66 protein-coding genes, 4 tRNA genes and 1 other RNA gene (1 of these 71 only partly in view) are annotated in these 55,389 nt (G+C 48.8%); 6 read left to right on the top strand and 65 right to left on the bottom strand.

Annotated features, from left to right (window positions below):
- Positions 1-351: 351 nt before the first annotated feature.
- The 3 genes from PHO67_06865 to PHO67_06875 form a co-directional block, all read right to left on the bottom strand.
- Positions 352-428 (bottom strand) — tRNA-His (locus tag PHO67_06865).
- A gap of 22 nt (positions 429-450) precedes the next feature.
- Positions 451-527: transfer RNA gene (locus tag PHO67_06870), tRNA-Arg, on the bottom strand.
- Between the two features lie 168 nt (positions 528-695).
- A tRNA-Pro gene (locus tag PHO67_06875) sits at positions 696-773 on the bottom strand.
- A gap of 134 nt (positions 774-907) precedes the next feature.
- On the opposite strand from PHO67_06875, the gene PHO67_06880 reads away from it, so the two are divergent.
- On the top strand, positions 908-3,820 hold the full coding sequence (locus PHO67_06880) for an AsmA family protein (protein MDD5546854.1): 2,913 nt from the start codon (positions 908-910) through the stop codon (positions 3,818-3,820).
- Here the strand turns inward: PHO67_06880 and PHO67_06885 are convergent.
- From PHO67_06885 to smpB, 11 genes are all read right to left on the bottom strand, one after another.
- On the bottom strand, positions 3,789-4,394 hold the full coding sequence (locus tag PHO67_06885; protein ID MDD5546855.1) for an XTP/dITP diphosphatase: 606 nt from the start codon (positions 4,392-4,394) through the stop codon (positions 3,789-3,791). The two genes, PHO67_06880 and PHO67_06885, sit on opposite strands and share 32 nt — an antisense overlap.
- Positions 4,395-5,117, bottom strand: a complete 723-nt coding sequence (rph, locus tag PHO67_06890) for a ribonuclease PH (protein MDD5546856.1) — start codon at positions 5,115-5,117, stop codon at positions 4,395-4,397.
- Position 5,118: 1 nt separating this feature from the next.
- Positions 5,119-5,634 carry a FumA C-terminus/TtdB family hydratase beta subunit gene (locus PHO67_06895; protein MDD5546857.1) on the bottom strand — a complete coding sequence of 172 codons (516 nt, stop codon included), beginning with the start codon at positions 5,632-5,634 and terminating at the stop codon, positions 5,119-5,121.
- Between the two features lies 1 nt (position 5,635).
- Positions 5,636-6,478 (bottom strand): fumarate hydratase, encoded by an 843-nt coding sequence (locus PHO67_06900; GenBank protein ID MDD5546858.1) that lies wholly within the window; start codon positions 6,476-6,478, stop codon positions 5,636-5,638.
- Positions 6,475-7,185, bottom strand: a complete 711-nt coding sequence (locus PHO67_06905) for a 7-carboxy-7-deazaguanine synthase QueE (GenBank protein MDD5546859.1) — start codon at positions 7,183-7,185, stop codon at positions 6,475-6,477. Before PHO67_06905 ends, PHO67_06900 begins: the two co-directional genes overlap by 4 nt.
- The gene (gene queC, locus PHO67_06910) at positions 7,182-7,859 is read right to left on the bottom strand and encodes a 7-cyano-7-deazaguanine synthase QueC (protein ID MDD5546860.1); all 678 of its coding nucleotides are present in this window, start codon (positions 7,857-7,859) and stop codon (positions 7,182-7,184) included. Before queC ends, PHO67_06905 begins: the two co-directional genes overlap by 4 nt.
- The gene (locus PHO67_06915; protein MDD5546861.1) at positions 7,856-8,224 is read right to left on the bottom strand and encodes a 6-carboxytetrahydropterin synthase; all 369 of its coding nucleotides are present in this window, start codon (positions 8,222-8,224) and stop codon (positions 7,856-7,858) included. The genes queC and PHO67_06915 overlap by 4 nt, the downstream gene beginning before the upstream one ends.
- Positions 8,217-9,017 carry a glutamate racemase gene (gene murI / locus PHO67_06920; protein ID MDD5546862.1) on the bottom strand — a complete coding sequence of 267 codons (801 nt, stop codon included), beginning with the start codon at positions 9,015-9,017 and terminating at the stop codon, positions 8,217-8,219. Before murI ends, PHO67_06915 begins: the two co-directional genes overlap by 8 nt.
- The gene (locus tag PHO67_06925; GenBank protein ID MDD5546863.1) at positions 9,014-10,123 is read right to left on the bottom strand and encodes an N-acetylmuramoyl-L-alanine amidase; all 1,110 of its coding nucleotides are present in this window, start codon (positions 10,121-10,123) and stop codon (positions 9,014-9,016) included. The genes murI and PHO67_06925 overlap by 4 nt, the downstream gene beginning before the upstream one ends.
- A gap of 12 nt (positions 10,124-10,135) precedes the next feature.
- Positions 10,136-10,487: a transfer-messenger RNA gene (ssrA, locus tag PHO67_06930) on the bottom strand.
- Positions 10,488-10,603: 116 nt separating this feature from the next.
- Complete coding sequence (gene smpB, locus PHO67_06935) at positions 10,604-11,056, bottom strand: SsrA-binding protein SmpB (GenBank protein ID MDD5546864.1); 453 nt, start codon at positions 11,054-11,056, stop codon at positions 10,604-10,606.
- A 139-nt stretch (positions 11,057-11,195) separates the two neighbouring features.
- On the opposite strand from smpB, the gene glgP reads away from it, so the two are divergent.
- The 3 genes from glgP (at position 11,196) to PHO67_06950 (ending at position 13,803) form a co-directional block, all read left to right on the top strand.
- Entirely contained in the window at positions 11,196-13,208 is a 2,013-nt protein-coding gene (glgP, locus tag PHO67_06940; protein ID MDD5546865.1) for an alpha-glucan family phosphorylase, read from the top strand.
- A gap of 4 nt (positions 13,209-13,212) precedes the next feature.
- Positions 13,213-13,299, top strand: a tRNA-Leu gene (locus PHO67_06945).
- Positions 13,300-13,332: 33 nt separating this feature from the next.
- On the top strand, positions 13,333-13,803 hold the full coding sequence (locus PHO67_06950) for a YbaK/EbsC family protein (protein ID MDD5546866.1): 471 nt from the start codon (positions 13,333-13,335) through the stop codon (positions 13,801-13,803).
- Between the two features lie 65 nt (positions 13,804-13,868).
- Here the strand turns inward: PHO67_06950 and PHO67_06955 are convergent, their stop codons facing one another.
- The 22 genes from PHO67_06955 to PHO67_07060 all read right to left on the bottom strand — a co-directional run bounded on the left by PHO67_06955 (position 13,869) and on the right by PHO67_07060 (position 26,646).
- Complete coding sequence (locus tag PHO67_06955; protein ID MDD5546867.1) at positions 13,869-14,255, bottom strand: ATP-binding protein; 387 nt, start codon at positions 14,253-14,255, stop codon at positions 13,869-13,871.
- Entirely contained in the window at positions 14,243-15,892 is a 1,650-nt protein-coding gene (locus PHO67_06960; GenBank protein ID MDD5546868.1) for a recombinase family protein, read from the bottom strand. Before PHO67_06960 ends, PHO67_06955 begins: the two co-directional genes overlap by 13 nt.
- A gap of 328 nt (positions 15,893-16,220) precedes the next feature.
- Positions 16,221-16,919, bottom strand: a complete 699-nt coding sequence (locus tag PHO67_06965; GenBank protein MDD5546869.1) for a hypothetical protein — start codon at positions 16,917-16,919, stop codon at positions 16,221-16,223.
- A gap of 110 nt (positions 16,920-17,029) precedes the next feature.
- Complete coding sequence (locus PHO67_06970) at positions 17,030-17,161, bottom strand: hypothetical protein (protein ID MDD5546870.1); 132 nt, start codon at positions 17,159-17,161, stop codon at positions 17,030-17,032.
- Complete coding sequence (locus tag PHO67_06975; protein MDD5546871.1) at positions 17,161-17,466, bottom strand: hypothetical protein; 306 nt, start codon at positions 17,464-17,466, stop codon at positions 17,161-17,163. The genes PHO67_06970 and PHO67_06975 overlap by 1 nt, the downstream gene beginning before the upstream one ends.
- Positions 17,459-17,785 carry a septation protein SpoVG family protein gene (locus PHO67_06980; GenBank protein MDD5546872.1) on the bottom strand — a complete coding sequence of 109 codons (327 nt, stop codon included), beginning with the start codon at positions 17,783-17,785 and terminating at the stop codon, positions 17,459-17,461. Before PHO67_06980 ends, PHO67_06975 begins: the two co-directional genes overlap by 8 nt.
- 250 nt (positions 17,786-18,035) lie before the next feature.
- On the bottom strand, positions 18,036-19,094 hold the full coding sequence (locus PHO67_06985) for an FxLYD domain-containing protein (protein MDD5546873.1): 1,059 nt from the start codon (positions 19,092-19,094) through the stop codon (positions 18,036-18,038).
- A 314-nt stretch (positions 19,095-19,408) separates the two neighbouring features.
- Complete coding sequence (locus tag PHO67_06990) at positions 19,409-20,332, bottom strand: hypothetical protein (protein MDD5546874.1); 924 nt, start codon at positions 20,330-20,332, stop codon at positions 19,409-19,411.
- Positions 20,333-20,437: 105 nt separating this feature from the next.
- Positions 20,438-21,175: a TIGR02391 family protein gene (locus PHO67_06995; GenBank protein MDD5546875.1), complete on the bottom strand. Its 738-nt coding sequence runs from the start codon at positions 21,173-21,175 to the stop codon at positions 20,438-20,440.
- Between the two features lie 8 nt (positions 21,176-21,183).
- Positions 21,184-21,519: a nucleotidyltransferase domain-containing protein gene (locus tag PHO67_07000; GenBank protein MDD5546876.1), complete on the bottom strand. Its 336-nt coding sequence runs from the start codon at positions 21,517-21,519 to the stop codon at positions 21,184-21,186.
- A gap of 65 nt (positions 21,520-21,584) precedes the next feature.
- Entirely contained in the window at positions 21,585-22,079 is a 495-nt protein-coding gene (locus tag PHO67_07005; GenBank protein ID MDD5546877.1) for a hypothetical protein, read from the bottom strand.
- Complete coding sequence (locus PHO67_07010) at positions 22,076-22,390, bottom strand: hypothetical protein (GenBank protein MDD5546878.1); 315 nt, start codon at positions 22,388-22,390, stop codon at positions 22,076-22,078. Before PHO67_07010 ends, PHO67_07005 begins: the two co-directional genes overlap by 4 nt.
- Positions 22,387-22,572, bottom strand: a complete 186-nt coding sequence (locus PHO67_07015) for a hypothetical protein (protein MDD5546879.1) — start codon at positions 22,570-22,572, stop codon at positions 22,387-22,389. Before PHO67_07015 ends, PHO67_07010 begins: the two co-directional genes overlap by 4 nt.
- Before the next feature lie 31 nt (positions 22,573-22,603).
- The gene (locus PHO67_07020; GenBank protein MDD5546880.1) at positions 22,604-23,422 is read right to left on the bottom strand and encodes a hypothetical protein; all 819 of its coding nucleotides are present in this window, start codon (positions 23,420-23,422) and stop codon (positions 22,604-22,606) included.
- 255 nt (positions 23,423-23,677) lie between these two features.
- Positions 23,678-24,046: a hypothetical protein gene (locus PHO67_07025; GenBank protein ID MDD5546881.1), complete on the bottom strand. Its 369-nt coding sequence runs from the start codon at positions 24,044-24,046 to the stop codon at positions 23,678-23,680.
- A gap of 398 nt (positions 24,047-24,444) precedes the next feature.
- Positions 24,445-24,879, bottom strand: a complete 435-nt coding sequence (locus tag PHO67_07030; protein MDD5546882.1) for a hypothetical protein — start codon at positions 24,877-24,879, stop codon at positions 24,445-24,447.
- Entirely contained in the window at positions 24,876-25,262 is a 387-nt protein-coding gene (locus PHO67_07035; protein MDD5546883.1) for a hypothetical protein, read from the bottom strand. Before PHO67_07035 ends, PHO67_07030 begins: the two co-directional genes overlap by 4 nt.
- A 37-nt stretch (positions 25,263-25,299) precedes the next feature.
- A complete protein-coding gene (locus tag PHO67_07040; protein MDD5546884.1) occupies positions 25,300-25,512 on the bottom strand; it encodes a hypothetical protein in 213 nt (70 codons plus the stop codon).
- Positions 25,509-25,802, bottom strand: a complete 294-nt coding sequence (locus PHO67_07045; protein MDD5546885.1) for a hypothetical protein — start codon at positions 25,800-25,802, stop codon at positions 25,509-25,511. Before PHO67_07045 ends, PHO67_07040 begins: the two co-directional genes overlap by 4 nt.
- A gap of 22 nt (positions 25,803-25,824) precedes the next feature.
- Positions 25,825-26,211 carry a hypothetical protein gene (locus tag PHO67_07050; protein ID MDD5546886.1) on the bottom strand — a complete coding sequence of 129 codons (387 nt, stop codon included), beginning with the start codon at positions 26,209-26,211 and terminating at the stop codon, positions 25,825-25,827.
- Complete coding sequence (locus tag PHO67_07055; GenBank protein MDD5546887.1) at positions 26,208-26,411, bottom strand: hypothetical protein; 204 nt, start codon at positions 26,409-26,411, stop codon at positions 26,208-26,210. The genes PHO67_07050 and PHO67_07055 overlap by 4 nt, the downstream gene beginning before the upstream one ends.
- A 40-nt stretch (positions 26,412-26,451) precedes the next feature.
- Positions 26,452-26,646 (bottom strand): hypothetical protein, encoded by a 195-nt coding sequence (locus PHO67_07060; GenBank protein ID MDD5546888.1) that lies wholly within the window; start codon positions 26,644-26,646, stop codon positions 26,452-26,454.
- 473 nt (positions 26,647-27,119) lie between these two features.
- Between PHO67_07060 and PHO67_07065 the strand changes: the two genes are divergently transcribed.
- The gene (locus tag PHO67_07065) at positions 27,120-28,337 is read left to right on the top strand and encodes a hypothetical protein (protein MDD5546889.1); all 1,218 of its coding nucleotides are present in this window, start codon (positions 27,120-27,122) and stop codon (positions 28,335-28,337) included.
- A gap of 340 nt (positions 28,338-28,677) precedes the next feature.
- On the opposite strand, the gene PHO67_07070 is transcribed toward PHO67_07065, so the two are convergent.
- The 23 genes from PHO67_07070 to PHO67_07180 form a co-directional block, all read right to left on the bottom strand.
- Complete coding sequence (locus PHO67_07070) at positions 28,678-28,833, bottom strand: helix-turn-helix transcriptional regulator (GenBank protein ID MDD5546890.1); 156 nt, start codon at positions 28,831-28,833, stop codon at positions 28,678-28,680.
- A 76-nt stretch (positions 28,834-28,909) separates the two neighbouring features.
- Positions 28,910-29,974, bottom strand: a complete 1,065-nt coding sequence (locus tag PHO67_07075; protein MDD5546891.1) for a YifB family Mg chelatase-like AAA ATPase — start codon at positions 29,972-29,974, stop codon at positions 28,910-28,912.
- Position 29,975: 1 nt separating this feature from the next.
- Entirely contained in the window at positions 29,976-30,338 is a 363-nt protein-coding gene (locus PHO67_07080; protein MDD5546892.1) for a YraN family protein, read from the bottom strand.
- Positions 30,328-30,585, bottom strand: coding sequence for a SpoVG family protein (locus tag PHO67_07085; GenBank protein MDD5546893.1), 258 nt, complete (start codon positions 30,583-30,585; stop codon positions 30,328-30,330). The genes PHO67_07080 and PHO67_07085 overlap by 11 nt, the downstream gene beginning before the upstream one ends.
- A 96-nt stretch (positions 30,586-30,681) precedes the next feature.
- The gene (locus tag PHO67_07090; protein MDD5546894.1) at positions 30,682-31,710 is read right to left on the bottom strand and encodes a hypothetical protein; all 1,029 of its coding nucleotides are present in this window, start codon (positions 31,708-31,710) and stop codon (positions 30,682-30,684) included.
- A 28-nt stretch (positions 31,711-31,738) separates the two neighbouring features.
- Complete coding sequence (locus PHO67_07095; protein ID MDD5546895.1) at positions 31,739-32,575, bottom strand: FecR family protein; 837 nt, start codon at positions 32,573-32,575, stop codon at positions 31,739-31,741.
- An 18-nt stretch (positions 32,576-32,593) separates the two neighbouring features.
- Positions 32,594-33,253, bottom strand: coding sequence for an MlaD family protein (locus tag PHO67_07100; protein MDD5546896.1), 660 nt, complete (start codon positions 33,251-33,253; stop codon positions 32,594-32,596).
- Positions 33,254-33,265: 12 nt separating this feature from the next.
- Entirely contained in the window at positions 33,266-34,057 is a 792-nt protein-coding gene (locus PHO67_07105; GenBank protein ID MDD5546897.1) for an ABC transporter ATP-binding protein, read from the bottom strand.
- Positions 34,058-34,070: 13 nt separating this feature from the next.
- A complete protein-coding gene (locus tag PHO67_07110) occupies positions 34,071-34,865 on the bottom strand; it encodes an ABC transporter permease (GenBank protein ID MDD5546898.1) in 795 nt (264 codons plus the stop codon).
- A 16-nt stretch (positions 34,866-34,881) separates the two neighbouring features.
- Positions 34,882-35,214: an STAS domain-containing protein gene (locus PHO67_07115; GenBank protein MDD5546899.1), complete on the bottom strand. Its 333-nt coding sequence runs from the start codon at positions 35,212-35,214 to the stop codon at positions 34,882-34,884.
- Entirely contained in the window at positions 35,198-35,626 is a 429-nt protein-coding gene (locus PHO67_07120) for an ATP-binding protein (protein ID MDD5546900.1), read from the bottom strand. Before PHO67_07120 ends, PHO67_07115 begins: the two co-directional genes overlap by 17 nt.
- Positions 35,623-36,582, bottom strand: coding sequence for an acetyl-CoA carboxylase carboxyltransferase subunit alpha (locus tag PHO67_07125; GenBank protein MDD5546901.1), 960 nt, complete (start codon positions 36,580-36,582; stop codon positions 35,623-35,625). Before PHO67_07125 ends, PHO67_07120 begins: the two co-directional genes overlap by 4 nt.
- Before the next feature lie 9 nt (positions 36,583-36,591).
- Positions 36,592-37,494, bottom strand: coding sequence for a L,D-transpeptidase family protein (locus PHO67_07130; GenBank protein MDD5546902.1), 903 nt, complete (start codon positions 37,492-37,494; stop codon positions 36,592-36,594).
- Between the two features lie 19 nt (positions 37,495-37,513).
- Positions 37,514-37,963: a divergent PAP2 family protein gene (locus PHO67_07135; protein MDD5546903.1), complete on the bottom strand. Its 450-nt coding sequence runs from the start codon at positions 37,961-37,963 to the stop codon at positions 37,514-37,516.
- 48 nt (positions 37,964-38,011) lie between these two features.
- On the bottom strand, positions 38,012-38,569 hold the full coding sequence (gene folE / locus PHO67_07140) for a GTP cyclohydrolase I FolE (protein MDD5546904.1): 558 nt from the start codon (positions 38,567-38,569) through the stop codon (positions 38,012-38,014).
- 27 nt (positions 38,570-38,596) lie between these two features.
- Entirely contained in the window at positions 38,597-39,982 is a 1,386-nt protein-coding gene (gene mnmE / locus PHO67_07145) for a tRNA uridine-5-carboxymethylaminomethyl(34) synthesis GTPase MnmE (protein ID MDD5546905.1), read from the bottom strand.
- Positions 39,966-41,318 carry a bifunctional folylpolyglutamate synthase/dihydrofolate synthase gene (locus tag PHO67_07150; GenBank protein MDD5546906.1) on the bottom strand — a complete coding sequence of 451 codons (1,353 nt, stop codon included), beginning with the start codon at positions 41,316-41,318 and terminating at the stop codon, positions 39,966-39,968. The genes mnmE and PHO67_07150 overlap by 17 nt, the downstream gene beginning before the upstream one ends.
- Positions 41,319-41,324: 6 nt before the next feature.
- Entirely contained in the window at positions 41,325-42,893 is a 1,569-nt protein-coding gene (purH, locus tag PHO67_07155) for a bifunctional phosphoribosylaminoimidazolecarboxamide formyltransferase/IMP cyclohydrolase (protein ID MDD5546907.1), read from the bottom strand.
- A gap of 106 nt (positions 42,894-42,999) precedes the next feature.
- Positions 43,000-43,575 carry a hypothetical protein gene (locus PHO67_07160; GenBank protein MDD5546908.1) on the bottom strand — a complete coding sequence of 192 codons (576 nt, stop codon included), beginning with the start codon at positions 43,573-43,575 and terminating at the stop codon, positions 43,000-43,002.
- 8 nt (positions 43,576-43,583) lie between these two features.
- On the bottom strand, positions 43,584-44,813 hold the full coding sequence (gene ablA, locus PHO67_07165; protein MDD5546909.1) for a lysine 2,3-aminomutase: 1,230 nt from the start codon (positions 44,811-44,813) through the stop codon (positions 43,584-43,586).
- Positions 44,810-45,859, bottom strand: coding sequence for an ATP-grasp domain-containing protein (locus tag PHO67_07170; protein MDD5546910.1), 1,050 nt, complete (start codon positions 45,857-45,859; stop codon positions 44,810-44,812). Before PHO67_07170 ends, ablA begins: the two co-directional genes overlap by 4 nt.
- A gap of 1 nt (position 45,860) precedes the next feature.
- A complete protein-coding gene (locus PHO67_07175) occupies positions 45,861-46,907 on the bottom strand; it encodes an ATP-grasp domain-containing protein (GenBank protein ID MDD5546911.1) in 1,047 nt (348 codons plus the stop codon).
- Between the two features lie 109 nt (positions 46,908-47,016).
- Positions 47,017-47,700 carry a hypothetical protein gene (locus tag PHO67_07180; protein MDD5546912.1) on the bottom strand — a complete coding sequence of 228 codons (684 nt, stop codon included), beginning with the start codon at positions 47,698-47,700 and terminating at the stop codon, positions 47,017-47,019.
- Positions 47,701-47,865: 165 nt separating this feature from the next.
- Here PHO67_07180 and PHO67_07185 point away from each other — a divergent pair, with 165 nt between their 5' ends.
- On the top strand, positions 47,866-48,426 hold the full coding sequence (locus tag PHO67_07185; protein MDD5546913.1) for a tetratricopeptide repeat protein: 561 nt from the start codon (positions 47,866-47,868) through the stop codon (positions 48,424-48,426).
- A 34-nt stretch (positions 48,427-48,460) separates the two neighbouring features.
- On the opposite strand, the gene PHO67_07190 is transcribed toward PHO67_07185, so the two are convergent.
- The 6 genes from PHO67_07190 to PHO67_07215 form a co-directional block, all read right to left on the bottom strand.
- Entirely contained in the window at positions 48,461-48,733 is a 273-nt protein-coding gene (locus PHO67_07190) for a hypothetical protein (GenBank protein MDD5546914.1), read from the bottom strand.
- Positions 48,730-49,572 carry a DNA glycosylase gene (locus PHO67_07195; GenBank protein MDD5546915.1) on the bottom strand — a complete coding sequence of 281 codons (843 nt, stop codon included), beginning with the start codon at positions 49,570-49,572 and terminating at the stop codon, positions 48,730-48,732. The genes PHO67_07190 and PHO67_07195 overlap by 4 nt, the downstream gene beginning before the upstream one ends.
- On the bottom strand, positions 49,569-50,120 hold the full coding sequence (gene dcd, locus PHO67_07200; protein MDD5546916.1) for a dCTP deaminase: 552 nt from the start codon (positions 50,118-50,120) through the stop codon (positions 49,569-49,571). Before dcd ends, PHO67_07195 begins: the two co-directional genes overlap by 4 nt.
- Positions 50,121-52,448 (bottom strand): vitamin B12-dependent ribonucleotide reductase, encoded by a 2,328-nt coding sequence (locus PHO67_07205; GenBank protein MDD5546917.1) that lies wholly within the window; start codon positions 52,446-52,448, stop codon positions 50,121-50,123.
- A 384-nt stretch (positions 52,449-52,832) separates the two neighbouring features.
- Positions 52,833-53,582: a 2,3-diphosphoglycerate-dependent phosphoglycerate mutase gene (gene gpmA / locus PHO67_07210; GenBank protein ID MDD5546918.1), complete on the bottom strand. Its 750-nt coding sequence runs from the start codon at positions 53,580-53,582 to the stop codon at positions 52,833-52,835.
- Between the two features lie 125 nt (positions 53,583-53,707).
- Positions 53,708-55,389 carry the 3' portion of an ATP-dependent helicase gene (locus PHO67_07215; GenBank protein ID MDD5546919.1) on the bottom strand. It continues 304 nt past the right edge of the window, so the window shows 1,682 of its 1,986 coding nt (coding positions 305-1,986); the start codon falls outside the window, past its right edge; it ends in the stop codon at positions 53,708-53,710.

The following is a 55,389-nucleotide window of genomic DNA, read 5'->3' on the forward strand; positions in this document are numbered from 1 at the left end:
ATAATACTGTTAGGCCGCATAGTTCATTGAATTACCGGCCTCCCGCTCCAGAAGCTATTAAGCCTAGGTGGTTAGAAAACGCGGTTGCTCTCTCTTAAGAAGTGGTACAACTAATGGGGGCAGGCCAACGGAATCCATGCCCAAGTAGAGATAAATCGCGCTATTTTGGAGAATTATTGGCTTACTTCGGAGAGATTTTATACACAGTAAAAGAGGGGTGCTGTACCGTCGAAGATCGCAGGAAGAATAACGCCCTAAGTCTTTAACCCTTTAGGACATAGAAAAAGCCCTGATCGATTAACTCAATTAAGGCTTTTAGCCTCTCTCCTTTAGCTAGGAGAGAGAAATTATTGGGGTGGGTGACGGGGATCGAACCCGCGACAACGGGAGCCACAGTCCCGTGCTCTAACCAACTGAGCTACACCCACCACATCTCTAATTCTTAATTCATGGCGCGCCTGGGGCGATTCGAACGCCCGACACCCTGCTTAGAAGGCAGGTGCTCTATCCAACTGAGCTACAGGCGCGTCGTGACGCTAAAACTATCATAGGGCGTCACTCCCTGAGAGAAAACCCTGATGGTTTTCTCTCAGCGCCCCATTACATCCGACAGCAAGGGGCTACTCTCTTTCCTTCCGCCCGATGTCAATATGACAGAGGGGAAACGGTCTTTCCCCTCTGTAACTCCCTTTATATGGTCGGGGCGCTCGGACTTGAACCGAGGACCTTCTGCTCCCAAAGCAGACGCGCTAGCCAAACTGCGCTACGCCCCGAAGATTAAAAAACGCTCCCAATCGTCGGGGAGCGAACGAAATTTGCCATTTAGATTCTACCAATTCCCCCTTGCAAAGTCAAACCCTTTTAATTAAGGTTGCAAACCCGCCGCCGTTTTATTAGAATATAGGCCATGCAGGAACAACCGAAACGCAGGGGCATCCCCTTTTTACGGAAGATATTCTTCTTATTCATATTGTTCGTCATCCTGGGCTCTATCGGGCTTTGGTATGTCAACGAGAATATCATGCCCACGAAGGGCAGGTCGCTCATTATAGAGTATCTCACGAAGGCGATGGGCCGCGAAGTGACCCTTGAGAGCGTCTATTACAACCCGTTCAGGGGCATCGTCCTGAGGAACCTGGCGATATCCGACGACCCGAAATACAAAAGGAATTTCCTGGAAGTCGGAAAGCTTTACCTGAACATCCTCTATATCCCCCTCCTCCAGCAAAAGAAGCTGGTGATCTCGTCGGTAAGGATCGATTCGCCAAAAATAGCCCTTACCATAGATGACCAGGACAAATGGAACTTCCAGTCGCTCGCTTTCTTTAACCAGCCCAAATCCGAGGGCGGGGATATGACCACCCTCGTCAACAGCGTCATCATATCCAACGCGCGGATAGCGCTCGAGGACCTCGCCACCGTGCCGGCTTTCAGGAAAGAATTGAAGGATACGGATTTCCAGATATCCCTCTCGTACCCGATTAAGATCAAATACAGGTTAAACTCCGGGCTTGACATAAAACAGGTTAATTCCTTTTCGGCCGACGGGCAATTCGATCCCGTCAAAAAGAGCGCGATGCTCAATCTCAAACTTAAGGACATACCGCTTGAGGAATTCCAGCCGTATTACGCGGAGATGCCGTTCAAAACCCTCGCCGGGAACCTGAGCGGGAACATCAGCGCGTCCTATTCCCATGAGAACAGCCTGACGGTCGCGACGGTTTCGTCGGTGACCGGGCTCTACCTCGGCCGGGAGGATTATACCGCGAAAGGCGCCATCGACCTGAGCGGAAAGATGTCCCTGGACCTCAGGGACAAGACCAAGGCGAAGATACCGTGCGTGATAAACGCCGCCGCTAAACTGGCCAGGGCCGAACTTGTATCTAAAGACTTTTCGGTAAAAGGAGACGTCGACGCGAACGGCAAATTCACGTTCGACCTTAAGAATAAGGGCGTCCCCCTGAAATATACGGCTGACACACAGCTCCGCGACACGAAACTCACCGGAGTGCCGGTCTTCGGCGCGATAGACAGGATAAACGGGAAGATATATTTCGACGAGACGAAACTTTGGACAGACCTGCTTAAAGGGCTCGCCAAGGGCTTCGACTGCGTATTCTCCGGGACGTTAAAAGATTATACCAATCCCCGTCTGGACCTGACCGCAAAGACCGACCTCGACCTCGCGCGGCTCAACGAACTGCTTGCGCCGGAGATGAAGGAAAAACTCAAGGGTTACACATTCAGCGGGATAAGCAAACTCTCGCTTAACGTCAGCGGCATTCTGAAACAGCAGGATAAGGTCCCCCTCGCCTACATCGTTACTTCCGAACTTTTGGATTGCGGCGTAAAAACGGCTTTCCTGGATAAGCCCGTCAAATCGATAAACGGAAAACTCGTCGTGAGACAGGACTCGCTGGCGCTGAAAGATATCTCGGCGTTCTTTTACGACAAAAAATACCTTTTAAGCGGAGAGGTAACGGGCTTCAAGACGCCGGCGTGCGACCTCTCTCTCTCCTCGGATGACCTTAAGCTGAGGATGGCGTTCAAGTACCTGGAAGATTCCGTGACGTTCGGAAAATTCGACGGGCGGTACAAAAATACGGTCTTTAACCTAACCGGGTCTTACGCGAATTTCAAGGACCCGGCGCTTAACGTAAAAGGAAACATCTTGACGACCCCGGGCGAGATATCCCCGTATATCCCTAAAGAGAACGCGGAATTCTTCAATAAGCTCGACCCGGCGACCTCCCTCTCTTCCGCTTTTGAGTTCAAAGGAAAGACAAAGAAACAGGAGACATGGAACCTCCTGTTGAATAAATTTGAAGGGAAATCAGCCGCCCTCGACCTGGCCGTCTTCGGCTCCATATCGGATTTCAAAGACCCTTCGCTGGACCTGCGCGGCAGCCTTGATACGACGGTCGAGAAACTGAAAAAATTCCTGGCGCCGCAGCAGGCGGAGATGCTCACAAAGAGCGAGGTCGGCGGGGACCTTACATTGAAATTCGTATTTAAAGGCAAACAAAAGTCCCAGGATACCTGGCAGGCCGATCTGATCGCCGATTCCCCGCAGATCAACATCAAGAAACTTAAATTAGCCGGTTGCCATCTCGAGGCCAAATTCAAGGATAAGTTCCTGACATTCCCGCGCGTCACCGCCAACCCATATGACGGCGCATTAGCCGCCAACGCGGTCATCGATTTCAGCCAGCAGAACCCCCAGTATGTCGTGCAGGTCGCGGTGCGGGATATCGATATCAGCAGGTGGAAGGATGATACCGATATGAAGGATAAAAAACTACAGGGGCGTTTTTCGGCGAACGCCGACTTAGGCGGGTTCGGGAGCAACCTGGAGACTCTGAAAGGCAAGGGCCGGTTCGAGATAAAAGACGGGCATTTCTGGGAATTGCCTGTGTTCTCCGGGATCGCAAACATCCTTTATATACCCGGGGTTAGCAATATAGCTTTCGGCGAAGCGCGCGGGACATTTAGTATCGCGAACAAAAAAATATATACGGAAGATACCCAGATGATCTCCGAGCAGATGAAACTGACGGGTAACGGCACGGTGGATTTCGACGGCAACCTCGATTTCCAGACCACCGTGACTTTCGACAAAGGCCTTCTTCAGATAGCTTCTCCCCTCGGGCCGTTCCGCGACTTCTTCATAGATAAAGAAGGCAATTATCTCGGCATCATAACACTGAACGGGACGACAAAAGACCCGAAGTTCAAGACCAACGCGCCTAGCTTTGACAGGATATTCCAAAACAAACTTTTCAATAACATCAAAAATGGGATCTTCGGAGGGAACGAATGATGGTCCGCGCTTTCTTTAACGCGCGGCCGCGGTGGCTTATAGAATTCTTCTGTGAAGCGGAAAGTTCCGCGAAAGTCTTCTTGAATTCCGGCGAAAAGAATACCGGGTCGTAGCCGAAGCCGTTTGCGCCCTTGGGTTCAAAAGTTATCCTGCCAGAACACTCTCCCCTGACTATACCTTTAATGCCGTCAGGCCCGGCGATCGCGACCACAGAAACGAATTTAGCTCCCCTCTTATTCCCCGGCACACTCTCAAGAAGCCTTAACAGTTTCCGGTTATTACCTTCATAGTCGGCTTTATTTCCTGCGAACCTGGCGGAACGGACGCCCGGCCCGCCGCCGAGCGCTTTGACGGCAAGGCCCGAATCATCGGCCACAACCAGCCGTTTTGTGTATTTCGCTATCTTAAGGGCTTTGAGCCTGGCGTTCGCCTCGAAAGTCTTTCCCGTCTCTTTTACCTTCGGGGAGCCGGGAAAATCATTCAGGTCGAGGACTTTTATGCCGAGGCCTTTAAGGAGGGCCTTGAGTTCGCGCTTTTTTTCCCTGTTCCTTGATGATATGACTATCTCAAACACTTAAATACCCAATGCCTTCTTCTGTATGTCGATAAGCTGGCCTATGCCCTTCTTGGCGAGTTCGAGCAATTTATGCAGTTCTTCCCCGTCGAAGGGTTCGCCCTCAGCCGTCCCCTGGACCTCGATGAACTTTACCCCCCCTGTCATGACGATGTTCATGTCAACATCGGCGTTTGAGTCCTCCTGGAAAGTGAGGTCGAGGACCGGCTCGCCTTTTATCATGCCGACGCTTGTCGCGGCCACGTAATCGAGCACCGGGATCTTCGTTATCATACCCTTCTTCTTCATCCATGATAACGCGTCGGCAAGCGCGATGAAACTTCCGGTTATCGAGGCGCAACGCGTGCCGCCGTCCGCCTGGATGACGTCGCAATCTATCCAGACCGACCTTTCCCCTAATACCGGGAGGTCGACGACAGCCCTGAGCGAACGCCCGACAAGGCGCTGTATTTCGTGCGTCCTTCCGCCGATAGCGCCCCTTACCGCTTCCCTCTGCACCCTCTGCTGGCACGAACGGGGAAGCATCCCGTATTCGGAAGTCACCCAGCCCGTCCCCTTGCCCTTAAGGAACATCGGGACATTCTCTTCGACCGAGGCGGTGCAGATGACCTTCGTTTCGCCCAATTCCATAAGGCACGACCCTTCGGCGAATTTCATATAATTGCGCGTGACATTCACCTTCCTTAAGAATTCCGCGCCGCGCCCGTCCGCTCTTTTTATCATGTTATATTTCCTTTCCCATTGGGTCTATCCCGACGATAGCGGGAAAATCTCTTAACTTCAATTTGTAAACAGCCTCCGCGCCCAGGTCTTTATACAAGACCGGCTTCGCGTCTATTATCTTTTTGGAAAGATACGCGCCGGCGCCGGCGATAGTGATAAAATAGACCGCCTTATGCCTCTTTATCGCCCGCCTGACATCCTCGGAACGCGAACCTTTTCCTATCATCCCCTTAAGCCCGGCCTTCAAGAGGTGCGGCGTAAAGAAATCCATCCTGCTTGAAGTGGTCGGGCCGCATGAGCCTACGGTTTTCCCCGGGCGCGCGGGAGTAGGCCCCGCGTAATAGATCACCTGTCCCCTGAGGTCCAACGGCATCTTCTTTTTCGCGTAAGCCCCTACCAGCCTGAAATGCGCCTGGTCGCGGGCGGTATAGACAGGGCCGTTCAGCAACACTTCATCGCCTGCCCTTAGAGTTTTTATTACGTCGTCTTTAAGAGGTAACTGGATAGAGCGTATCATTCTAAAGTGTGGCTGTCGCGCTCCTCGTCGCGTGGCAGGATATGCTTACGCAGACCGGAAGGCCGGCTATATGGGTCGGATATGTCTCTATATTTACGCCCAGGCAGGTGGCCCCGCCGCCGAACCCCATCGGGCCTATCTTTAAAGCGTTTATCTTCTTAAACAATCCTTTTTCCAACCCCGCGATATGGCGTTTTGCGCTCCGTTTATCTATATGGCGCATCAGCGCTTTTTTAGACAAAAGGCATGCCTTATCAAGGGTGCCGCCGAGGCCCACGCCTATAATATACGGCGGGCATGCGTCGGCGCCGGCTTTCATTACCGATTCGATCACGAACGCCCCGATCTCATCCGCGCCCTGGGTGGGGTTGAGCATCTTGACGGCGGTCTTGTTCTCGCTTCCGAACCCCTTAGGTACGACGGTTATCCTTACTTTGTTCCCCGGGACTATCTCCTCGTGTATGACCGCAGGCGCGTTATCCTTTGTATTAACCCTCATGATAGGGTCGGCGACGACAGATTTGCGCAGGTGGCCTTTTTTGTATCCTTCGCGGATACCGTCATTGACCGCTCTCGAAAGACTGCCGCCCGTAAGGCTGACGCCCTGTCCTATCTCGATAAATACGACCGCCATCCCGGTATCCTGGCAGATCGCTATTCTTTCATATTTCGCGATCGCGGCGTTGGAGAGTAGTATTTTAAGGATATTTTTGGCCTTCCGGTCTTTTTCGGCCAGGTATGCTTTCCTTATGGCGCGGATAATATCCCCGCGCAGGATGAGGTTTGCCTCGACCGCGAGCTTCGCGACCGCGGACTTTATTTTTTTGACATTTATCTTTTTCATTTTACACCCTTGATCTTATGGAGTTGCGGTATTACCCTCACGTCCTTCAGTTTAGCCAGCGCCTTCTTCTGCCAATCGAGAAGTTTGGCGTTTTCAGGGACGCCCTTGAACTCCCCGAAGGCAGAGGCAGGCTGGAATATAAGCGGTATATTCCTGTCGATGCTCTCTATCAACGCGACAGCCTTTTCGACATCGGCGTCGTGGGTCTCGTTCGTGACGACCATCTTGATGAAAACTTCTTTCTCTTTAGCCGCTTTCAGGAATTCGAAGTGCTCTTCCCAAAAATGCCTGTTCTTCGTCGAGGACGGCAGTTTGATATCCATGGCGATGACATCGACAAGGCCTATCACTTCCTTCGCCTTATCCGGGAGGGTCCCGTTCGTATCGAGGTGTATCTTATATCCTCTTTCCTTTAGCGCCGGCAGGAGGACTTTCAGGAAGTGCGTGTGGAGCAAAGGTTCACCTCCCGTTATCGTGACAGCCTTCGCTTTTTTACCCTTATCCGCGTCGAATACCTTATCGACGACAGCCCTTATCGAAGACTCTTCGGGCGCTTCCGGCTGTGGCGTATCGCAAAACGCGCAGCGCAGGTTGCAGCCGTGGAAACGGACGAAGACATGGTCCTCTCCGGCATAGACACCCTCGCCCTGGATAGAGAGGAAGACTTCGGTCACTTTCGCAGTAGGTTGTTTGAATATTATTTTCATATCTTTTTCGAGGGGTCTATTATCTTGGCCTCTCTGAAACCTTTTTCCCTTATGATGCACGAATCACACGTAAGGCAGGGGCCCTTGCCTCCGGCGTAGCACGACCACGTATATTCATACGGCACGCCCAATTTCGTTCCCAGCCTGATGATCTGTGCTTTCGCCATGCCTATGAGCGGTGTAAATATCTTTATCTTGGCGCCGGCTTTTGTTCCGCGCTTAATCAATTTATTGAAAACTTTATAGTATTCCGGCCTGCAATCGGGATACCCGCTGAAATCGACCGCGTTCGCGCCGATAAATATCGCGGTCGCGCCTGTCGCCTCGGCGCAGGAAACCGCGAAACTCAGAAATACCGTGTTCCTTGCCGGAACATAAGTGGCCGGTATACCTTTTGCAGGACGCCTTCTGCTCTTTGGCACGGCTATGCGCCTATCGAGGAGGGCGCTCCCTTTCCACGGCAAAGCGATGTTTATGATCTCGTAATCCGCGCCGCAGGATCTGGCGATCTTCTTCGCGCTCTCGATCTCTTTTTTATGGCGCTGTCCGTAATCAAAGACCAGGCACTTGCAATCGTATCCCTTGCTCTTCGCGTAATAAAGCGTGGTCGCGGAATCCAACCCGCCCGACAGCAATACCACCGCTTTCCTTGTCCCGCGCATGGGATTCTTCATTCAAAATACGTGGCGCAGGAATCCCTCGTCTCCCAGACGCTCACGCGCCTCAGCGAGACCTTATCGCCCTTAAGCGCTTTCTTCAAATTATCGTATATATACTTCGCGATATTCTCCGCGGAGGGATTGCCTTTTTTAAAAAATACTATGCCGTTCAAGTCGCGATGGTCGAGCGAATCCAGGACGGCGTTCAATTTATCTCTAAGGGTCCTGAAATCTATAGCCAGGCCGCCGAGGTCCAGTTTTTTTGCCGCAGCAAATACTTCAACATCCCAATTATGGCCGTGGAGGGCCTCGCATTTGCCGCGGTAGCCCTTCAGCCTGTGCGCGCCGCTGAAACTCCCTTTTACCGATACCTCAAACATCCTTCACCTGTTCGGCTGTCTTGACGTCCGTGCCGAGGAATCTCTTCGCGACGGTCAGGAACTTACCCGGCGCGTCGCTTACGTAAAATCTGGGACGGCCCGCTCTCCGGCCCGGGTATTTCAACCCGCACTCCTCAAGCAGGTTCCGCGCCTCTCTCGCCGTCTCCTCCGCCGAATCCACAAGTTTTACCGCCTTACCCATCACCTTTTGTATGGCGGGTTTCAGGAGAGGGTAATGCGTGCAGCCGAGGATCACTGTATCTATCTTCTTTTCTTTGAGCCCGGAGAGATATTTCCCCGCCGCTATGCCGACTATGCCGTCGCCGGCCCAGCCCTCTTCGACGAGCGGGACGAATAGAGGGCAGTCCTTGCTGTAAACTTTAATCTTCGGGTCGAGGGCCTTTATCTCCTTCTCATAGGCCTTGCTCAGGACCGTAGCCGTCGTCCCTATTACGCCCACCCGTCCGTTCCTGGTCGAGCGTATCGCCGCCTTCGCGCCGGGCTTGATGACGCCGATTATCGGCACGCTGAAATATTTGGAGAGGAAAGGCAATCCTATCGCGGACGAAGTGTTGCAGGCGATGATAATAAGCTTCACGTCGAAATTCAGCAGGAAGAGGACATTCTCTATCGAAAATTTCTTTATCGTCGACGGGGATTTCGTACCGTAAGGGACGCGCGCGGTGTCGCCGAAATAGATGATGTCCTCGGCAGGCATCTCTTTCGCCAGTTGTTTGACGACGGTGAGCCCGCCTACGCCCGAGTCAAAAACCCCTATAGGTTTATCTCTCACTGGGTAAATCCGTCGGTAGATTCATAGATCTTCTTGTAATTGAGTATCCCTTTCGCTATCGCCGATGCTATATCCTCCCTGAACGAGGCGCTCTTAAGGTCTTTTTCTTCCGCAAGATTGGATATAAAACCGATCTCGACCAGCACGGCCGGCATCTGCGCACCCTTTAATACATAGAACCTCGCGCTCTTGACGCCGCGGCAATGAAGGGTGGTAGACGCGTCCACGGATTTCGAGATATTCCGGGCTAGCTCTATCGATTCTTCCCTGTTCTCGGTATATACGAGGTCCCAGAGCGTCGCCTCGAGGTCCGTATTGCGGCGCTGGAAAGAGGAATCGTCAAATTTCAGGAAAGAATTCTCGGCGGCTTCCACGGCGCGGGCGTTGTCATCGACCGCGGTCGACAGGTAATATACCTCGAACCCCTTCGCGCCTTTCAGTCTCGCCGAATTGGCATGGATACTGACAAAGAAATCGACGTTGTTCTCGTTGGCTATCTGCGACCTCTTTTCCAGCGGGATAAACTTGTCCCTGTCGCGGGTCATGACCACATCGACGCCGTTCTCGTTCAGCTGTTCTTTTACGCGCCTGGCTACATCGAGGACGAGGTCTTTTTCTTTTAATCCGGTCCGGCCTATCGCCCCGGGATCATTGCCGCCATGGCCCGCATCGATAACAATTTTCCTTACCAGGTATTTTTGTGTGACCGGCGGCCTGGGGCCGGTGATCCGCGGAGGGCTGAGCACTCTAGCTATCGAATCGATGGCGAAATCAGCGGGTATCGCGACCGAACCCTCATAAAAGACCACCGGGGAACTTAATCTTTCCGGCTTTCCGTTTATAGCGGCGTAGTCCATGCCGACATAAAAAGCGAATATCTTGTTCTCCTTGATGAGGTCGGCCCTTCTCGCCACCGGGTCCCATTCACACCTGGCCTGGTAGTATCCGGCGATGAGCGTCAGCGGTATATAACTTTTGCCGCCGATCTTCACGGCCTGTGATGAAAGCGCGCCCCGTATCGCTCCCATCCTCGGGGCGGTCGCGCATCCCGCGGTAAAAAGAAGAACCGCCGCGAAAATCACCAGGAATAGCCTTCTCGTTATCATTCTCCCCTTAAATGGTGGAGGCGCGGGGATTCGAACCCCGGTCCTTAAGTCACTCGATAAGAGCTCCTACGTGCGTTTCCTGCGTTTTGTCATTCGCCCTTCACGGCCGCGCGAGCAGGCCCGCTGCCGGGAGGACTAGCCTTTTGATCATCTTATCCCATTTCTTAAAGGCCAAAGGAATGGGACCAGCCTGCTGCGGTGTCCGACCCGGCTTCGCAGGCAAAACCGGAGGACATGCTGCTTAATTAAGCAGCTAGCGCGAGTTCATTCGCGTTTAACTTTGTTGCCAGGTTTTAACGAGGCCACCTGACACCCTCGGCACGCAACCCTTAACTTGCTTCTTAAGTCGAAGCCTTTCGCCCCCTTAAACGAACCTGTCTCGACTTAAAATATGGGCAGGTTCGTTCTGAAGAGAGGAACGGAGTTCCTCTCTTCAGTTATCTCTCCTCCTAATAGGAAGGGGATATCACCCACTCTCGCTTACCCTTTCCCTCTTACTTCCCGACGTAAATCCCTGTCGGAGGCGCGTTTCTTGATGTCTTCCCGCCTGTCATAGAGCTTTTTGCCCTTCACCAGGGCGATCTCTGCCTTGGCCATGCCCTTCTTGAAATATATCTTCAGCGGGACAAGCGTAAGGCCTTTCTGGGCCAGGTCCCCCTGAAGCTTGTTTATCTGGGGCTTATGCATCAATAGCTTACGCCGCCTCTTGGGGTCGGGCGCGAACCTGCCTGCCTGAGGATACGGCGAGATATGCATATTATAGAGAAAAAGCTCGTCATCGTCTATCCTGGCAAAACTGTCCTTCAGGTTTGCCTTCTTGTCCCTCAGGGACTTCACCTCCGCGCCCTGAAGGGCTATACCCGCCTCGAAGGTCTCGAGGATGTGGTAATTATGACGGGCTTCCCTATTTGTGGCAACTGTCTCGTCTGCCATTTTGTTTTTATAATATATCACATCAAGGCGGATAAATCAATCCCGTCTCCCGCCGCCAGTGCGGCGGGACCTTCGACTTTTTAGGTTGAAAAAGGCACCGATAATCGGTATAATTTATTAAGTTTTTTAAAAAGGCCATATGGAAAACTACCTTAAACAATTCTTAGATCTCGTCAAGGTCCACCGGTTCGAGGAGTTATATTCGAAAGATATAACCGCTGAAAACTACTTCGGCTTCCCCCTGCGGAGCATTGTCGAGGCGGAGAAGAGGCTGCTCTCCGCGGAAGAACCGTCAGTGGCCTATTTCTCGATGGAATACGGCCTCGGGACCAGCATCTACAATACATTTATCCCGGCGAAACCTGTTTCAGAATCCAATATCCTCCCCAGACAGAACATATTTTCGAATATGAGGATACGGGATTATTACTTCAGTTTCAAGGTGGATCACAGGATAATGGACCTGCCTATCTACAGCGGCGGCCTCGGCGTCCTCGCCGGCGATACGCTCAAATCCTCGGCGGATTTAAACACATCCCTGTCGGCGATCGGGATACTATGGCGCAAGGGCTATTTCAAGCAGAACTTCTGGTACAAGGACGGGCAGGTGCCGGAAGCGCTAAACTGGGACCCGTATTCGTACCCGGGCCTCATCCCCCTCGATACGGTCGTTAAGATACCGCTAAACGGCGGCGACCTGCTGCTCCGGCTCTGGAAATATTACGTATACAGTTTCGACAAGAATCACGTCATACCGCTTACCCTCCTTGATTCCGACGTCGAGGGGAATAACCCGGAATTCAGGAGGCTCACCGACCAGCTCTACAGGAGCGATAATTCCTATATAAAGATCGTTCAGCGGGTGATACTCGGTATAGGCGGGATAAAAGCGCTCGAGGCTCTCGGCTACTCGATAAAGAAATACCACCTAAATGAGGGGCACGCGGCTCTCGCGCTCGTCCAGAAGGCGGACGCGTTGCAAAAAGACGGCCTGGCCTCGCTCGAAAAAGATTTTATTTACACATGCCATACGCCGGTCGCGGCCGGCCATGACCGTTTCCCGATAAAAGAACTTGAGAAGATCCTTCCCCGGGAGAATATCGATTTCATAAGAAATAACGGCCTCGAGGGAGACGACACCGCGAATTTCACGCAGCTCCTCCTTAATTGCTGCGACCATGTGAATGCGGTCGCGAAAAAACACGGCGAGGTAACCCGGCTGCAATTCCCGCAGCACGCGGATAAGATACAAACGATAACCAACGGCATCCACATCCCGACATGGATATCCGGCAGTTTCTCCGATCTGTTGAAAAAATACGGGAACGATATCGGCCAATGCGCCTCCGGGCACGCGGAACCTGCCGACCTCGAGAAACTCAGGAACAATAGCGAGTTCAGGCTTGATCTCTGGAAAGCTCACCAGGAGAACAAGCGCAACCTGCAGTCGATATTCGAGAGCTGGGACATCAGGGAGAACGTCTTTACGGTATGCTGGGCGCGAAGGATAGCCGCTTACAAGAGGCCGAGCCTGATATTCCAGGATCCCCGGCGCCTGGTCGATATAGCGAACAGGGTCGGCCCGGTCCAGGTGATCATCGCCGGGAAGGCGCATCCCAACGACAACCTCGTCGGGACATTCATAAATAACATAATGAACACAATAGACGCGCTGGGGACACAGGGCTCGTCCATCAGGATAATAATGCTCGAGAATTACGACATATTTTTCGGGAAGATCCTCAGCAACTCGGTCGATGTCTGGCTTAATAATCCCCTCCCCCCGTTCGAGGCCTCCGGCACGAGCGGTATGAAGGCTATACTAAACGGCGTCGTCCAGCTCTCCACGCTCGACGGGTGGGTCGTGGAAGCCGCGGACGCGGGTATGGGCGAGATATTCGGGTACCGGCACAAGACAGGCGAGCCGATAGGCAATGAACTTGACCTTCGCCTTGACGCCGATTCCGGCGAACTCTATAACGCGTTGGAGAAGCTGGTAAAACTCTATTACGAGACAAACCGGAACGGCAACGCCAATGCGGGTTCCAAATGGATCGATATTATGATAAACTGTATGATACAAAGCCATTACTTCAACACCTGCAGGATGGTCAAGGAATACCGCGACAGGATGTGGTTCGATAAGAATTAGACGGGCCGAAGTGGCGGAACTGGCATACGCGCTGCGTTCAGGGCGCAGTGACCGTAAGGTCTTGAGAGTTCAAATCTCTCCTTCGGCACCATTTGATCTAACCTGAATGAAAGGAGGCATGGAGATGGCGATAGCGGCGAAGTTAAAGAAATACCTGGACTCGAACAAGGTCAAATACAAGGCGCTAAAGCACAAACTCGCCTACACCGCCCAGGAGATAGCGGCCGCGCAGGAAGTGCCGGGCAAACAGGTCGTAAAATCGGTTCTGGTAAAAGCCGGCGACAGGTTCGTCCTCGCTGTCCTGCCCGCGATACACCTCATCGACGCGAAGAAGCTCAAGGCCGTCCTGAAGTGCAAGTCCATAAAGATCGCCACTGAAAAGGATATCAAGAAGGTCATCCCGGATTACAAGCCCGGCGCGATGCCGCCGTTCGGGAACCTCTTCGGCCTCGAGACCTGCGCAGACAAGATGCTTAAGGAAGATGTAGAGATCGTATTTAACGGCGGGACTCACACCGATACGGTGAAGATGAAATACGCGGATTTTGAAAAACTGGCGAAACCGAAGATCTCGGATTTCGGCAAACACGTCTAGATAATCTCGGTGACAGTATACTTATTTCCCGGACAATAATTAAGTATACTGTCACCATAATTATTTCAGAAACCCAGATTCCTGTCCAAGCTCCTGTAATTTATCGCCTCGGAGATGTGTTCTGCAGATATTGTCTCTGCTCCCGCGAGGTCGGCTACCGTCCTCGCAATCTTGAGCACCTTATCATAGCCCCTCGCGCTCAGGCCTAGCTCCAGGATCGCCAGTTTCAAAAGTTCGGCCGCTTCTTTATCTATGCGGCAGAATTGCTCGAGGTATTTCGGGGAGAGATGGGCATTACAGAATATACTCAGCCCTTTGTACCTTTCCCCCTGCATCTTCCTCGCCTTATCCACCCTTTCTTTTATATCCGCCGAACTTTCTCCCCTGCTCTTGTTGGAGAGCTCCTTATACCTCAATGACGGGACTTCGAGATGTATATCTATCCTGTCCAATAGCGGGCCCGAGACTTTAGAAAGGTAACGTTGGATCGCCGGCGGCGCGCAGTGGCATTCCTTCTTCGGGTCGGTAAAATATCCGCACGGGCACCCGTGTCGCTTGAATCCACACACAAGCCTGAATCTTGAGCACGGCTGATGATTTTAGGCGGAATTTGAATAGAATAATCGACGAAATGCTTATCAATTTTGATTTCAGAGAGCAGATTGCGAAGCAATTCCTTCCTGTCTGGCATATCTAGCTCATCAAACACCTCTTTCATATCCTGACAAAGCCCAATGGTCGAATCTATATCATAATAATCAATATCGAGACTAGTAGGCTTGTCCCTCAATACTCCCAGCCTTTTGGCTATACCCGCTTCTTCAACGTCAACTAATTGCTTCCTCTCAAGGAACTCTGACTTGGTTATATTGCCACTTTCATAAAGCTCAAAAATCCTTTGCCTTTTTGCCATAGCTTTGTCCAACTGCGCCTGTAAGACTCTTACTTGCTCCCTTGTAGCTTCCGCTCCTTTATCATTCGAGATTACTGTCTCTTCCAAGGATTTCTTCACACGGTTAGAATCAATCGAGAGATTCTTAAGATTTCCGGTTATCAAGCTCTCAAGGCTATCTGCCCTTATGGAGCTTCCGCTGCATTGGGCATTGCCTTTCTGTGTGTGACCTGAGCATTTATAATAAGCGTATTTTGCCCCGTTAGGTTTGGTATACAGCATTCCGTGCATCCGGACTCCGCACCTGCTGCAGTAAACTAATCCAGTCAAGAGGTACTTTGCATTCGCCTTGGGCGCTATCTTAGACTGCTGCCTAACGATATCTCGTACCTTGTCAAATAGTTCCCGTGTTATCAAAGGCTGGTGTGCTCCCGCCCCCCTTATGTATCTTTCCACAGGGTTGTGTCTCAATTCGCCCCTGTAAGTGTGGCTCCTCTTGTTATAAACCACTTCGCCGTAGTAACAGGGATTCGTCAAAATCCTCCTGACGGAAGTCGGGGCCCACATTCCGCCTTTCCTTGTCTTAATCCCATCTTCGTTTAGCTTATGCGTGACATACAGGATTGACCTGTGCTCAAGATAAAAACTGAAAATTTCCCTAACTATGTCGGCCTCCAAAGAATTCACCCTAAGAGACTTGTTCTCGGACAAAAAACCGTATGGGGCAATGCCGCCGTTATACTTTCCCTGCTCTGCCCTTGAACACATCACATCCTTGACTCGTTCTGCCGTGGTTTCCCTCTCGAACTGGGAAAAAGCGGCCCTCATTGTGGAAAACACCCTCCCTGCTGGGGTGGAAGTGTCTATGTTGCCTTCCAAGCAGACGAACATTACGTTCTTTCTTTCAAAATTCTCAGTTGTATCCAGAAAGTCTTTCGTGTTCCTAAAGAGACGGTCTAACTTGGTACAAAGGATTACGTCAAGCCTACCTGCTTCGATATCATCCATCATCCTGATGAACTCTGGCCTATTGGTGTTCTTTGCGGAGATTCCAGCATCCTTATACATAGCCACAACAGACCAGTCTTCTTTCGAGGTGACATAGGCTTCCAAACGCTTAAGTTGCACATCTAGCGACTCGCCCCGCTCCCTCTGCATATCAGTCGAAACCCTGATATATAAGCCACATCTCATCATTTTCTCTTTATCCCTATCAGTTTCTTAATGTGGTAAGCCTGAATTTTGTTTGGCTTTTGATGCCCATTAAACCATCGGTTAACCGTGACGAAACCGACACCCAATATTTCCGCCAGTTTTTCTTGGGTTATTCTCCGCTCCAACCTATATTCTTCCAGCTTTTTTATTAAGTCCATATATACTATTATATCGTTTTATATCTACTTGTCAAGTCATTTTAAACAGGCCCAGGATTTCGCCTATTATGCTATACAAGAGCCTCTGCTTCTTCTTTTGGTTTGCCTTAAGAATAAACCGAATCAATGCTTTTTCTTGGAATTCGGGTTCATTATGGTCTTTTATCGGAGCTTCCATCTTGGGCCCTTAATGACCTTGTCTTAATCTCATTTGCTAATCTTCCGAAAATATTCTTGCGAATTTGCGCATCTTTAACCTCGAATTTTATTATCTCGATGAGATTAATTATATTCTGTCTCATATCCTTGGCTTTGGCTTCAATATCCACCCCTCCCGAAAACACTAATTTAAGCGCATCTTCTCCGGCAAGTCCAAACCTATCCCAAATCTCAAGCATCGTAAGGAGCTGCTGCTTAAAAATAACGAGGTACCGCTGCTGTGTGCCGTGAATTGCTAGAAGATTCCTTGACAATCCGGTTACCTCTGAAATACTGGCCGGCTTTGTATCTGAACCTGCCCTATTCGACTCTTGCACTTGCCTTAATATGGCTATTGATGTGGCCGAGAGTTTTTCAAGCTCATTGTATTTTCTCCAGGCTTCCTCTATTTGTAAATCCAGCTGCATAGTCAGCATTATCATATGGTTAATAATTTTATTATTGATTCTGAGGTCTTTTTTGATTTCATTTAAGACATCTTCTTTGGCCGCATTAACATAATTATAGACCTGGCTTTTATGGCAGCCTAAAGACCGAGCTATTTCCTCCACGCCCCTGCGTAGGATACAATACTGCCTGACTGCCTCTTTCTTTCGTTCCTGCCTAGTCAATTTATTTCCAATGTTTTCCATTTTTCATCTCCGCTTTAATATTGACCGCCGATATCGCCTTCTTGACACCCCTTTTTCCGCCGGAGTCCCAAGATACTATCTATATATAATTAGATATATAGTTATATATCTCAGTCTCTAGCCTTACTCTTTATTCCTACCAGCATATCTCTATTAATAAAGCTAAGCTCCTGTATGCTGTATAGGCCATCGTTGAGAGAGTAAGAGCTCAGAGCGATAGAAATAAACAGGAGCTCAGCCATTATTCGGCCTTCCTAACGAAATATTCGGTCTTACTCTTTTCACCCGTCCTTTTTATGCAAATGAATTCCCCGTCTGATATCTTGGCCATCTGTTTTGCTAAGGACCTTGAGCTTCTATCCCAGTATTGCTCAACGCCGTTTACTTCCAAATGATATCTGATAAGAATTGTCTTTCCGCCGTCAAAGTTATTAGGCACTTCTTCGGCATAAAGATACTTCACTTTCATTTCTTCCCCATCCGGCAAATCAAAATATTTTGACTTCGATGAGGCAAATCTTTTAAGTACTTCACTGCTGTTACCCATCTGTCACCTCTTCTTTCTTTTTCTTTACTTTTTCAATTAATTTTAAATAGGTTGCTGTAACCTGTTTTTCAATATCCTCCGCCACTTGGGAATTTATGGGATGGAAACAGTTTACTCTAAGACCGTTCTTCAAAATCTTGATTGGATAAGAAAGCCTGAAGCCTTTCCCGCTTAGGAGAGAATACAGCGCAATATCGCCGACATAGAAAGATTTATTTATGACGAAACTGACGAAGGCGAGTAAACCATTTCGGGGTTTAATTGGGATGATTTCTATTTCAGAGAGAATAATTTCCATTTTCTTGATTGACTCTTTCATTATCTTCAAATTAATAGTTGTATAGAACAAAAAACGACATCCCGATAACCTTGTGGTTACCAGAATGTCGCCAAATTTTCCCGTGTTTAGGCGGGTTTGTAATTACTGCTTTCGCAACGACGACTAATAAATTTTCAAAGACAGTTTTAGTTTATCACATTCTGATATTATGTCAAGTAGTATTTTCATAACCCTTTGTTGTGCCTAGTGTTATATATTATAATATATTATATTAGGTTTGTTGATAACTTCAGAAGCCGGAAACACCCTTTAATTTTGCCCCTGTCACATCTGCTGTTCCTGACATAAGAGGCACGGCCTGAAACTTCCATATGCTATTAGGTTCAAGATTATTTATACTATCTAATGCTGTGCCAACGTGGTTGCCGTCTTTATCATAAAGATTGAATTCTATTTGCACGTAAGAGTATCGCTTATTTGAATTATTTTTGACCTTGCCTGCTATGTTTTTATTTCCTACTGTGTAAGTCTTTCCACCGACACTTGCTTTATATGTAACCCAATCCCAATCCAGCACGGTAAAAGAATCGGTTTTGGGCATTGCTGGAACCACGCTTTGTTTAACGCTTGGGATAGGTTGATGTTCTATCCTGTAGTAACCTATAAGACACATTATTACAAAAATCGCTATTGCTATGCCTACCCCTCCGGCAATCCTGAAAATGCTTTTCTTGTCGAAGCCGGATACCTTATCGAGTTCTTTACCGCTTCTCATTAAGTTCCCATATGATTTTAACCCAAAGGGCCCTTTTTGTTGCGATTGACCTGCCTGATGTTTCATACTGTTTTTCCGCCTTATATCCATAATAATGCCGATAATCATCCCGATTAAAGCAAATCCCCAGAAAGGCAGGCTAAATACTGACTGGAAAACAGATTCAGTTGGGAATAAAAAATTAAATAACAAGATGCCACCTATAAACCCTAATAGGCTATAAAAAGGAAAAAGCCCCCCTGTCTTGCCACAGTGAGGACAGGTAGTCGCATCTATACTCATCATTTTCTTACAGGAAAGGCACTGGATATATACCGCTCCCTTTTGGCCGTCATCAAATACCTCTCTGATTGTTTTTATCTGTATAGGATTTTTAGAAGCCAGTATTTCTGCCGCCTCTTCAACATTCTTGGCCTCTACGGTATCGGCGAAGCTTCCTTTCCAAGTCACCCATTCGCACTCATACTTCTTTGAGCCTGTTTTAGCCCCTTGTTTATCAAGCATTTCTCCGCAATGCTTGCACTTAATAGCATCGTCTTGTATTTCTTCGGCACAGTAAGGACATTTTTTCATTTTAGCCCCCTTTTTCGTAAAATGAAGTATCTGTATAGATTGTATCACCCACTATCGTGGGTGTCAAGGTAAGGATACTTATGGGAGAATTAAGGCGTGGAAAACATTAATATAAGATTCGGAAATAGGCTGAGGCAACTACGGAAGAGGAAGAAACTGACTCAGGAAAAACTTGCCGGTGCGACTGGTCTAGAATACAAATACATCCAGAGACTGGAAGGCAAGAAACCGTCGTCTCCTACCTTAAATACGTTAGAAAAACTCGCCAAAGCCTTTAACATCAGCGTATCTAAACTATTAAACTTCAAATAAGATTAGAGAACGCTTGCTTTTATTCTGTTGACTAATTTAATATGCAAATCTTCAGCATCTTTCCATAAAATATGGTTATATTGCCGAGTGTCAAAATGTAACTCATCCTTTTCGCTATCCTTACAAATCCAAATTACTTTAATTCCTAATCCTAATGCAAAACCTGCTTCAAAATAAACATTCTGTCGTTGCCCAGTAAAATCGGCTATTAGCAATCGTGATGTTTTAATTTCAGCAATAATTTCATCGCAAATTTTCTCATTATGCTCTATTAAATCAATCCTTACGGCACTCAAGCCACAATCTTCGCAAGCCTTTGCTATCGCCGCTTTGAAAATATCTTTCAAAGCGGCATCTTTAAAACTCATTGCTATAAAAACCTTTCTACTATGAATATTTGGTTCTTTAATATGCTCGTATTCTTGCCAACCCCTGACTGTCAATCGTATTATGGAATATTGTCTACCAGCAGTAGTAAAATCTACGAAACCATTGTCTTTAAGATAGATAGCCAGGTTTTTTAATTCCTCTGGGTTTTTACAGAAAAATTTCGTGAATTCAGTAGAATACTCTACTGTGAATTCTTGTCCAATATAGTCTGAACGCCGTGCAAAATAAGATATAAGCATATCAAGTTTATCTTTAACTGCCAACCTCTTGTAATAAGCCACTTTCTCTGGAATTTGCATTATATCAGAAGACAGTAATCGCAAGATAATTCCTTGTTCGGCATTCTCTCTTATATATCCTGAAAATAGAATTTTATCTTCCTTAGATATGCTATCAATTATCTTATCGGATAATGCCTCATATGAAACAATATAACTCACGCATAAAGGACAAGTAATCCTTTTGGCTTGACGCTCTGGCATATCGGTTATTTCTTTGGGTTGGCTACCACATATTATACAGACTTCTTCTTGCATATAGCCCCCTACTATATAATAAGTTGTCCCGCCTTTACAGGTGTAGGCTCATATTCAAAGAATACTTCTAACGGCTTGTCTTTTGGATTTATTTTCTTCATATTGCTATTCTGTTGAATTAACATCACACCTATCTATTATCCGCAATAAATAATTAGCGAAGAGTATAATCTCTGCCGCTTCATTTGGGTCACTTAAATTAACCTTGCGATGGCTTGATGGATTTTTAAACAACCCTATGCTACCAGCAAAGAGGTCAGAAGTCGCTTGTCGTTCTGCAGGAAGAGAGTCCACATCTGTCAGCCTGCCGTTGTCTGGATTGAACGCTGTTCTCATTAAGTTGACGCCTAATAAATCATCTGGTAAGCCCGCTTTTTCTCTCACCCTCACTTCAACTTCCTTATAGGCTCTAAAGACCGCCGTGTCATAGTCGCCTCGTATAAATAAGTTATAAACATTGTCAAAAAGATTACCATCTAATGCCTCTTTATGGAGTAAGTAATTTTTTTTGTAAGTGTCTAAGTCGACCTTTTTGCGATACTTGAAACCTTTCTTGGTTACATATCGCCAATCACTGCCTGACATATTCGGGGTAGGGGCAATCATTCCCTCTTTTTCAAGCCAACACCACGCTTCCATAATCGCTTTTCCGACTTCATTTGTTTTGTCACCAGCATATCTTGAAATGTTTTCATTTAGCGTAAAATTATGTCTATTCAGATGTCCTCTTTGCTGTTCCACGCTACCACAAAGGTAGTCCAATAGAAAAGCGGCGATTTCTTCTGGTTCAAGAAGCAACAACTCATCTGGAGGAAGTAATACGTCTTTAAGTTCGCTTGACATTCTAAACCTCACCCTTTTTCATAAATCACAATATTGCCGACGTCCAATCCCTTTTTAACGGTAGGGGTTTCTTCCGCATCATACCATTCCAAATCTACTTGATAATTCAACAGTTCGGTCAATTGCCCTTGCAACTTACTTCCTTGAGAGCACCAATAGCCAAATGCAGTATCCCCTTCTTTATCCTCTATTTCGATGGCTATATCAATATCGCTTGGACACCCGATTCTTCCTGCTGCGTAAGAACCGAACAGATAAATTCTTGTAATGCGTGGGTGACGAGTAACCCACTCTAAAAGTATTTTTTTTACTGAATCAATATCTGGAATTTTAATTATATTCATCTGTCCCGACGCTTGGCTAACTATTTAATATCGGCTTCAATACAGAAATGGCGAGTCCTTTAGTTTTAGTATAGAACACCTCCTCCGAAAATTGCTATAAATAATATGCCGAAGAAAAAAGACCATTGGTGTATTGGAAGGATAACTACTATGACATCATTTATTATCTTAAATCTCTTATTTGCTTTTTTAATTACACAATCATCGTGTTTCAATATGTCCTTAACTTTAGTCTTTTTCCCTCCCCTTTCTATCTCCTCTTCGGGATTGTTATTGCTTAGACCGCTAATTTCACTTTTTGCTCTTAAATCTATTAGTTCATAATACAGGGCATCGATTCGTAATCTCACAAATATAACTCCAGTAATAATATTGAGGACTAAAAAGCCTAATCCATAAATTAATATGGAATTCAAATATTGGGGCGTTTCAGGCTTTATGAATCTAACTGAAAAAACAATTGCTCCTGTAGATAAGCCTATCATCCATTTAGATAAATTTATATATTCTCTATTGGTTTCTTCGACAAGTCTATTTTCTATATTATCTTCGTTATTCATCGACTACTCCTTCTGCTATTTTCTTTCCACCCTTTAACCCTACCGTCCTTCATATAAAAAGTAATCGTGTCTCCCCGCTCTTTGGACGTCCAATTGCTGAAGGTAATCCATTCGTCTGTGCCTTCTTTGTGGTAGCCCATCTGGAGGTATTCGGTATAGCCAGCCTTCGCCAAGTCCTCTTTGGGCATACCGACATAGACCACACCATATTCGGGCAGCTTCTCGGCTCTTTTGAGATATTCTGGGTCATACTCCCTGCTAGAGCAACCAAATATAATAAATATTAGCACGACTGGAATCAGATATTTCATATGCGTTTCTTTTTAGGTTGCCCGCCGTCAATCGAGTCAGTCAATGCCTTCAACTTGACTTGAAGGTGTTCGGGATTGCAACAGATTGCCTTTTTCAGGGTTCTGTGGGACAGGAAATAGCAGATTCTTCCGTTTTTTCTACCCCAGCCAACCAGTATCCTTTTAGATTCGCCTATTTTCACAATACTCTCCTTTTTAAAAACTCTCGGTCGTTTATTTTAGAAATTTTCTTTGCTTTATTAATTGCTCTTCTTCTACTGTCCAGTTAGGTTCATAAACGTTTGGAATATCGAAATCTGTGTCCCTATCCCAGTCACCCTTCATCTCAAGTTTAATTATCTGAAAGGCTATTATAGACACCTGGTCTTCTTTACCATCAGGCAAAGGAATCTTCTGAATCGTTGGGGTTCCGATAGATGCATATTTTGATGTGAAACTATACCAATAAGTTTTAGTGGTTGCATTTTCTTTTTCTCTATAACCCTCGTAAGCAATAACTACGTTGAAATAAATTCGTTCTGCCACAGATGAACAATCAGCACCATAATTAAACTTTAAGTTTTCTTGCTTTGGAAATACGATAGTCGGATAGGGGTAAGAACCCAGATTGTCAATAAAATACTTCGGAGTATCAAGATTCCTTTTATCGGCACTGGTAGTTACAAAATATGAAACCTTGGTAACAACTGCTGGTATGATTCCCTCGTTCTTAAATTTAACTTCGGCTATAACCATATAATAAGTTGAAATTTTGCCTGTTTTGGTATCAACCTCTATGCGTGGTTTAATGGAGACATTTTCAATCTCAACATATATATATGGTCTCTTACCAAGACTTAACTCTTTTATCTGAATGTCTACGCTGTCTTTTTGTGCCAAAACCGAGTTTCTTAATATCCGTGCCTGCCAAAACATAAATCCTGCCATCAAGAATGTTGCGATAGCAAGAAATAGTGTAACTACGGTAAGGGCAAATTGAACTTGAAGATGTTTCTCATCTACCCATTTAAGGAATGTTTTCCAAATGTTCAAGTTATGCTCCATAAATAAAAAAAGCGTTATCCTACACTTCAAGCCTGACGCTTGCGACTTTTTGAGCAAATTTCCACAACGTCTTTTTCCTTCGCTTACTTAGACTTTTTAATCTTTTGAACTATTGCAGTATTTTTCTGGCTTTTGGCTCTTGCTACTGACATAAACTTTCCTGTTATAGCACTTCTACCGATTTTAAATGTCTTGCCCATTCATTACCTCCTTTTGTAATGTTGCCTAATTCATATTCCTGGATTAGTAAGTCTGTAGTTTGATAGTAATCAAAATAGCAATAATAAAAACTGTCATTGATGCAACAAATAAAACAATAAATGTCCAATAAAGTCGTTCAGCCCATATTCCCCATCTGCTATTCCTAAAGTCGTAATTTTTAATTTTCCCGTCTATCACAAGCTCATAATGCTTGGAGGAGCAGATGCTACTAACAAGATGAACACCTATTGTCAAGATAAACCCTAAAAGTGTTATTAAATACCAACTTTGAATTCCATATTTATCACATATGATAAAAATTGATGCGAGAACGGTCAAGGAGAGGGTTATTACCCTATTGCTTATTTCTGAATTTATTTTCTTATATTCTTCAATTAACTGATTACTCAACGTGCCCTCCTCGGGGGTCTGGGTGCTGTAAATTTACCTCCCCTGCTGCTACGCCCAGACATTTTCCCACGACATTGCCCAGTTTGTTTATCAATGTAGTATAAATAACCTTTTCGACGTTTAATCTCTTTCTTCATTATCTTTTTCTTCATACTATCTCTCCCTCAATGCCCACTATGCATCCTTATTCAATTCCTTTTTATGTTCTATAATATTATCGAGTTTGTTACTAATGTCGTTGAGGTATTTATTTGTAGAGTCGACATTGTTAACGAGTTTTTCTATATTAAGCCCGATTAGTATTAGGGCTACAATTGCAATCACTCCTATAGCAATCATATTCACCTCATTTCTTCAATACAGTTTTAATGCCCAAGCAACTATTAATTGTTTTTTATTCATTTGTCTACTTCTTGCCCACAATTAGAGCAAGCATCCTGAAATACTTTATTTTTCTCATTACAAGAAGGACAAGTCCAATATCCATCCTTAGAAGACACCTTTAGAATTTCATTTTTCTTCAAATTCTCATTAGGTATCATATTAGCTGGAGGTTCTCGTTTATTTATCTTTTTATATTCCTTATACCAAATTATTCCTATCGCTATTGCGAGGATAACTTCGAGAGTATCTGTAAAATCACGAGATATGTCAGGGATGGAGTTAAGAAAACTAAACAATTTTTTGAATAGCACAGCCAATACTATTACGGTTAAAAATTTTATTAAATACATTTTGGTTTCTTTAAGTTTCCTCCAGTTACAATGTTTTCCATAAAGAAATATCCCCATAAAAAATAATACAGCTGATGGGACGCTTCCAAAGTAAATCATTTATTGTCCTCCAGGGTCATCTTTTTACGATAATTATTCAACCTATGTCCAATTACTGCACTCATAATATAAATAGCGGAGACTAGTGATAAAATTCCCACTAATCCTCCTTTTACTGAATTCGGCTCACCGTCCTCATTAGTTCCTAATGTCCAAGACTCGGGAATAAAAAAGAACGCTCTATCCAATCCAATATATAAGATTAACAACAATGAAATACCCGCTCCAATAATAATCGCAAAAGTGATTCTTCCTCGTCCATAACCACACTCGTCATAATCTAACCGCTCGGGCTTGAATATCAAATTCCAAACAAATATAAGAGACGACAGATAGAGAAAAATATAACACACGGTTATAGCGATATTTACAACAAGTTCCATCATCCCTCCCTAAGAAGGTTGTTAAGTTAATTGAGAATTAGTTTTTCTTTTCTGGACGAAGTATGGAATTCAGTTTAACAGCAACCACGAGTCCAATCCAGCCAACGATTGCACACATCCATTGCTTTAGGAAAACTCCCCCGCCTCCCAATAATCCTGTCCCGAGCAAGTAGAGGGAAACAAAAGCAAGACCGCTAATACATATCATTAGATGTAACTCTAGGAGCTCTTTTTTCGTTGGAAGTCTCATCTCTTCACCGATTTAATAAAATAAACAATAAAAATGATGCCCCCAATTAAATCTGCAATCCTCCACGCTTCTTTTCCGAAATAAAACTTCATAAATGGATTAAACAATAAGGCAACAATCCCTAATACCCAAGCCCAGCCAAATTCCTTTTTTTGGTAAGTCAAATATGCCCCATAAGCTCCTACTCCACACACAAAGAACCTCAATAATTGATAATACGAATACGGTAAATCTCCCAATGCTATAAATAACACTATGCCTGCAATTAAAAATATAGGATTTCTTTTCATATAAGCAAACCTCACTTTTTAACTAAATTTTAAATTGGTTTTGCCATTCTCTTGAAATATTCTTTGTTCTTGCCGAAACTATAAACATAGTTATTATGAGTAGGGGTATAATCAATAATTCCCAATCGTTTACTCTGCCTAAAACACCAAGAACGAGGAAAATAATTAAACTAAAGCGTTTATAACCGCAAACCTTAGAACGCTGGTAGCTAACATTAAAAATTGAAAAATATAAAGTGAATTGTATTATTATTAACACCCACACAAACCAAAGTGGAGCAGTAGCACGAATAGCATTTAACCATAACGTTACACCAATATAACCTATAAGAATACTAAGAATGCTAACAACAAACATTCTTCTCTCAATTTTCAAACCTTTTGTTTTAAGAAATTCGCTTAGATTCATTTCCCCTTCAATGTCCTTATCGCCCAAATGACGAAACGAAATACGAGGTAAATAGGATAACCAAAAAAGAACAACATATAGCCTGCATTCGAAGTATTAGCGTTGCTTCCTGGTATGACCTCAGCCGTCATAATAAACGCTGCTAATATAATCCCTATTAATATTAATCCTTCTCTTGCTACGATTTTCTTAATGTTCATTCCTTGCTCCTGTAGTCATTTACCGAGAATTAAATCAGTATCATCTGAGATATAATATAATAACTGCTATCAACAATATAAATACAAGACAGCCCATACAACCACCATCTCCGCTACGATGCAAGCCATTTTCGAGGTCATCTACTTTGCTCTCAAGGCCGTCCACCCTGCTTTCTACGTCATCTATTCTATCTCGTGGCTCATAATAATCAGAATCTTCGGTTTCGTCTTTCATATTATTTCTCCGATTTCTTTTCTTCGTATATTATCCTGCCATCTTCTTAATTAAAAAGGTAACCCCCTATTTAGAGGGTTACCTTACGAATTTAACCTGATTTTGACCTCATAACTGCCCCTTTGCGGTTGGAGTCTCATTATCCTACTAAGAGAGCCTCAATTCAACCCTTTTTTGGCTGTTCTGGGGCATTTGTAAGCACTCTTGGGTCTTTTTAGGGATAGACAATTTAACTTCGTTTTTTGCTTAATTTTAGGGTATAATTTGTGCTTGGATACCTTGTTGAACTTCGCATTCTGTATAAATTACGAAACAAAATTCATTTGATTATTTATTAGTTCATACGTATGATGAATAGGGATGACTCTAATGACAATTTTTTATTATTAAAAGATGGTAAATATGTTTGATTTCTCAATTGATTAAGAGTATGATAAATTCCAGATTAGTGTTTGTTAAGGGAATATACTTAAATGGTAAATAAAACAATATTATTATTGCTATTTATTAGCCTTATCTGTGGTTGTAGCTATGCTAGTAATGCTATCTCAGAAAATCCATCCCCCAATCCTGCAAATAAGAATATTGAGAGCAACAATACGCCTTCGGATATCTCTAACCTTATAGAAGAAAAAATAGATGCGAAAATAGGCAAATTAAAGGATGCATATTTAGAGAATGGCATTTTATCTAATAAACAATATTTAGATAGCTTAGGTAGAATAGAAAATAATGTTGATACGGATTTAGGCCGAATTTGGAAGCTTTTAAGTGCGGTCGGAATAGTAATCGCTATCCTGGGAATATTTGGATTTTCTAACTTAGCAGAATTATATAGGTCAATACATAGAGCTAAAGGCGACCTTGACCAAACAGGTAAATTGTATAAAACTATGGAAAATAAGCTACGTCAACAATCTCAGGAGTTAGAAGAAAGATACGGATACCTCACCGACCCATCATTAACAACAAAAATAGCGCCTACATTATTAGATGAAAATAAATTTCTTAATTACGACCACCAGTTATATTTTATGCCCGTGTTTTTACCTATAACAAAAAATTTTAACTTATATAAAAATTCTTTACTTAAAATTGGTATTTTCTTCTTATGGCAAGGTAATTATGCGAGAGCTATTTTACGCTTTGAAGAAATAGAAAAATTAACAGAGATAGAACACAAAAAATTTATATTAGGTAAAAATATTTTGGGGGATAAAACGGACGTATTTTTAAATGCTTATGGAAATGCTTGTTCATATTATGCTACAGAAAAATGCACTAAAGGCTCATCTGAATGGAATGAATATATAGTTAAAGCTGAGGATTATTACAAAAAATCAATAAAAATTAATAAATTTTTTCAAAAACCATACTATAATCTTGGCTTATTATATGCTGTGGATAAATACAACTTGGATAAAAATAAGGAGAATTGTCAAAAAGCACTTGAATATTATACCCTTGGACTCAAATATACAAAAGAACCAAACGATGTTTATGCTATTAAATGGAATATGGCTTGCAGTAAGGTTAAATTAGAAGCTCCGATTGAAGAAGTTATGGAACTGCTTGAATCTATCCCTGTGAACAACCACTTTTGGCCAAAAATACAAGAAGATTCCGTCTTTAATCCAATAAAAAGCACGCCCGAATGGCGTGCTCTTATAACTAGAAAAACTTCTAATTAACCCCGTTATACGCTTTTTGTATTCTCGCTATACATTTTAATCACCTTCCTGTACTTAAAGTATATCTCAAAAATTAACTAAAATCAATGCCTCTATTGTTTTTTAAGGAAGTGTTTTCTCTATAGACAATTATAGCCTCGGTCAATACCAAGGCTAATTTTTAAGATTTTTAGGATATAAATATAGTTTTTTGGCAAAGCTTGCTTTCCCATAAGTGCTTTCTATTTTACTAACCTTAAGATACTCTGTCAAGCGAAATATCATACGAAACTCCTCTTCCCAATTTTACAATCCCCTTTCTGTCTGCACCTAAAACAGCTCAAACCGACTGTCGTGACAACTAAGACTTTATGCCCAAATACTTTAGTCTGTTTCTATACCTTTTGACTGGCCTTGTCCTATCTTTCTCCCAATTAACAATAGTCATTTCATCTACTCCGAGTCTCTTTGCAAGGTCTACCTGCCTTAACCCCTTCTCGAGCCTACACTTGCGTATCTTTTCTCCGGATGTCTTGTCTGAATGACGAGAAACCCTGAACCAAAGCTTGATAGGCTGTGTGTGGAATGAGTGGTCACGGGCAGGGGTTCATCGCGGCGACGAGCATGAATTTGGCCGGGTAACTGAAATTATACGCGGCCCTCGAAACGGTGATAGTCCCGCCTTCAAGCGGCTGGCGCAAAGCCTCCAAAGCATCGCGATGGAATTCCGGGAGTTCATCCAAAAATAGCACGCCGTTATGCGCGAGGCTTATCTCCCCGGGCTTTAAAACCTTGCCTCCCCCGACAAGGCCGGCATATGAGACCGTATGGTGCGGCATGCGGAACGGGCGCCGCGAGACCAGGAAGTTCCTGCTGTCGAGCAGCCCCGAGACGCTGTGGATCTTTGTCGTCTCGAGCATCTCCCCGAAGGATAGCCCTGGCAATATAGTTACCAGCCGCTGGGCAAGCATCGTCTTGCCGGAGCCGGGCGGGCCGATCATAAGGACGTTGTGGCCGCCGGCAGCCGCTACCTCGAGGCCGCGCTTTACGTGCCATTGCCCTTTTACGTCGCTGAAATCGATATCAGAACCGCCGGACGACGGCTTCGGCACCCCGGCAAGATCGACTTTCAGCGGTTCGATCTTCGCGTTGCCCTTCAGGAAATTCACCACTTCGCCGAGGTCTCTCGCCGGAAAGACCGAGATCCCGCTGACGATGGCCGCCTCCCTGGCGTTCTCCGACGGCAGGATAAAATCATTCCCCCCGTTCTCCGAAATACATATCGCGATAGGCAGGGCGCCGTTTATCGGCCTCAGCCTGCCATCAAGCGATAACTCGCCGCAAAATACTTTTCCGTCCACATGGCCCTGCTCCAGGTCCCCGGCGGAGACGAGCAAGCCCAACGCTATGGCCAGGTCAAAAGAAGCCCCTTCTTTCCGCAGATCCGCCGGCGCCAGGTTTATCGTTATCTTTTTCGGATGCAATTTAAAACCGGAATTTTTTATCGCCGAGATGACCCTGTCCCTGCTTTCCCTGACCGCGGTATCCGGGAGGCCGACTATCGTAAAACCCGGCAGGCCTCCACTGGTATCCACCTCAACATCCACTTTTTTCGCTTCTATCCCCAACACTGTCCTGCTCTCTATTTTCGCAAGCATTTTAGCTCCAGAATGCGTCCTTTATGATTTCAGTATCCTTTATATTGCCCTTTTTGTCGAAGACCACCGAAACACAGTCAAATCTTGAATCATGGTCCGAAAGACCATATTTCATCTGAAAGGCGGCCGCGACCCGCCTAATATGCTGTCTCTTGGTATGGTTTATCGTCTCGTACGGAAGCCCGTACCCGTCATCCGACCTGGAGCGGACCTCTATAAATACAAGCGTCCCCCGGTCCATCGCGATTATATCTATCTCCCCGAACCTGCAGCGGAACTTCCGCGCGATTATGCTGTAGCCTTTTAAGGCGAGGGACCTCGCCGCGTGCGTCTCGCCGAGGTCCCCCAGTTCCTTATTCCCCACTTCCAAAGGCTTCCATCACAACCTTATCGATCTCTTTCTTGGCTTCGTCATTTAACGGGTAGGCCGTAGGGTACCATTTGCCGTCGTTACCGGCCTGCTGGGGGCCGGATACGAATAATCCGTTCTTACCCTCAACCACCCTGAACCCCTTCACCAGAAACTCCTCGCCGATGGCGACGTCCGCGAACGCCTTGAGCGAGCCTTCTCCGTCGAACCTGTACAGCCTCTTTACGCTGAAATTGAGCATCTGCATGCCCTCCTTTCAGCTATATAGACGTAAGTTTTGGGTAAATTCTTTCAATTATTTTTGAAATATTTTCGGAAGGCGGAAAAAGAAGTTACGCTAGAACCTGCAATAAAGCCCCAGGGAGGTGATGGAGCCGGAGTATTTCTGGGTAGGGTTATTAGAGAGGTTTTGCCTGTATGAATAGCTGAGGCCTAAAGTCGCATTCTTGTAAATATCGTAAAAAACCGACGCGGACGAGACCCAGGTCCTGTCTTTCTCCGCGTAAGTGGGATCTCCCGGGATAGTCCTGCCCGAATAATTCCTGAATTGCCTGTAATATGAAAAAGAGGCGCTCATCTTTCCGGTCAGGAGGTATACCATAGAGGAGCCTAACCTCAGGGATTCATAATCGTAATAATCGAGGAAACTGTCGTTGGAGTCGTTGTAGTAATATTCGCCGAAGACCTTGAACATCGTCTTTTTCAAATAGACGCCCAGGTCGTAGTAGACGGTGTTCCTGCTGTCCTGCCTCTTATGGTCGGATATCATGCCCGAGGCGTCGAACGTCCTCATGTCGGAATAATGCCTGTAGAAATACTCATAATTGAACGAATGGAAAAAATTATTCGGCAGCTTCTGTTTCAGCACCAGCCCGACCTTGTCGCCGAGGTAATTGCCGTCGGCGTTCGCCTGGTATTCGACCAATTCGACGTCATTGTAGGCCGTAAGCGTCATGCCGCCCGGGAGTTTCCCGTCGAAACCGAATTTTAAGTCCACATCCGTAAGGTTGGCGTCGGTCTCCTTCCAGTAAGTTATGTTATGCGCCGATATCCCGCCGGTGACATCCCACCTGCCGCTTAACGGATATGAGACGCCGGCGTCGACGATGGCCTCTGAGAACGTGTCCTGGGCCCTGCGCGGGTCAAGGAAGACGTTATTATCGTATCCCTGGATCGCCGCGGCCAGCAATTTCGTCCGGTATCTCTGCCCCTCTTTTACTGCCTCGACCTTCTTGTAGGCCTTCTCTTCCGACTTTCCGAGGTATTTTTCGGTCGTCTGCTCTTCCTTCATGTCAGCCGCATTTACAGGAAAAGGGAATATCAATACTAAAAACAGCGCGAAAAGAAACATTGATAACTTATTCATTATCTCCCTATGCGGCATTATGGATATGTTAATAATGCGGGCCTCCGACTTGACCGCCGCCGCCTCCAACCGTCCCCTCTTGCCGGATCCTGTCGTTTATTATCTTTTTATCTTCCGTTTCCCGGAGGTCCTGCTTAAAATCGTCCCGTTTTTCGGTCGCCGCTTCTAACGCCTGGATATCATTAAATTCGCCGGACCTGTCTATTTCTTTTTCGCCGCCGGGCTGCAGGCGGTCGTTCAGGTCGTCGCGCCATGAGTTCCAGTCCTGCTTGTCCCTATCCGCCAGCTCAATGAGTTCGCCGGGCGCCTGGAACCTGTCTATCATCACCTCCCACCCTTCCCTGACCAGGATCTCTTTTATTAATCTACCGTCCTGGTCGTAAGCCTGGACGAATATCTCATCCTCAAAGGCCTTGACGTTATCCCTTTTTTCGGAAGCGGAGACATCCCATCCGCTTCCCCTTGCCCCGGCGATGATGGTGGGTGTTTTTATCTCAAAGGAAGTCTCTTTATCAAGCTTTTTGACCAGCGAGCGTATCCTGCCCTGGGGCAATTCGATCTGTTTAAGCATCTTTCCGCGCAGGACAAGTGTCGAGCTCTCCTCAAGCCTGACCAGGTTCTTGTTCTCGCTATCAAAAGAGATCTCTATGGCCGCGCCCTTTCCTGTCTTGGCGGTATCGCCGGCGGCTAGAAGCATGTCTTTTTTCGCGGAGACCCATTCGGCCTTGCCGGCCCTCTGGACTTTAGCGTCGCCTTTGGCAAAGATCACCCTCGCTTCCCTTTCCAGCTCCTTGGCGCAAAGGGACAAGGGGCTAAAGAACAGGAAACTGAACAACAAAAAATATACCGGAAATTTAAGCCTCATATCCTTCCTCTTCTGTTATTACTTCTTGGGACCGGACTTTGGCGGGACTTCCTTGCCTTTCATGAGAAGCTTCCAGGGATTCCGCTTCACTTCGTCGCTGAATTCCTTTAAGTTCTCGGAAGAGTCCTTGAGGTTTGCGGATGAATCCTTGAGGTTCATTATCGTAGCCCTAATATCGTCCTTATTTTCTACGAGGACGGTGTCGGCATCGCCCATAAGCTTCTGCAAATCCTGCACCGCGGAATCCACTTTAGCTATGAGCTCTTCCATAACGAACGGGTCGATCCCTGTCAATGTCTTGCCTTTTTCGACGACTGGCGAACCTTTTTTCCCGCCGGTTATCTCGATGTATTTCTCCCCTATCAGCCCGGTCGTGCTTATCATTATCTTTGAATCTTCCCTGACTTTGGTACCGCCGTTGAGGGTGAGCTGGACAAGAACCTTCGTCTCGTCATTATCATAGATATGCGCGACCTTATTCACCTCTCCCACGTTTACGCCCGCAAGTTTTACCGGTGCCTTATCTTCAAGGCCGTTTACGTAATTGAATATGACATTAAGGTCGTAGCCCCCGACAACCTTCTTCCCGCCGCCCATCATCGCGGAGATATACATAAACACTAATACCGCGGCCACGACGACTATGCCTGTCTTTATCTCGTTATTGAATTTAGCCATGTCATTGCTCCTTTATTTTGTCAACTCTTCGAGGTATCCTTCATCAGGCGCAAAGAACTGCATCGGGCCTTCTATGGTCCCGTTTATGAACTGCTGGATATATTCGTTCTTGGAATTCCTTATCTCGTCTTTCGTCCCGATCTGCAGGACCTTGCCTTTATACAGCATCACTATCCTGTCGGCTATCCTGAAGACGGAATTCATGTCATGGGTGACCACGACAGACGTGATAGATAACGCGCCGCCGAGGTCGACTATCAGCTTGTCGACGACCGCGGTAACGACCGGGTCGAGCCCGGCTGACGGCTCATCATAGAATATAATTTCAGGGTCTAATGCTATGGCGCGGGCGAGGCCGACACGCTTCCTCATGCCGCCGGAAAGCTGCGACGGCATAAGATGGCCGAAACCGCGAAGCCCTACCTGGTTCAATTTCATCTTTACCATTATCTTTATGATATGCTCGTCGAGTTTGGTATGCTCCCTGAGCGGGAGGGCAATGTTCTCCTCAACGGTAAGAGAATCGAACAGCGCGGCCGACTGGAAGAGCATGCCGAAACGCTTCTTCAGCCGGTCCATCTGGTTCTCCTTCAGGCGGGTTATATCCTCTCCGAAGAGGTGGATCTTCCCGGAGTCGGGCTTCAACTGCCCTATTATATGGCGCAGCAGGGTAGATTTGCCGCAGCCGGACCCTCCGACGATGACCAAAGTCTCACTTTTACAGACCTCGAGGCTTACGTCGTCCAGGACGCGGCGCCCGTCGAACGCTTTCACGAGGTTCTCGATCTTTATGACTGTTTCCATCTTATCCGCCATTTTACACGTTCGCGAAATAGAATATACCGGTCAATATCGCGTCGGCCAGGATTATGAGTATAAAACTAATGACGACGCTCAGGGTGGTCGAGCGCCCGACACCCTCGGCGCCGCCTTTAGTATTAAGGCCCTGGTAGCACCCGATTATCGATATTATTATGGCGAAGACGACGCTCTTTAAAAGGCCGGTCATCACATCCTTCGCCACGAGGAATTCAAAATTTGTCTTTATATAAAGGCCCGGGCTTATCTTGAGGTTATAGACGCCGACCAGATACCCTCCGAACATCCCTACCAGGTCGCCCATTATCGTAAGGGCGGGAAGCATGACGAGGAGGGCTAAAAATCTCGGCACGACCAAAAACCTTACCGGGTTGAGGGCCATCGTCTCCAGCGCCTCTATCTGCTCGGTCACTTTCATGGTACCTAGTTCCGCCGCTATCGCGGAACCAACTCTCCCTGCAACCACGAGCGCTATCAGCACCGGCCCCATCTCACGGCACATGGAGACGCTGATAAGGGCCGCCACGAACCTCACCGCGCCGAGCTTATCCAACTGGTACGCGCCCTGCATCGCGAGGACTATTCCTATGAACAACGTGACAAAAAATACTATCAGGATGGACTGAACGCCGACGAAGACCATCTGTTGGAAGATGTACCGCCTCCCGATAAATTTGCCTATAAAAGGCGCGAATAACAGCCAGTAGAGGGTGTTAAAAAATAACGCGAACACGTCCCATATGGCCGTACCCGCGCTCAGGGTAGCCCTGCCTATAGCTTGCAATATGTTCATATAGCCTTCATCCTCTTTAAGCGGACTTTAAGGCATCCTCTTCTGTGGCGTATATCTCGAAAAGTTTCTCTAATTTGGTTATTTCAAACAAGCTCTTCACCTTAGGAGTGAGGCTGGCGAGCTTAAGCTTGCCGCCTATGCTCTTTATCTTCTGGTGCGCCTCGACGAGCGTTGCCAGTCCGGACGAGTCGACATAAGCCACTCCGGCGAGGTTTATGACGGCTTTCTGCGCCTTCGAATCCAGGACCTTAATAAAGGCCTTCCTGAAATCCGGGGATGAGCTGAAATTTATCTCGCCCTCTACTTCCAGCACGACCGCGTCTCCGACCTTCCTATCTTTTACTACCATGGGCTTTACCTCCGCTTATAAATTTTATCATTTTTATCTCGTTTCCGCTATCATTATATCTGACCTCGTCCATGAGGTTATTTATCAAAAAAATGCCGCGGCCGCCGTGCTTGAGTATATTCGCGTCGGAGCGAGGGTCAGGCGTGGCCTTGTAATCGAAACCCGCGCCCTGGTCGCGGACGGTTATCTCGATCTTCCCCCCGGAAAACGCGTAGCTGATAACGACCGGCAGCCTGTCGTCGAGCTTGTTGCCGTATTTTATGGCGTTTATGACCGCCTCTTCCAGGCAAAGCCTTATGTCGAAGAGCGTCTCCTTGTCCAGCTTGAGTTCCCTGAGCGCGCGGAGCAGTTTGGCTGAAGCGCGTTTTATATACTTAGGATCACTCGGTATCTCGAAGACGAGATCTTTCATTCCGTTGAGAACGCTCCTATCTTCCTGTATTTTTCGTATCTGGCTTCTATGAGAACAGCCGGCGCCAGGGCCGAAAGGTCTTTAAGATATCTTTTTATGGCTTCTTTTATCGCGGCCGCTGTCATGGCCGGGTCGCGGTGGGCGCCGCCCAGAGGTTCGTGCACTATTTCATCGATAAGCCCGAGCCCCAAAAGGTCCTGCGCGGTCAATTTTAGGGCCTTCGCCGCGTCCGGGGCCCTTGCCCTGTCCTTCCAGAGTATTGCGGCACAGCCTTCGGGCGAGATCACGGAATAATACGCGTTCTCAAGGACGCATATCCTGTCACCTACACCTATTCCCAACGCGCCGCCTGAACCGCCCTCGCCGATGATGAAACAGATGATCGGCACCTTTATGCGCGCCATCTCCATGAGGTTCAACGCTATCGCCTCGGCTTGTCCCCTCTCTTCCGCGCCGATGCCGGGATAAGCGCCGGGCGTATCTATGAAGATTATCACAGGCAGCTTGAACTTCTCACCCATCTTCATCACCCTCATAGCCTTCCTGTACCCTTCCGGATGCGCGGAACCGAAGTTCCTCATTAGGTTCTCTTTGGTATCGCGGCCCTTCTGGTGGCCCATGACGATGGCCTTCTGTCCGTCTATCTTCGCAAAGCCGCATATAAGGGCCTTATCATCGCCGAAGACCCTGTCCCCGTGTATCTCGGAAAAATCGGTCATGATAAGCCCTACGTAATCTAAAGTATAAGGCCTTTTGGGATGGCGGGCGATCTGGACCCTCTGCCAGGGAGTGAGCCCTTCGAAGACCTCTTTTTTTACCTTGTCGAGCTTGTCCTCGAGTTTCTTTATCTCCGTGGAGAGGTCTATGTTCTCCGAGGAAGTGAATTTCTTGAGCTCTTCGATCTTGCGTTCGAGCTCAAGTATGGGTTTTTCGAAATCCAGGCCGATTCCGTTCATATGGGCTCTTTAGTCGACTATCGTGACTTCTGTGCCTTCCGGCAATATACCGTAAAGTTCCTCGACTTCGCTGTTAAGCATCCTTACGCAGCCGGCCGTCACCTGTTTTCCGAGGGAGGACGGATCGGTCGTGCCGTGAATACCGTATCCTTCCTTGGAAATGCCCATCCAGCGCGTCCCCAGTATATTCTCCGGGCTTCCCGGAGGGACGGCCGCGCCCGTCTTATACCAGACCGGGTCGACCAGTTTCGTCGTTATCTTGAAAGTGCCTACGGGCGTGCAGTTATTCAGGCCGGTGGCGACCTTGTAGGTCTTCATCACGTTATCGTTCTGCTTGAGCATGAGTATATTCTGCGATTTATCGACTACTACGCTGAACCTCGAGGTCACGACCTTCAGCCTCTGCCCCTGCCTTATGTTATCGCCGGTAAGGTTATTGGACTTTCTGATAAGGTCGACGGTCGTACCGAAGACCCTCGCTATCTTGACCAGCGTATCGCCGGCCTGGACGGTATATTCCTTGCTGTCGCTGTCCACGATCGGAGAGAAGAGTATCTTCATGCTGAGCTCTTCCGCCTTCGGCTTCGCGGTATTCACTATTCCCGGGTCTGGATATGACTCGTATGCCTTCCTGTAGGAGTCCCTCGCCTCGGAGAGCTTGCCTTGTTTCTCGTAGAGCGCAGCGAGCGAGATGAGCGCATCCCCGGACTTCTTGCTGTCGGGGTATGCGGCGATGACCTTTTCGAGCTCCTTTATGGCCTCTTCGGACCTGCCTTCCTTATCAAGCGCCCGCGCCCCGCTTATCAGGGCCCCTTCCTTGGAGCCGAGCTGCATCTTCGGCAGGAATATCACTAACAGTCCTATTATGGCTACCGTGATAACTACCGCGGGCAAAAAAGCTTTGATCTTCATGTTACAGCGTCTCCCCTTTCTACAGCATTATGATTGCGGCGATCACTATCCCTATCAACGAACCTACAAATACTTCAAAAGGCGTGTGCCCGATGAGTTCCTTGAGCCTGCTTTCCTGTATCTTACGGCGCCAGTAGATGTCATCCATAATCTTGTTGAGGATCTCGGCCTGCTGGCCTGTGGCGCGCCTGACACCCTGCGCGTCGAAGGCTATGACAACGGCGAAGACCAGAGTGGCGACAAAAAGCGCCGAATCGAATCCCTGCTGGATGCCGACGGCGGTAGCCAGGGCCATCACTCCCGAAGAGTGGGCGCTGGGCATTCCGCCGGTGCTCACCACCCAGCGGAAGTTAAATTTCTTCTCCCTGATGCTGTTTATGACTATCTTTATGGTTTGGGCGGTCACCCAGCCAAGGAGCGTGGCCAAAAAAACCTTGTTCTGGAAGACCAGGAAGACTGAGTTATTCATATTTGGTATGTATTATACTATATTTTTGCCGGGCTTGATAATAAAAAATCACGATTTCATCAGGGAGAGCGCCTCGGAGCGCGTCTTTTCGTTGGAGCGGAATACGCCCCTGACCGCGCTCGTGACGGTCGATATCCCGGGTTTCTTCAGGCCCCTCATCGACATGCAGAGGTGTTCCGCCTCTATCACGACCATGCATCCGCGCGGCTTGAGCTCGTGCATTATCACCTCGGCGATCTGGGTCGTAAGCCTCTCCTGCACCTGCGGCCTCTTGGCGAGTATATCGATCGCCCTTCCCAGCTTGCTTAATCCGGTCACCCTGCCCTCTTTGGGGATATAGGCGATATGGGCCCTCCCCAGGAACGGCAGCAAATGGTGTTCGCACACGGAATAAAGAGGAATATTCTTAAGGAGGATTATCTCCTCGTGTTTCTGGTCGAGGACGACCTCGAGTTCCCTGGCCGGGTCCTGCCTTATTCCGGCGAATATCTCCTCATACATCTCCGCGACCCTGCGCGGGGTCTCCTGCAAATCCTTGCGTTTAGGGTTTTCGCCGACAGCCTCGAGTATCATAGTCACGGCCTTCATTATCTTCTTCTTGTCCATGTCGTTTCCCGGCCTTTCCTTTCTGTCTTATTTTCCGATACAAAATTGCGAGAATACTTTATCGAGTATATCGTCGGTCACGGTCTCTCCGACCATCTCGCCTATGCAATCCAGCGATTCCCTGAGCTCTATCGCTATCAATTCGGGCGAGAGTCTTCCGTCTACCGCTTTGATCGCCTCCGTCAGCGATTCGTACGAGCGCCTCAGCGCGTCCTTCTGCCTGGCGTTTGCGACTATTGCGCCCTCAGGCGCGCGCACCCCGCCGCCGAAGACCTTTTCAGACATCTTCTTCTCAAGCCCGTCTATCCCCTCGCCTGACTTCGCCGATACCTCCGCGACCGTTTCATTCCGGGGGGCAGCCAATGATATCTTCCTCGGGAGGTCGATCTTGTTCAAGACTATTATCCTCTCCCTGCCTTCCGTATCCTCGAGCAATACCCTGTCCTCGTCCGTAAGGCGGGAACTCGCGTCGAGGACGAGCAGGACCAGGTCGGCGGCCTCGATATGTTCGCGGCTCCTCAGCACGCCCTCCCTTTCCACTATGTCCTCGGTAGGGGTGATGCCGGCCGTATCCGCCAGTTTGAAAGGGATCCCCAAGATACTAATGAATTCCTCGATGGTATCCCTCGTCGTGCCGGGTATGTGAGTGACTATGGCCCTCTCCCTGCCGATCAGCGCATTAAGGATGCTTGATTTCCCGACGTTCGGTTTGCCGCATATGACGCAGGATATCCCCTCCCTGAGCATGATCCCTTTCTCCGCCGTCTCCAGCAGCCGCAGGACCTCCCGTTTTACGGATCCAAGGCGCGCGCCTATCTTCGCCTCTGATATTATCTCTATATCCTCACCGGGAAAATCTATGGAGGCCTCGATGTTCGCCGATATCGAGATGAGTTCGTCCCTTATTTTGTTAAGTCCGGACGATAGCCTGCCGTCGAGCTGGCCCAACGCAGCCCTGAGAGAGGCGTCGGTCTTGGCCCTTATTATATCGAGGACCGCCTCGGCCTGCGTGAGATCGAGCCTGCCGTTGATAAAAGCGCGCCTTGTGAATTCGCCGGGTTCGGCGAGCCGCGATCCGCGTTCCAGCACGAGCGCCAGCGACCTCCTCAACGGCATAACGCCGCCGTGGCAGCTTATCTCTACCGTATCTTCCCTGGTATAACTGTTAGGGGCGCGCATCACGGTCAATAAAGCCTCGTCGATGACCGTATCCTTATCATGGACATGGCCGAAATGCGAAGTGAAAGAACGGAAGCTCGACGGAAGTTTGCCTTTTTTTGAACGGAATACGTCGTCGGCTATTTTGACGGCGTCCTTGCCGCTCAGGCGTATTATCCCGATAGCGCCTTCCCCTAACGGCGTCGAAACAGCCGCTATGGTATCTTCGGTATCTACCCTATGCTGTTTTTTCATACGGCACGCCCTTCCTGCCTAAACATCTCAATGCCTCGCCTGCCACGAACAGCGAACCTGTGACAAGTATAAGGTCTTCCTCTCCCGCGTGGCGCCGGGCCAGTTCCACGGCTTCCTTCACGTTGAATGTCGCGACCGACCTCTTCTCGTAATCAGGGAAACCTTTCCTGATCTTATCGGGTGATATGGCCCGCGGCGTATCGGCTTTTGTGAAAAATATCTCATCCGCGAGAGGAAAAAGGTTGCGAGCCATCCCCTTTATATCTTTACCCGACGATACGCCGAAGACCAGGTAGAGTTTCTTGTAAGCAAATATGCCGCCCAGCGCTTCCTTCAGCGCCCGCGCCGACGCCTCGTTCTGCGCGCCGTCGAGTATTATCCACGGCGCTCTTGAGACGACCTGGAGCCTGCCCGGCCAATTGACGTTCCTTATGCCGCCGGTTATATTATGCGAACATATCGTTATGCCGCGCGCCCTCAGGGATTCTATCAGCCCGATGGCGGCTGCGGCATTCGCGGCCTGATGCCTCCCCAGGAGAGGAGTTGTCAGTAAAGCGTATTCGCCGTATAGGCCGCGGACATTGAAAGTCTGTTCCTCCGGGCTCGCCGTAAGCGTCTCGTAAGATATATCCTTGCCCACGAGGTAAAGTTTCGCTTTCCTGTCAGCGGCCGCCTTGCGTATGCAATTCAATACCGCCGGTTCCTGTTCGGCGGAGACGACGGTGGAATTCTCTTTTATTATGCCGCACTTCTCCTTCGCGATCGCCTCAACGGTCTCTCCGAGCCTGTCCGTATGGTCGAGGCTTACCGGGGATATCCCTACAGCCAGGGGATCGAGAGTATTCGTGGCGTCGAGCCTGCCTCCCATCCCGACCTCTATCACGGCGATATTCGTTTTCTTTATGCTGAAGAAGAGGAAGGCCAGCGCCGTATAGACCTCGAAGAAGGAGGGCGGACCGAACCTGGATGATTTTGAAAAATTGTCGAGGAACTTCTTTATCCTCGCCACGAGGGCCGCGACCTCGGCCTCTTCGATATTCCTCTCTTTCGGGAAGGATATCCTTATGCGTTCCTTGAAATCCAGCAGATGCGGGGATGTATACAGGCCGGCCCTTATCCCGCCCTCTTTCAATATCGAATATACGAACGCGCAGGTCGAACCCTTGCCCTTGGTCCCGGCTATGTGTATCGACCTGAAATTGCGCTGGGGGTTCCCCAACCCGTCGAGCAGTGCCCGCATCCTGCCCAGTCTCATCGCGGCGCGGTAATCGAATGCGGCGCGTTTCTCGTAGTCTATAAATGAATCGAGGTATTTTAGCGCTTCCTGATAGGTCATATGAGGTTAATGCCTGAAATGCCTTACACCGGTCGTCACCATCGCGATCCTGGCCTTATCCGCGGCCTTGACCGAATCCTCGTCTTTTATCGAGCCGCCCGGCTGTATTATAGCGGATATGCCCGCTTTACCGGCTAATTGCACCGAATCCGGCTTCGGGAAGAACCCGTCGGTCGCGAGGCAGGAATCCTTCGCGCTCTTCCCCGCTTTCCTGATCGCTATCCTCGCCGAATCGACCCTGCTCGGCTGCCCGCCGCCTATACCCACCGTCTTCTCCCCCTTAGCGATGACTATCGCGTTCGACCTGACATGTTTCGCGACTTTCCATGCAAAGAGCAGGGATCTCACCTGGCTCTCCGACGGGCTTTTTTTCGTCACCGTCTTCAGGTCCGCCTTGGCGATCTCTAGCGTATCCTGCTCCTGGAGAAGCATCCCGCCCTCGATCTTCTTTACATCGCATGAATAGACGCCGCGTTCAGGCCCTTTTCCAATATCTTTATATTCGATTATCCGCACGTTCTTCTTCCCGGCCAGGACCTTGAGGGCGCCGGCCTCATAAGAGGGGGCGATCACGCATTCCAGGAACCCCGAATCCGATATCGCTTTCGCGGTCTTTACGTCGACCTTCCTGTTGAGGCCCACTATGCCGCCGAACGCCGAAAGGGTATCGCAGGCAAAGGCGTCTTTATACGCCTGGTAGAGCCTCGGGGATGAAGCGACCCCACAGGGAGAATTATGCTTGACGACGCACGCGGTGGGAGCCGCAAAATCCTTTACTATCTGGACCGCGGAGTGCAGGTCCAGGAAGTTATTGAACGAGAGTTCCTTGCCATGGAGCTGTTTCATATTCCCGAAACCGTAAGCCGGTTTTACCGCGTCTGCGTAGAAGGCGGCCTTCTGGTGCGGGTTCTCGCCGTAACGCAGGCCCTGCGCCCTCTCGAAGACAAGATGGAGCAGGTCGGGGAATTTGTCCTTTGTCCGGCCCAAACGTCCGCTTAAAAAAGCGTATATCGCCGCGTCATACTTCGCCGTATGGCCGAATGCCTCCAACGCGAGCGCCTCGCGCGTGTCATCCGAAAGGGAACAATCGTTCTTCTGCAATTCCATCAGCACGCAGAGGTACCTGTCGGGATTGCATAAGACGGCGACATCATCGAAGTTCTTGGCGGCCGAGCGTATCATCGCCGGCCCGCCTATATCTATCATCTCTACGGCCGCATCGAGCTTGACCCTGGGATTCCTGACCGTATCCTCGAACGGGTAGAGGTTCACGACGACCATGTCGATCAGGCCTATTTTGTGCTTCCTGGCCTGGGACATGTGTTCTTTGTCGCCGCGCCGCGCGAGTATCCCGCCGTGGATCTTGGGGTGCAGGGTCTTCACGCGCCCGCTCAGCATCTCGGGAGAACCCGTCACGTCCGAGATGGCGCGGATCTTTATCCTGTTCTCTTTCAGGACCTTCGCGGTCCCGCCTGTCGAGATGATCTCCACACCGAGCTTCTCAAGCCCCCTGGCAAAATCAATGATGCCCTTTTTGTCGGAAACGCTGATAAGCGCCCTCTTTATCCTGGTCATTTTCAACCTTTCTGATGTGTACCCCTGCAACTAAACGCTTCGAAAATTTGAAACAAATTTTCTCGCAGTTGCGGGGTTAATCATATTAAATGTAAAATAGGGATGATTAATATTTTAGCAGGTTTAGTTCCTGCCTGTAAAGCTGGATTTCGCGGCGGAGGGAGGTTATCTCTTCTTCGAGAAGCGCCAGTTCCTGCTTCGCTTTCTCCACATTGTTCTGCAATTCGGCTTGTTCCTGCGTCGAGAGGCTTAATTTCTTATTATCGAGCAGCCCCTTCTGGTTTTTTATCGAACTCCTGATGGATGATGCCCTAGCTTCCTTGCCGGCCAGTTTCACCTTAAGTTCTTCGGCCTTGCTGTTTATCTTCTGCCTCTCGGGGTCAAGGTTGGCGTTAAGGTCGCGGGTCTTCGCGTAAAGGTCCTTCCTCGCGGCCTTGAGCTCCTCTTCAAGTTCCATTATCTTCGAGTTTATCTCGCCCTGTTTCGCGCGGAATTCGCCGTTCATTGTCTCTATCCCGGAATCTACCTGGGCCTTTTTATCGAGGGCAGCCTTGAAAGAGGGGTCGAATTCGAGCAGCGCGGCCTTTATCTCTTCGGGTTTCTGCTGGGGCCCGCAGCCCAGGAATAATAACGGCAAGGCGGCGGCCGCGGCGATCGATATGAAGAGTTTTTTTGCGCCCATGCTTATCATCATGCGGCGGCTGGTTTCGTCTCAGCCGTCTTTACGTCCTTCTTGCCCTGAGCCGAGGCGTAGGGCTTCGCGGTTTTTCCCTGATGATTGACCCTTACCACTTCGCCTTCCTCTACAGGCTCATGATAGGTGAATATCTGTCCGGCGAAATTCCTCAAGGTAAAGGAGCCTTTTGCCTGCGATATGACGTAGTTCGGCGCCACGGGTATCTTTCCGCCCCCGCCGGGCGCGTCGACGACATACGTCGGGACCGCGTAGCCCGATGTATGGCCGCGCATCTTCTCCATTATATTTATCCCGGTCGCTATCGGTGTCCTGAAGTGGCTAATGCCCTTCGCCGGATCGCACTGGTAAATGTAATACGGCCGCACCCTGGCCTTAAGGAGCTCGTGCATGAGCCTGCGCATCGTAGACGGTCTGTCGTTTACGCCTTTTAACAGCACCGTCTGGCTCCCGAGCGGCACGCCCGCGTCTGCCAGCATATCGCACGCCTTCCTGCAGCGTTTTGTCAGTTCCTTCGGATGGTTGAAATGGAGCGATATCCATACCGGGGAATATTTCTTAAGCATCGATACCAGTCTCTCGGTCACCCTCATCGGTACCGTAACCGGCATCCTCGTCCCGATGCGGACGAATTCTACGCTCGGGATATCCTTCAAATTCTTAATGATATCGTCCAGCGTCTCGTCCGGGAGCATGAGAGGGTCTCCCCCGGAGATCAGGACGTCGCGTATCCTGCGGTTGGACCTTATATATTCATACGCCTTCTCGAAATTCTGCGGGCTTGTCAGGTGCGCCTCCGACCCGACGATCCTCCTCCTCGTGCAATGGCGGCAATACATCGCGCATTTCTCAGTCGCCAGCAGGAGCACCCTGTCCGGATACCTGTGGACGAGCCCGGGGACAGGCGAGTCCTTGTCCTCCCCGCACGGGTCCTCCATATCAAAAGCCGAGACATCGAACTCCTCGGCCGTCGGTATCGCCTGTTTCCTGATGGGGCAGGTCGGCCTCATCTCGTCTATAAGCGAAAGCCAATATGGCGCTATCGCCATCAGGAGCCGGCCCTTCGACCTTTTGACCCCGATCTCTTCGGACGGGGTGAGCTTAATGACCTCTTTAAGGCCGTCATAGGTCATTATCCTGTTCTTTATCTGCCAATGCCAATCCTCCCAGTCGCTTTCAGGCACGTCCTTCCAGTGCTCTGCCAAGGAATTAGAGGCGTTTATCAACGTGAACTCCTTTCTTGTAGGGCCAGCTTCTTGTTTTTGTTGTGTCTTTCGACAGCAACTTCGAGTATCCTGTTCATCAGGTCCGGATAATTGAGCCCGGCGCATTTCGATATATAAGGGAAATTAGAATCTACCGGGTCCAATCCCGGCAGCGGGTTCACTTCCAGGACATACGGGACGCCGTCTTTCCCGAGCATTATATCGACGCGGGAAAGGTCGACACAGCCTATGGCGCGGAACGCCTTGAGGGCGGTCTCTTTTACCGTCTTAGCCTCGGCCGCGCTCAAACGCGCCGGACAATGCCAGTTCGGGGTCAATCCCTTACTCTCCTCTACTTCCTTCTCGAACTCCTTGACCTTCCATGTATAAAAAAATTCGCCCGAGGCCTTGCAGTTCGAGAAATCTATCTCTAGTATCGGCATCGCGGCGGCCGGATAATTGCCGAGGATGCCAACGGTCAGCTCTTTACCGTCGATGAATTCCTCGACGAGCGTCTCCTGCTGGTAGATGCGCGCGGTCCTCTCGGCCTCGCGGATGAGCTCTGTCTTATTCCGGACGACGCTGGCCATAGTTATTCCCTTGCCCGAGCCCTCGCTGTTAGGTTTCGCTATAAGCGGATATTTAAGCCCTTCGTCGGAGACGGACGCCGGATCCGTCACAAGCCTGTATTTCGGCGTCGGTATCCCCGCTTGCTCGAAAAGTTTTTTCGTAAGCGTCTTGTTCAGCGAGACGCTTAAAGCCATGACTCCCGAACCCGTATACGGTATCCCGAGAAAATCGAGTATCGCCGGCACCTGCGATTCCCTCGATTCGCCGTTAAGCCCTTCGGCTATATTGAATACCATGTCTACTTTATTGTTCTGGAACCAGTTCAGCAGCCCCTTGTCCGCCTCGACCAGGAATACTTCATTGCCGCCGGAACGGAGTCCGCTTGCTATCGCCTCGATCGTCTCCTTACTGTCAAATTCAGAATAATAATCATCGGGAAGGCCGGTATTGCCGGTCTTCCTCTTCAGGTTATATGTAAGGGCTACCTTAAGTCCCATCTTATCTAATCCCGTACCTTTCCAGCGCGTGATCGAGTATCCTGCTTATTATGCTGTTATATGATATCTTCATGTTCCTGGCCACTGTCATGAAGACATCCTCGGTAGAGAGCGACGGCAGCGGGTTTATCTCGAGCACGAACGGGTTGCCGTTCTTATCCACCCTTATATCTACCCTGCCGAAATCGCGGCATTCTACCGCCTTATAGGCCTTTAAAGCTACGGCCTTGAGCTTTTTGTCGAGGTCCCTGGTGATCTTTGCCGGGCATACATAGCTCAACGTGTCCGACTTTATCCTCGAGAAGGTGTAGCAGAGGTCGCCTAGGTTTGTCTTTCCGTCTATGCTGATCTGGACCGTCGGCAGCACCTCGGGGTTTTCGGTTCCTATGATAGGTACGGTAAATTCCGAGCCGGTAATAAATTTTTCGACGAGCGCCGGCTGTTTATAAGTCCGTATTACCCAACCCGCCCGCCTTTTTAGCTCGCGGCGGTTCTTTACGATAGATCTGTCGCTTATCCCCTTGCTCGAGCCTTCCTGCTTCGGCTTGACTATCAGGGGATAGTCTATTCCTACGCCGTCGATATCCCTGACATCGGAGACTTCGAAGAACGCGGGCGTAGGCACACCTTCGGAGATGAGGATCTTCTTTGCCATTATCTTGTCGAGCGTCAGGCCCAGCGTAAGCCCGTCGCCCCCGACGAACGGGATTCCGGCCATCTCCAATATCACGGGCACCTCGGATTCCCTGTTCCGCCCGGTTACGCCCTCGGCTATATTAAAGACGATGTCGACATCGAGCTTTTTCAACCGGCGAAGAAGGTTACGCACGTTGCCGATCTTCACGACCTTATGGCCGCCGGATTCTATTGCGTCCTTTATGACTTCGATGGTATCAGGATGGTCAAACTCGGCATTGGCGTCTTCCGGATCGCCTTTCTTTAATACATAGTCGGGCTTGACGTCGTAGGTCAACCCCACTATTTTACCCCGCACCTTTGAGGTGCGGGGATTGTGCCCCATTCTGCGTTTCACCGCAACATTTGCCATAATTTATCTTCCCGGGGTACAAAAAAAGAAGGGACTTCCCCGTTTAGAAGTCCCTTCTTTTAAAAACCTAGTTGAAATTATCCAACTTTTACTGCTCGTTCCTCCGGAATTATCTCTTTTTCCATTTGTCGACAATTTCCGACGTTATCTTGCCGGCAATATCCTTCGAGCCGAGGCCGAACGCCAAGCCCAAAGCTAATCCGGTCGCCGCCAATGCCACCACTACCACGGTATCCAATATGAACGTCCTGACACCGAGCATCGGGAGGACCGTAAGTACCGTTATGACGATTATGACTACCTGCGCTATCGATCCGAGGTTCTTTGCTGTCGCTATCCCGGCGTTTGAAGCCATGGTCCTTACTATCGAACCTATCAAAGCAGCAAAGAAAAGACCCAGGACCAGAACAAAGATCGAAAGTACTACCCTACCGGCGTATTCAACCGCCTGATCGAGGAAACCGGACGTCTTGAGGCCCACTACGTTCAGTGTTATGATCACAAACACCAGAACCAGCAGCCAATAGACCACCATACCGATCAACTCTGACAGGGTATGCTTGATCTCGCCTTTGGCGAGTATGCTCGCGATACCTGCCTTTTCAGATAAGACATCAAAGCGGGCGACCTTAAGTACCTGAACAATGGCCTTCTCGACGATCTTCGTGATGATCAGGAAGATAACGAGAAGTATCAATCCGCCTACGAGAAGTATCAGGTAATTAGCCAAATTCGACCATACCTGGCTCCAGGTGGTGACGATCAAATTCAATGTCGTCTGCCCTTGACCCATCTTACCCCTCCTTTCAGGTTTTTATTCCCTAAAATGATTCCCTGTTTGATTTAATATTAACATAAAGAAAATAATTGTCAAGCACTTTTTCCAGATTTAGCAATAAATTTCTATTCCGCGGCCGCGGCATTATGATATAATCATAAAAATTAAACGGAGATGAAGATGAAAAGACTTTTTGATCCCAAAGCGTGGATTTTCGTCACTATTATACTGGTCTTTTGTAATACGCCGGCTTTTGCGGCCGGCAACAAGAAGGTGGCGCAGCTTTTGACGCAGGCAACCCGGTTTTTAAGCGCCGGTGACTACGATAAAACTATAAAAACATGCGATGATATAGCGTCCATGGACCCGAATTGCCCGGCCGCCTATTATCTTCGCGGATTCGCTCACCGCTACAAAGAGGAATATGAGATCGCCATCATGGATTTTACGCGCGCGCTTCAGATAGACCCTAAATACGCGGCCGCCTATCAAGGGCGCGCGCTGTCATACGCATATACGGGGGATTTCAGGGCCGCGTTGGCGGATCTTGACACGGCGATCGCCATAGATCCCCGTTATACCGACGCATATATAAACCGCGCGAGGGTATATTATGAGATGGACGAATACGGCAAGGCGTGGGACGACGTGCATAAGGCGGAATCCCTCGGCGTATCCGACGATATGCTATACAAAGGATTTATCAATAAACTGAAGGAAGCTTCGGGAAGGAACCGATAGCGGCGTGCGGGATCCAGGCCCGTCTTTTTTACTTTTAGGTCTTTTTCCTGTTGGGGAATAATACCAGTATAGCAAACCCGAAGATGCTTAAAAGCCCGAGTAATCCCCAGGCGCCTTTGTAGCCTTTGCCTTTTGCGTAATTCCACAGGCCCCATATCAGCAGCAGGAATCCGCCGTAGATAAGGATAGCCGCGCACCAGAGGACTATCCCGATATGGACATAATAACTTGCCAGAAACCCGATTATCTGCGCCAGTATCCCGAACCCCACTCCGATATTCGTCTTTATCCTGTACTCCCCTATCATGCTTTCCCCCTCCCGTGCCTTAAATAATGATATAAGTATTCCTGCGCGTATCCGGCGTAGGCGCCGAAACGTTCCCGCGCGAACTCCGCGGCTTTCTTAGGCGCCACGGTCTTCCCGTCAAAATATAACTCCTCGATGCCCCTCTTTATCCACACATCTACCGGAAAGGCCTCATATTTCTTGAACGAAAAGAGCAAAACACAATCCGCGACCTTCCCGCCCACGCCCTTAAGCGACATCAGCCTTTCCTTCGCTTCCGTATAGTTTAAATCCTCGAGCGCATCCAAGTCAAACTTTTTCGAGGAGACCTTCTGCGCGGTATCCTTTATATACGCGGCCCTGAAACCGAGCCCCAATCCCTTGAGGGCCTTTATACCGGCCCCGGCGATACGCGAGGCAGGAGGAAAGGAATAACCTTCCGTCCCGCCAAAGGAGAGCCTCTTGCCGAACCTTTTCGAAAGGCCTGCTATCATCTTTTTTATGCGCGGGATATTGGTATACGATGAAAGGATGAACGAGGCGAGGCACTCCCACCGGTCCTGGTTCAATATCCTGAGGCCGCGGTATTTTTTTATGGCCTTTTTGATGTGCGGGTCTGCGCCTATTTCCTTATATATGCGTGGCAAGTCCTCATTGAGCCCAAAATAATCGGCTATCTTATCCCTGTTGACGGGGGAACCGGTTTCTATGGCGAGAGCGCGGCCGTCAAACGCGACTTTGACAAGCGCTTCGCCTATCACACCGGCGTAAAAATCACCGGAGCGCTCCCACCGGAACGCCTGGCCGCATTCCAACGTATGTTCGAGGTTAAAATCAGAGACGGGTAAGCTTAATCTCATTTTACTTTAGGAAGGACTATCCCCTGTTGCGCCTGGTATTTTCCTTTTCTGTCCCTGTACGTGACTTCCGGCGCTTCGTCGCATTCGTAAAAGAGGAGCTGCGCGATGCCTTCTTTGGAATAGATCTTTGCGGGATGCGGCGTCGTATTGCTTACCGCCATGGTGAGGTAACCCTCCCAGGTCGGTTCGAGCGGACTGATATTCACGATCACCCCGCAACGGCAGTATGTGGACTTGCCGAAGCAGATGGCGATCACCCTTTCCGGCATCTTGAAGTATTCCAGCGAACGCGCGAGGACGAACGAGTTCGGTGGGATGACGCACTCTTTTCCCTTAAAGTCGACGAAAGAGTGCGGGTCGATATGCTTTGGGTCTACTACGGGATTTCCAGTGCCGACGAATACCTTGAATTCGTCATGGACCCTTATGTCATAACCGAAACTCGAGAGGCCGTAACTTATACCCTCTGAGACCTGATGGTCGATAAAAGGTTCAATCATCCCGGCCTCGAGGGCCATCTTTTTGATCCAGCGGTCAGGTTTGATCATTTAACCGCACTTGGAATAGCCGCACGCTTTGCAGACCATACAGCCTTCTACATGCTGGAGCGCGCCGCCGCAATCCGGGCAGACGCCTACGACATTGCCGAGTTTGCTCTTCGTCTTCACGGCGGGTAATTCTTCGGCCTTTACTTCAGGTTCTGTCTGGCCGGCCTGGGCGGCTTGGGCATCCTGCGCTTTCTTGTTCAACAGGCGCCTTTCGACGACCTTGGCGATAGCGTCGGCGCAGGAGAATATCCTTCCGCCTTTCTCCCAAGAGGGATTAGGGCATCTTATCCCGCTCAACTGCTCTATTATAGAATGAGTATCGAGTCCGCAGCGCAGCGCAAGGGAAACAAGCCTGCTTATCGCCTCGAGCTGGCTTGCCGCGCAGCCGCCGGCCTTGCCCATCTGCGTGAATACCTCGAACGGCATCCCGTTCTCACCCTCATTTATCGTGATATAAAGGTTACCGCAGCCTGTGAGTATTTTCGTGGTCGTACCCCTGATGACCTCAGGCCTGGGACGGGGCGAAGTGCGCGCCTTCTCTTCGGGCTTCGCTGCCGTGGCCTCGACCCCTTCGGCGTTCTCCGCGTCAGGTTTCTCTTTAGTGCGGGCGATATAAAGGACTTGCTCTTCGCGGCTGCCGTCGCGGTATATGGTCACGCCCTTGCATCCCATCTTATAAGCCAACAGGTATACTTCGTGCACATTGTCCGGCGTCGCGTTATGCGGGAAGTTGACCGTCTTCGAAACGGCGTTATCCGTATACTTTTGGAAAGCTGCCTGCATCCTGATATGCCAGATCGGCGTTATGTCATGCGCCGTGACAAATACCCTCTTTATGTCCTCGGGGATCTCCTCTATATCGTGGAGCGTCCCTTTCTCGGCGATCTTCTGCATCAGCTCTTCGGAATAGAAACCGCGTTCTTTAGCGACGCCCTCGAATAACCTGTTGACCTCGACCAGTTTCGTCTTATCCATTACCTCGCGGTAATAGGATATGGCGAAGACCGGCTCGATGCCGCTCGAGGTATCGGCGAGTATGGAGAGTGTCCCGGTCGGGGCGATAGTGGTCAGTGTGGCGTTCCTTAAGCTGGGCCCGTCGGAATAGACGGAACTCGAGAAGTTCGGGAACGGCCCGCGCCTTAACGCGAGCGCGTGGGCTTCCCTCCTCGATTCTTCCTGGATGAACGACATAACCTTTTCTGCCAATTCTATCGCTTCGTCGGAATTGTACGGGACGCCGAGCTTTATGAGCATCTCGGCGAATCCCATGACGCCGAGGCCGATCTTCCGGTTGGTCTTGGTCATCGTCTCGATCTGCGGGAGCGGGAACTTGTTCATGTCGATGACGTTATCGAGGAAATGGACCGCGAGTTTCGTCGTCCGGCGCAGCTTCTCCCAGTCGAGCTGTGGAGAAGCGGCATCCATGTCCACCATCTTAGAGAGGTTTATCGAGCCGAGGTTGCAGCTCTCATAGGGAAGCAGGGGCTGCTCGCCGCACGGGTTCGTCGATTCGATCGCGCCGATCTTCGGCGTCGGGTTCGACTTGTTTATCCTGTCGATGAATATTATTCCCGGCTCGCCGTTCTTCCAGGCCCTCTTGACTATCATTTCGAATACTTCGCGGGCCTTCAGGTGCCCGAAGACTTTCTTGTTGTGCGGGGCAATGAGGTCGTATTCCTCGTCGCGCTCGACCCTCTTCATGAACTCTTCGGTGATCGCGACCGAGATGTTGAAATTCGTTATGTCCTTGTCCGTCTCTTTGCATTTTATGAAATCGAGGATATCCGGATGGTCGATACGCAGTATGCCCATGTTCGCGCCGCGGCGCGTGCCGCCCTGTTTTACGGCGTGGGTGGCAGCGTCGAATACTTTCATGAATGACACCGGGCCGCTCGCGATGCCGCCGGTCGTCTTTACCATCGAGTTGGCCGGGCGCAGCCTCGAGAAAGAGAACCCGGTGCCGCCGCCGGAACGATGGATGAGCGCCGTGTTCTTTATCGCCTCGAATATCGATTCCATGGAATCTTCCACCGGCAGGACGAAACACGCCGACAGTTGCTGCAGCTCGCGTCCGGCGTTCATCAGGGTCGGTGAATTAGGCAGGAAGTCCAGGTTGTATATTACGGAGTAAAATTCATCCTCAAGCTTTGCCACCTTATAATCTGGATCATAATATGAGTCCGCTGAAGCTATGTTATGCGCTACGCGCCTGAAGAGCTCCTCCGGGGTCTCTATGACGCGGCCTTCCGAGTCCTTCATTAGATAACGTTTTTCCAGGACTTTTTTGGAATTGGCTGATAAGCCATTCTTGATACCCGTATCCCCCATAACCAAACCCTCCTTTCCAACCGCCAGTATAGTCAACCGCTAGTATCGTGTCAAGGAAAAAATACTATATATTGTGTTTTCCGTCGGCAAAAACCCCCTATTTTGTGTTTTTCGCGTTATATAGAGGGCTTCTGCTCCCCGTTTTCACGGGGACAAATTTTACTTGCCCTTTTAGGGTAGGTTACTTCTTGGGTTTCTTCTTTCCGCAACCGCATGATCCGCACATCGCATCTTCTCCTCTGGTTCGACTTCGCTCACCATCCCTTGAACTATCCCGAACGCTCCGAGGGATTTTTAGCCCTTGCGTGTCCGGCCATAATTATACCATCTTTTTTCAATTCCGCAATAATATCTTTTCCCCGCCGCTTCTTCTTCGCGGGCCTTCTATTTTTTGGCTTTGCCCTGGTTGGCGACGGCTTCCATGGCTTTCTTTACTTCTTCAGGATCGCCGAGATAATAATGTTTGATCGGCTTCAGGTCGTTGTCGAGTTCGTAGACAAGCGGCAGGCCTGTAGGTATATTAAGTGCGACTATGTCCTGGTCAGATACGTTATCGAGGTATTTTACGAGCGCCCTTAAAGAATTGCCGTGCGCCGCGATAATGACGCGTTTGCCGGATTTCACGACAGGCGCAATCGTTTCGTGCCAGTAAGGAAGGAATCTAGCGACCGTATCTTTGAGGCACTCGGTCAACGGTATTTCGTTCGGATTTAAGTCTTTGTAGCGCGGGTCTTTCGCCGGGCTGCGAGGGTCGTCTTTTTCTAATGCCGGAGGCGGCGTATCATAGCTGCGGCGCCACACCAAAACCTGCTCTTCGCCGAACTTCGCAGCCATCTCGGATTTATTGAGGCCTTGTAGCGCGCCGTAATGCCTCTCGTTTAAGCGCCATGAATTATATACGGGTATCCACATCAGGTCCATCCCGTCGAGGGTTATCCAGAGCGTCCTTATCGCCCTCTTGAGGACCGATGTGAACGCGACGTCGAATACGAATCCTTCCTTCTTTAATACCTCTCCTGCCTTCTTCGCTTCGTCGAGGCCTTTCTCGGATAGGTCGACGTCTGTCCAGCCGGTGAAACGGTTCTCCTTATTCCAGGTACTCTCGCCGTGGCGAAGTAATACGACTTTATACATTTAATTCTCCTTTATGAAATATGGTCTAGGGTTGCTGCGGGTGACTGCCGACGGAGCCCTTGGCCCTGTTGCACGAAGCAACAGGGACGAGGTGCTCGGCAGGCAGGACCCGCTCGTACCTTATATTATATCTTAAACGCTTCCTCAAATTCAATATCATCTAAACCCTCTCCCGCCCGTTCTACATCCATAAACCGTTCCAGGATACTTCCCTCTTTGAGAAACCGCGAGACCTCGGTGAATATAGATCCGGTATTGCCGCCGGCATAACTCTTCATCCAGCGGGCAGAGCGGTCTATCGCGGGTTTCAGGAGGACTAAGTTCTCTTTCGCGCGCGTAGCTGCCACGTAAAACAGGCGGCGCTCCTCTTCTATCGCGTCGTTATCGTCCATGGACTGGTACGACGGCAGATGTCCCTCGGCCACGTATATGACAAAAACCGTGTGCCACTCGAGCCCCTTCGCCGAGTGTATCGTCGAAAGCGTCATCGCGTGGTCGTGTCTGCCCCGTAAGCCCGCCTCGAGGACGCTCTTCTCCGGCGGCTCGAGCGCCATGTCGGTCAGGAAAGTCTCGAGCGATTTATACCTCGAGGCGATGCGCTCCAGCGAATTCAAGTCCGGCGCGCGCCTGTGGAAATCGTCGTATTTCGCCTTGAGCAGAGGATCGTAATATTTCAGGAATTCTTTCAGGAGTTCAACGGGCGGGTATTTCCCGGGTTTCAATTCTTTCAGCATATCGATAAGGTTTACCAGGTCTTCTGATTTTTTTAAAATGTCCTTGTCGACCTCCAGGCCCTTATTTTTTTCTATCATCTGCTCGGTTATCTTCGCGGCGGTCTTCTGCCCGATGCCGCGCATCAATAACAAGGCCCTGTGCCAGCTCACCTGGTCGTCAGGATTTTGAGCGATACGCAGGTATGAGATGACGTCCTTTATATGCGCCGCCTCGACAAACCTCTGCCCGCCGTATTTTACGAACGGGATATCGTGGTTGGCAAGCTCGATCTCAAGGTCGTTCGAATGCCAGCCTGCGCGGAAGAGCACTGCGATCTCCTTGAGCATGACGCCCTCATCTACCAGTTCGATTATTTTCTGGACGATATACCTGGATTGGGTGTTTTCATCGCGCGCTTCGACGAATACCGGGGATTTCCCTTCGCGCTTCTTGGTGAAAAGGACCTTCTCGAACTTCTCCTCGGCGTTCTTTATGACCTCATTGGTCAGGTCGAGTATCTGCTGGGTCGAACGGTAGTTCTCCTCCAGCATTATCACCTTCGCGCCCCTGAATACCTTCGGGAAGTCTATGATGTTCTTGAAATTCGCGCCGCGGAACGAATATATGCTCTGGGAATCGTCGCCGACAACCATGACATTATCGTGCTCCGATGCCAGCAAGCGCACGATATCCGCCTGCAGCCTGTTCGTGTCCTGGTATTCATCGACCATTATATACTGATACTGTTCCGAGAGCCTCGAGCGGACGTCTTTGTGTTCATGGAGCAGCCTTTTTAAAAACACCAGCAGGTCGTCGTAATCCATGAGCGACTTCTCGCGCTTGTATTTGATATAGCCCTCTTTTATCTTCTTTATCGCGCTCTCCCATTCGACGAACTGCGGGTATTCGAGCTCGAGGACCTTTCCGATGTCGTCTGATTTGTTGACGGATTTTGAGATGACGTCAAGGAGCGCCCCTTTGCGCGGGAAGTGCTTCTCGAGATGGTCGAAGCCGAGCTTGACGCGCACGATATTTACCGCGTCCTCGGCGTCGGATTCGTCCATTATCGTGAAATTATTGGGATATTCGACCA

The organism is Candidatus Omnitrophota bacterium, assembly GCA_028716565.1.
GTDB lineage: Bacteria > Omnitrophota > Gorgyraeia > Pluralincolimonadales > Pluralincolimonadaceae > Pluralincolimonas.

Bases quoted from the DNA above. Each gene is read 5' to 3' on its own strand.
- PHO67_06880 (MDD5546854.1), top strand. From the start codon at position 908: ATGCAGGAACAACCGAAACGCAGGGGCATCCCCTTTTTACGGAAGATA.
- rph (MDD5546856.1), bottom strand. From the start codon at position 5,117: ATGATAAAAAGAGCGGACGGGCGCGGCGCGGAATTCTTAAGGAAGGTG.
- PHO67_06895 (MDD5546857.1), bottom strand. From the start codon at position 5,634: ATGATACGCTCTATCCAGTTACCTCTTAAAGACGACGTAATAAAAACT.
- PHO67_06900 (MDD5546858.1), bottom strand. From the start codon at position 6,478: ATGAAAAAGATAAATGTCAAAAAAATAAAGTCCGCGGTCGCGAAGCTC.
- PHO67_06905 (MDD5546859.1), bottom strand. From the start codon at position 7,185: ATGAAAATAATATTCAAACAACCTACTGCGAAAGTGACCGAAGTCTTC.
- queC (MDD5546860.1), bottom strand. From the start codon at position 7,859: ATGAAGAATCCCATGCGCGGGACAAGGAAAGCGGTGGTATTGCTGTCG.
- PHO67_06915 (MDD5546861.1), bottom strand. From the start codon at position 8,224: ATGTTTGAGGTATCGGTAAAAGGGAGTTTCAGCGGCGCGCACAGGCTG.
- PHO67_06925 (MDD5546863.1), bottom strand. From the start codon at position 10,123: ATGATAACGAGAAGGCTATTCCTGGTGATTTTCGCGGCGGTTCTTCTT.
- smpB (MDD5546864.1), bottom strand. From the start codon at position 11,056: ATGGCAGACGAGACAGTTGCCACAAATAGGGAAGCCCGTCATAATTAC.
- glgP (MDD5546865.1), top strand. From the start codon at position 11,196: ATGGAAAACTACCTTAAACAATTCTTAGATCTCGTCAAGGTCCACCGG.
- PHO67_06950 (MDD5546866.1), top strand. From the start codon at position 13,333: ATGGCGATAGCGGCGAAGTTAAAGAAATACCTGGACTCGAACAAGGTC.
- PHO67_06960 (MDD5546868.1), bottom strand. From the start codon at position 15,892: ATGATGAGATGTGGCTTATATATCAGGGTTTCGACTGATATGCAGAGG.
- PHO67_06965 (MDD5546869.1), bottom strand. From the start codon at position 16,919: ATGGAAAACATTGGAAATAAATTGACTAGGCAGGAACGAAAGAAAGAG.
- PHO67_06970 (MDD5546870.1), bottom strand. From the start codon at position 17,161: ATGGCTGAGCTCCTGTTTATTTCTATCGCTCTGAGCTCTTACTCTCTC.
- PHO67_06975 (MDD5546871.1), bottom strand. From the start codon at position 17,466: ATGGGTAACAGCAGTGAAGTACTTAAAAGATTTGCCTCATCGAAGTCA.
- PHO67_06980 (MDD5546872.1), bottom strand. From the start codon at position 17,785: ATGAAAGAGTCAATCAAGAAAATGGAAATTATTCTCTCTGAAATAGAA.
- PHO67_06985 (MDD5546873.1), bottom strand. From the start codon at position 19,094: ATGAAAAAATGTCCTTACTGTGCCGAAGAAATACAAGACGATGCTATT.
- PHO67_06990 (MDD5546874.1), bottom strand. From the start codon at position 20,332: ATGCAAGAAGAAGTCTGTATAATATGTGGTAGCCAACCCAAAGAAATA.
- PHO67_06995 (MDD5546875.1), bottom strand. From the start codon at position 21,175: ATGTCAAGCGAACTTAAAGACGTATTACTTCCTCCAGATGAGTTGTTG.
- PHO67_07000 (MDD5546876.1), bottom strand. From the start codon at position 21,519: ATGAATATAATTAAAATTCCAGATATTGATTCAGTAAAAAAAATACTT.
- PHO67_07005 (MDD5546877.1), bottom strand. From the start codon at position 22,079: ATGAATAACGAAGATAATATAGAAAATAGACTTGTCGAAGAAACCAAT.
- PHO67_07010 (MDD5546878.1), bottom strand. From the start codon at position 22,390: ATGAAATATCTGATTCCAGTCGTGCTAATATTTATTATATTTGGTTGC.
- PHO67_07030 (MDD5546882.1), bottom strand. From the start codon at position 24,879: ATGATTTACTTTGGAAGCGTCCCATCAGCTGTATTATTTTTTATGGGG.
- PHO67_07035 (MDD5546883.1), bottom strand. From the start codon at position 25,262: ATGGAACTTGTTGTAAATATCGCTATAACCGTGTGTTATATTTTTCTC.
- PHO67_07040 (MDD5546884.1), bottom strand. From the start codon at position 25,512: ATGAGACTTCCAACGAAAAAAGAGCTCCTAGAGTTACATCTAATGATA.
- PHO67_07045 (MDD5546885.1), bottom strand. From the start codon at position 25,802: ATGAAAAGAAATCCTATATTTTTAATTGCAGGCATAGTGTTATTTATA.
- PHO67_07050 (MDD5546886.1), bottom strand. From the start codon at position 26,211: ATGAATCTAAGCGAATTTCTTAAAACAAAAGGTTTGAAAATTGAGAGA.
- PHO67_07055 (MDD5546887.1), bottom strand. From the start codon at position 26,411: ATGAACATTAAGAAAATCGTAGCAAGAGAAGGATTAATATTAATAGGG.
- PHO67_07060 (MDD5546888.1), bottom strand. From the start codon at position 26,646: ATGAAAGACGAAACCGAAGATTCTGATTATTATGAGCCACGAGATAGA.
- PHO67_07065 (MDD5546889.1), top strand. From the start codon at position 27,120: ATGGTAAATAAAACAATATTATTATTGCTATTTATTAGCCTTATCTGT.
- PHO67_07075 (MDD5546891.1), bottom strand. From the start codon at position 29,974: ATGCTTGCGAAAATAGAGAGCAGGACAGTGTTGGGGATAGAAGCGAAA.
- PHO67_07085 (MDD5546893.1), bottom strand. From the start codon at position 30,585: ATGCTCAATTTCAGCGTAAAGAGGCTGTACAGGTTCGACGGAGAAGGC.
- PHO67_07090 (MDD5546894.1), bottom strand. From the start codon at position 31,710: ATGAATAAGTTATCAATGTTTCTTTTCGCGCTGTTTTTAGTATTGATA.
- PHO67_07095 (MDD5546895.1), bottom strand. From the start codon at position 32,575: ATGAGGCTTAAATTTCCGGTATATTTTTTGTTGTTCAGTTTCCTGTTC.
- PHO67_07100 (MDD5546896.1), bottom strand. From the start codon at position 33,253: ATGGCTAAATTCAATAACGAGATAAAGACAGGCATAGTCGTCGTGGCC.
- PHO67_07105 (MDD5546897.1), bottom strand. From the start codon at position 34,057: ATGGAAACAGTCATAAAGATCGAGAACCTCGTGAAAGCGTTCGACGGG.
- PHO67_07110 (MDD5546898.1), bottom strand. From the start codon at position 34,865: ATGAACATATTGCAAGCTATAGGCAGGGCTACCCTGAGCGCGGGTACG.
- PHO67_07115 (MDD5546899.1), bottom strand. From the start codon at position 35,214: ATGGTAGTAAAAGATAGGAAGGTCGGAGACGCGGTCGTGCTGGAAGTA.
- PHO67_07120 (MDD5546900.1), bottom strand. From the start codon at position 35,626: ATGAAAGATCTCGTCTTCGAGATACCGAGTGATCCTAAGTATATAAAA.
- PHO67_07125 (MDD5546901.1), bottom strand. From the start codon at position 36,582: ATGAACGGAATCGGCCTGGATTTCGAAAAACCCATACTTGAGCTCGAA.
- PHO67_07130 (MDD5546902.1), bottom strand. From the start codon at position 37,494: ATGAAGATCAAAGCTTTTTTGCCCGCGGTAGTTATCACGGTAGCCATA.
- PHO67_07135 (MDD5546903.1), bottom strand. From the start codon at position 37,963: ATGAATAACTCAGTCTTCCTGGTCTTCCAGAACAAGGTTTTTTTGGCC.
- folE (MDD5546904.1), bottom strand. From the start codon at position 38,569: ATGGACAAGAAGAAGATAATGAAGGCCGTGACTATGATACTCGAGGCT.
- mnmE (MDD5546905.1), bottom strand. From the start codon at position 39,982: ATGAAAAAACAGCATAGGGTAGATACCGAAGATACCATAGCGGCTGTT.
- PHO67_07150 (MDD5546906.1), bottom strand. From the start codon at position 41,318: ATGACCTATCAGGAAGCGCTAAAATACCTCGATTCATTTATAGACTAC.
- purH (MDD5546907.1), bottom strand. From the start codon at position 42,893: ATGACCAGGATAAAGAGGGCGCTTATCAGCGTTTCCGACAAAAAGGGC.
- PHO67_07160 (MDD5546908.1), bottom strand. From the start codon at position 43,575: ATGGGCGCAAAAAAACTCTTCATATCGATCGCCGCGGCCGCCGCCTTG.
- PHO67_07170 (MDD5546910.1), bottom strand. From the start codon at position 45,859: ATGGGACTTAAGGTAGCCCTTACATATAACCTGAAGAGGAAGACCGGC.
- PHO67_07175 (MDD5546911.1), bottom strand. From the start codon at position 46,907: ATGGCAAATGTTGCGGTGAAACGCAGAATGGGGCACAATCCCCGCACC.
- PHO67_07180 (MDD5546912.1), bottom strand. From the start codon at position 47,700: ATGGGTCAAGGGCAGACGACATTGAATTTGATCGTCACCACCTGGAGC.
- PHO67_07185 (MDD5546913.1), top strand. From the start codon at position 47,866: ATGAAAAGACTTTTTGATCCCAAAGCGTGGATTTTCGTCACTATTATA.
- PHO67_07190 (MDD5546914.1), bottom strand. From the start codon at position 48,733: ATGATAGGGGAGTACAGGATAAAGACGAATATCGGAGTGGGGTTCGGG.
- PHO67_07195 (MDD5546915.1), bottom strand. From the start codon at position 49,572: ATGAGATTAAGCTTACCCGTCTCTGATTTTAACCTCGAACATACGTTG.
- dcd (MDD5546916.1), bottom strand. From the start codon at position 50,120: ATGATCAAACCTGACCGCTGGATCAAAAAGATGGCCCTCGAGGCCGGG.
- PHO67_07205 (MDD5546917.1), bottom strand. From the start codon at position 52,448: ATGGGGGATACGGGTATCAAGAATGGCTTATCAGCCAATTCCAAAAAA.
- gpmA (MDD5546918.1), bottom strand. From the start codon at position 53,582: ATGTATAAAGTCGTATTACTTCGCCACGGCGAGAGTACCTGGAATAAG.